The sequence below is a fragment of the Bacillus sp. FSL R7-0672 genome, from assembly GCF_038601465.1.
GTDB lineage: Bacteria > Bacillota > Bacilli > Bacillales > Bacillaceae > Bacillus > Bacillus pumilus.
In genome coordinates this window covers 2,819,464-2,877,134 of record NZ_CP152010.1, presented here as the reverse complement: position 1 = coordinate 2,877,134, position 57,671 = coordinate 2,819,464, and the positions used below count along the sequence as shown (strand labels likewise).

Genomic DNA, 57,671 nt, shown 5'->3' with positions numbered 1-57,671 from the left:
AGCCGGACTTTATTAGAGAGCTTGTCAGTGCTGCACGTATCGGCCGAAGCCTCGGGGTCCATCTCATTTTAGCTACACAAAAGCCAGGCGGAGTCATTGATGATCAGATTTGGAGTAACTCCCGCTTTAAGGTCGCACTAAAAGTACAAGATGCGTCAGACAGTAAGGAAATATTGAAAAATAGTGATGCGGCGTCTATTACCGTTACAGGCCGCGGCTACTTACAAGTAGGAAACAATGAAATCTATGAATTGTTCCAATCAGCTTGGAGCGGTGCGCCTTATATGGAAGATGGCTACGGATCAGAAGATGATATTGCCATTGTGACAGATACGGGACTTATTCCGTTATCTGGGGTAAGTACAGAGCCGGCTGTGAAAAAGGAGACAGTGTCGGAGATTTCTGCTGTTGTGGATGAAATTGAACGTATGCAGCAGAAGCTTGGGATTGAGAAGCTCCCAAGTCCTTGGCTTCCACCGCTCGAAGAACGGATTCCAAAATCACGTTATGCGTCAAGTGAAGAGCATGTCTTCCATTTTGCGCTTGTCGATGAGCCAGATCAGCAAAGCCAGCATCCACTTTCTTATCACATGATGGAGGATGGAAACATTGGCATCTTTGGTTCCTCCGGCTACGGAAAATCACTTGCTGCCACAACACTGCTCATGAGCTTTGCGGAGAGATATTCACCGGAAGAATGGCATGCGTACATTTATGACTTCGGAAACGGAACATTGCTTCCGTTAGCCAAACTGCCGCACACGGCGGATTATTTCTTAATGGATCAAATGAGAAAGATTCAAAAGTCGATGACGCGTCTGCGGGAAGAAGTTGAATACCGCAAGCGGTTATTCAGGCAGCAAGAAATGAGTCATATCAAAATGTACAACGCCTTAAATGAGAAAAAGCTCCCATTCATTTTCATCGTGATCGACAACTTTGACATTGTCAAAGACGAAATGCATGAACTTGAATCTGAATTTATCCAGCTGAGCCGTGATGGTCAATCATTAGGAATTTACTTCTTGATTACAGCGACTCGGGTAAATGCAGTCCGCCAATCTCTTATGAACAACTTGAAAACAAAGGTCGTCCATTACTTAATGGATCAAGGAGAGGCGTACTCGATTATTGGCAGACCGAAATTTAGCTTAGAGCCGATTCCGGGGCGAGTCATTATCAACAAAGAAGAGCTTTACTTTGCACAAATGTTCCTACCAGTTGAAGGAGAGAACGATCTCGAGCTGTTTGAGCATTTGAAACAAGAGATTCAGCTTCTTCATGATCGCTTTGAATCAGCTGAAAAACCAAAACCTGTACCAATGCTTCCTGATAAACTAACCATTTGGGAGCTAGAGAATCGCTTAGAAGAACAAAAACAGCCTTATGACATTCCAGTTGGACTAGATGAGGAATCTGTTGCACCTGTTTACTTTGACTTGAAGAAGAATAAACACTGCCTCATCATCGGTCAAACGCAGCGAGGGAAAACAAATGTGACAAAACTGATGCTTGATCAGCTTTTAGCAGCAAAACCTGAGAAGCTGGCCGTCTTTGATTCGATTGATCGGGGTCTCTCTCATTATGCAAAAGAAGAGAACATTGATTACCTTGAAACAAAAGATGATATCACCGAATGGGCAGAGGAAATAGACCGTTTATTCAAGGTGCGGGAAGAGATGTACGTCGAAGCTGTGCGCCGGGGAGAGACTGATCAGTTGTCGTTCCCTCAAATTGTGCTTGTGGTTGATGGGATCACGCGTTTTCAGCAGACAATCGACCCGCGTCTTCAAGATCAATTGGCTGATTTCATGAAATCATATGCGCACCTAGGCTTTAGCCTGATCGCATCAGGAAATCATACCGAATTCAGTAAAGGCTATGATGCACTCACAAACGAAATCAAACAAGTTCGTCATGCCATGTTACTCATGAAAAAATCAGAGCAAAACATCATACCGCTTCCTTATGCAAGACAAGAACCAGATATTCAGCCAGGCTTCGGGTATTTGGTTGAGAACGGGAAAGAGAAGAAAATTCAGGTTCCTTTATGTGCGGTAGAAAGGAAGAGTGTTCAATGACAGAGCAGCAAAAAAGCTCCATCAAAATCGTATCGACGATGATATTGATTCTTGTTCTGCCGGTTTTATTTTTCCACCTCATTGGAGATGACCCGGCAAAACAGAAAAAGAATGCCACACGTAATATTGCTGTGGTCAATGAGGATATGGGAGCGAGCGAAAGTGAAAACACTGCTCGTTTCGGACAAGATGTCGTCGCCGCATTATCAGAGCGTCCAGATTATACATGGACCGTAGTGAACCGCAGTGCGGCGGAAAATGGACTGAAAAGCAGAAAGTATGACGCTGTCCTCTATATCCCGTCTGATTTCTCTAAAAATGTGCTGAGCTATGATAAAGACCATCCTGAAAAGGCATCCATTCAATTTTCCATTCAAGATCAGCTCAATTCAGTCAATAAAGAGAAAGTGCAAAGAGAGCTGGAAAATGCGCAAAAGAAAATGAATGAACAGATGTCGACGTTATACTGGAGTTTTGTATCACAGGAAATCGGCAATGTCAGAGAAGAGTTTGAGCATATTGTCGGCAAAGAAGTCGAATTCCAAAACACGATGTATAACTTCTATAAGCCAAACTCAAACAAACTATCAGACGCGGTTCAGCAGCAGAAGAAACAAATAGAAGAATTAAAAAATGCGATGACCGACTCGCAGAAACAGTATAAAGACGGTCTGACTACAACAGAAGAAGCAAAGAACCAGTTAAAGGACTTTGTGAAAGTAGTCGATCAGTACCAGCAGTATCAAGACAAACAAAAGGACCTCTTGATCAAAGCGCAATCGACAAACCAAAAACAAATCCAGCAGGGGCTCAAACAGCTCGCTGATATCCAAAACCAAAATGCCCGCAGCTTTAGTGATCAAATGGGCGGACTCAAAACAGACATCAACGGGGTACAAAGTCAGCTGAACACAACGGACAGCGCCATCCAATCTGTTCAAAAGTCAAGAGAAGAAGCCATTCCTAAGCAATCAACAGGATTAACGGAACTTGTGATAGCGTCTCAGAAGGAACTAATTAAAAACTATGAAGATCGTTACTTAGAAGACTATCGAAATAAGATATCAGTCTTGCAGACAAAGCTATTGGCAAAAAGGCAAGAGTTGATGGACGAGCCTGACCCGCCAGTTGATTCTGAAGATGACGGGCTATCAGATCAAGATAATGAAAACCCAGAAGAGATTGGGATTAACCTAGATGAAGAAACAAATGAGCTCTCGCAAATTTCAATAGAAATGAACGACCTCGCGGATCAATTAGGAGAACAGGAGACACCGCCTTCGGCTGGAGATGGGGAAGAAGGTGAAAGTGGTGAAAATCCTGCTCAGCCAGATAGCGGCAGCAAGAATTCATCGCAGGATGACCTAAAAGCACTCTCAACTCGCTTAGATGAAGTGAAAAAGAAAATTCAAGAAAAAGCGGCTGCTCATAATGACGAATTGAAAGACAAAGTGAGTCAAATGAGTAAAGAGCTTGAGAGTCTGACGAAAAAAGTAGATAAACTTGAAAAGATGATTCTATGGTTACAAGATCGATATAACGTCATTCCGAATGAAATCAAAAATCAAGAATCATCCATTGTAAGCAAAGTAAAAGAGCTGAAGCGCAGTAACTCACCGATTAGTCATGCCTTTAGCGATCATCTTTTTGAGAAAAAGTTCGAAACAAAATCAACAAGAACTAAAAAATTAATGGAGTATTCCAATCAACTCTCTCAGCTAGAGCTGATGATCGCAAATGTCTATCAACCATCTAATAACTCTTCTTTATATGACGCAAAAGAAGAGAATATCCAGTCCATCCTCTCCATCAAAAAAGAGGAAACAGACAACTGGGATACGCTCAAAAAACAAATGCTGACGTCAAACGATGATGTGGCTACTTTTATTGATGAGATGCAGAAGTTTTCAGATGGCTATGCAGAATACATTTCGACTCAGCAGGCAAGCATGGAACAGGAATTAAACACAATTTCTGAAAGTGCGGACAATGTTGCGGAGCAAATGGCTGATCAAGGAGATGCAGTGTATACGGCAGACCTTGCAGGCAGTTCTATTGTTGTCAGTGCGCAGGATTCAATTGGTCAGGAAGTGCTTCGACTTTCTGAAAATATGAGTTCGTTAACCGATCGCCAAAAAGGGGTGGCGGATTATACGAATAACATTGAAGAGAGTGTCACAACGGTCCAAGAAAAAGCGGATACGCTGAATGAAAACTGGAGCAAGAATGTTCATTCCACGAAACTTGTTCAGCAAGATTTGAAAGGTATTTTAGGAAACACATTAAGCGATCAAGGTAACAGCAACTATGTGTATAATCACTTAGCCAATCCGCTGAAAATCAGTGGTGATGTACCAGAAGAAAAAACGCAGACTGTACCGCCAGTGGTCATTTTGGTCATTGTGATGATCAGTAGTTTGTTAATTGGCTTTTTCAGCTCGTATTATGCGGCAGCTCCGATGCTGGTTAAAGGTGCACTGTTTGGCATCTTAAATCTATTAGTCGGACTCATGATCAGCTTGTTCGGACTGAACATTTACAAGCTTGCAGATGATCAAGCGATTCAATGGTCCATTTTCACGATTTTACTATTAGTGACTTGTTCCGCCTTTATTCGCACGGCGTTCCATTTCGGCTCTATTGCCGGATGGATGGCAGCAACGGCGCTTATTTTCTTCTTTGTCGCACCATTAATTGATTTGGTGATGCCGAATTTCCATTTCACAAATCCAGTGACAGACGTGTACCTGTCCATCCAATATGGAGATGGAGATCACTTTGGAATGGGTGTTATAGGATTAGTGATTTTAACTGTCCTCTTCATGGCCATCCCGCTTGTGACAAAGCTATGGAAAGATAAAACGGAGGAACGTGATGTGACTCATGAGGCTTAATCTGTTCGTGAAAGGGATGGCACTTGGTGTCATGTCCCTTTTTCTCCTCATTCCTGCTGCTTTCGCTGCTGGTGAAGATACGGATACAAATGTCAGGCCGAATGAATATCAAGAAAAAGAACTCAATATTAACTCAAGTATATTGAGGGATCAAACGAAATACGAACAAAGCAAAAAGACATCAACAGTTAAAACAGACATTCATTTTGCTGAACCGCCTAAAACTCCGGGAGGGTCTCTTTCTCCGCAGCTTTTCAGTGATCTAAAAGAGAACCCGCCCAAAACATCAGCACACATGATGGAAGAGATGAATATCTCTTTTCGTGATGCCGCTGTATCGGCACCTTCTGGCGATGATCACAAGAAGCAGTCATCCGCACTGCTTCCGATCATCTTTGGTTTCTTAATCGTCTTTGGCATCGTTGTGATGTTTATTCTAATTCCAAAGGTGAATGTGAAGGCTGAGAAGAAATAGCCTGTCTCTTTAAAAAGAGGCAGGTTTTTCTTTATGCAGATTGCTTGAAGTCGTACCGTTTCACTACGTAAAATAAGGTTATCAAGGGAGGAGATTGTCATTCGAATTTCAATCGTTACAGGCGGATCAAAAGGATTTGGCCTAGCACTTGTGAACCGGCTGCTCTCACGCGGAGATCATGTGTACACGGCAGCAAGAAGTGCATCACCGATTTCTCATCCGAAGCTTACACATACACAGGTCGACCTGACAGATGAGAAAGCAGCAGCCAAATGGCTTCAAGATTGTCTCACGCCGCAAACACTGGCAGCAGCTGATGACATCTTATTCGTTAATAATGCAGGCATGGTGACACCAATCAAGCGTGTGGGGCAAGGCGGACAGGATATGCTTCATCAGCATTATACGCTGAATCTTGTGATTCCTGTTTTGCTGAGCCATGTGTTTGTTAAGCAGACTCAATCATTTAATGGAAAGAAATCGATTGTTCACCTTTCTTCTGGAGCGGCGAAAAATGCTTATAAAGGCTGGAGTGCGTATTGCAGCTCAAAGGCAGGACTTGATATGTTTATGAGGACTTTGCATGAGGAACAGCAGGACGAGGCGTATCCAATCAACACGTTTTCATTTTCCCCAGGCACGATTGATACAGATATGCAGGGAGAGATTCGGAAATCATCAAAACAGGACTTCGAACAAATTGAACGTTTTCAGCAATTATATGAAACAGGTACTTTGAAGAGTCCAGATGAAGTCGCAAGTATTTTGCTCGATCTTTTAGCGGATGATCCAGCTGGCGGCTGCGTATACGATGCACGTGACTATGGAAAAAAGCAGTCATAACGACTGTAGCAGCGTGAAGACAAACCCTCGCATTCGGTGTCAGCCCTGCGTGCCGGTGCTCACGAATATCAAATTCGCTCCGCGCCAGTACTCGTCCTTCCTAGACTGCAAGGGTTTTCATATCACGCTGTAAAGAAGAAAAAAGCAGTCATAACGACTGCTTTTTTCCGTATTGTACAAGCAAAACCGGTTAATTTGACATAAGCTAATCTTGAGACTCATAGAAAATATAACAGAACATTTGAGTTTCTTTTCAGAATATGTTAGGATGCTAAAAATATAGATAAGGAGGGGTTTCCATGAGAAAGGTTACATTAATGGATGTTTACACCCATCCAGTTGCTCAAAAGTATTTAAATCGTTCAGGAAAAGCCCATGCGATTGCTTGTGCTTATCACGCATTCAAGCTGGCGATGAAGGCTGGGATTAACCCAGATCTGGCTGTGAAAGCAGCGCTCTTACATGACATTGGCCATTATGAATGGTATACAGCCGGCGGAGAGTGGGATTACGAGACATATAGACGAAATGATATTCATGCCATTAAAGGTGCAGAGCGGGCACATAAACTGCTCATACGGCTCGGGGAGGAACCAAAAGCAGCCAAAGATATTGCACTTGCGATTCTGCTTCATACAGATTCCTATTTGCCAGAGGGCGACCTTCATAAGGACACACTTCAACAAATTGTGAAGAAAGCAGATGAAATGGATGAAGAGCCTGGCGGACACCACCATTACAGACAAATAGACGAATCACTCGCAATGAAAAAAATTGCCGATTTGGATCAGAAAGTGCAGCAGGCACTTCAGCCCATGAAACGCTCTGTTTAATATGGAATGTCTCCATGAATCGTTCCGTGCTGATCGACATACAATGTTCGAATAACGGTACGGTTAAACGCAGATGTCCCTGACGTAGTGAGTCCAGTGTATTGCACCGTGACGGAATAAGCACCTTCTTTTTTCAATTGAATAGCTGATGAGGTACTTGTTTTCAGTGGATGATCCTTTTGTGCGTCTTTAAAGTAATTGGTTTCCACTGATTTGCTTAACCGCTTAATCAGACCGCTTGAATGGGTCGATGCGCCCCCTGATTTCGATGCAGCTTCTTTAATTTCTTCATTTAATGGTGAATCAAAGGATACAAGCAGCAGATAAGGAGCCTTTTTTCCTGAATTCGATTGAATCGTCCATTTTCCAGGAACGGGTTTATTGATTTTTACATGGTGTGAATATGCGCCTTTATAAGGGAAAGATGTTTCCGATGTCTTAAGGTTTGTTAAGACATCGCCATTTGGGGCAATGATTTCGGGCTGCGTCTCCTGCCTTTCATTTAACCACTGGATCGATAAGCCATTCGTTCCTTCCTCTACATAGAACGCTTCTGTTTTATCCTTTTCACTTTCTCCACCTTTCACATAAACATCTGTATTGAGCTCGGCAGAAACGGGCTCTTGTTCCTCTTTATGTTTATTTTCAGCGCTCGCGGCATTTGCCAGCAGCTGATGCTGGAACACAGGAAACATACTTGTGCCGTTTTTGATTGAATGGTGATCCCATTTTCCCGTTAAAATATTGTTTGCATACGATAGTCTTGTGCTGTTTACCGTGACAGCACCATCATTTGCACCAAAGCTCTTTAAATACATGCCGCCTAAATATAGCACACCGCCAAATGTTCCCCATTCCGAGCCAGAGTAGGTGACATATTTATTGGGAAACGCCTCAAGCTGGTCGGTTTCACTTCGAAAAGCCGCCATCAGACCGGTTTGCAAAGAATAAAGCGCGTCGCTTTTTTGTCCAAGAATTTCCGCAAGCCAGCTTCCGCCCTTGCTATACGCTAGATCCGCAAGCGGTGTCCCGTTATGAGGAGAGCCGAGAGTAATGACTTTTTCCACATAGGGATGGGCTTTGAAATACACCAGGGCGGACTGTGTATCGACCCCTCCTTTACTATGACCAATCACAATGAGTTTTCTACCAAACGCATCATAGATTTCTTTGAGCTTTTCTGCTAATAGTTTGCCGTTCTTTTTCATGTCCTGATCTGGATACAAATCTATGAATGCGCTTTCGTATCCGTTCAGAACAGCCTGCTTTGCCATATCGTTTCGATCGGACCAAGTGGAGGAGGAGCTGTTAATGCCATGAACAAAAACAAGTGGTGGTTTTGATCCGTCTTTTTGAACGGGCTCTTCTCCTTTAAACCACTTCCCTGGCGTCCCAGGTGGATCTCCAATTGTGCCTGCATACGCATAACTTGCAGAGGATAGAAAGAGCATGACAAAAACAATATAGATGAGTTTTTTCAAGACAATTCACCTCTTCAAATGATTTAAATGGTTGGCAGCACCAATCTATTATACTTCTAAAAAATGTAAAAACGTACCTGTTGTTAAAATATGGTATTGGTGTTGTGAGATTGCTCTGAGTGACATTCACATGGGTTCATGCATACGCTGTGGGTAAATACACAAGTAAAGGGGCGAGTAGTATGGCACAACAAGGAAGTCCACAGCTTGTTTCATTAGTTGATCCATATGTTTATCAAACATTGCAGAAAGTGGTCGGTATGAGATTAATTGTGCAAACAGTGAAAGATACGGTCCGTGGGAAATTGAAGGAAGTCATGCCGGATCATATTGTCATAGAAGCGGGGGCGAAATCAGTTTTTTATGTGCGGATCCAGCAAATCGTGTCGGTGATGCCTGATCACAGTGAAAGAGTGTAACAAGCAGACGCATAGGTGTCTGCTTTTTTTCATGCTTATAGAATGTATATCTAGAAAAAGTGCATGATATACCAATTGTTCTTTTTTTTTCAAAAAATGAGGTTCTAAAAACAAGAAGCAGTTGACAGAAGGTGGGTTGAATAGTAGTTTTTTAATAAGATCAATATGTAACAGGAGGAGCATCTTTGTTAAAATCTAAAGTTCATTTTTGGACATTCCAAATATTACTTGTTTTACTCATTGTGTATGTATCAACAAAGGTTTCGTTTTTATTTCAGCCGATTATTTTATTTGCGTCAACACTGTTTGTCCCTATCTTGCTGGCAGGTATTCTCTTTTTCATTTTTAATCCAATTGTGCGATTCTTGTCCAAGAAGATTCCTAGGTCACTCGCCATCCTGATTATTTATCTCCTGTTCATCGGACTCATCACATTCATCGTCAATGCTGCCGGACCTGTCATTGTCACGCAGTTAGGCGGACTTGTCAAAAGCTTCCCTGGATATGTGACGGACATGCAGAAATTTATCAATGACTTTTCGCATTCTAAAACATTTACTTGGATGATGAGCCAAGATTATGTGTCTGTCTCAAAGTTTGAACAGACGGTCGTTTCGACATTAAAGGCATTACCGGAAAACATTGCTTCAAGCATGTCTGCAGTGTTTGGCGTGATTGCGAATATTGCCTTAGCCGTCATCACAGTTCCATTTATTTTATTTTATATGCTGAAAGACGGGCATAAGTTTCCGGACAAGCTCGTTCAGTTCTTACCAATGCCTTACCGCAAGGAAGGGCTCAAGATCTTCAAAGAATTAAACGACACGCTCGCAGCCTACATACAGGGGCAGATTATTGTCTGTTTGTTTGTCGGAGTCGCTTGTTTTATTGGATATTTATTAATTGGTGTGAAATATGCGCTTATTCTCGGTATTATCATTGCGGTCACAAATGTGATTCCATACCTTGGACCATATCTTGGAGCGGCACCAGCTGTGCTGATTGCCTTTCTTGATTCGCCTGGAAAAGCAGTGGTGACAGTGATTGTGATTCTTGTCGTGCAGCAAATTGACGGAAATGTCATTTCTCCATTGATCATTGGGAAACGCCTGAACACACATCCTTTGACCATTATCTTGTTATTAATTGGGGCAGGAAGCTTTGGTGGCATACTTGGCATGATCTTTGCGGTTCCTGTCTATGCACTGCTCAAAGCCATCACCCTGAATATTGTCAGATTGGTTCAGCTGCGTCAGCGGTCTCGTAAAGAACAGCATTTAAACGTCTAAGTCAGGGCAAATGCACAACTTTTCCCTTTCTGCATAAGATGATTGACATAAGCAGATAGGGGGAGATTCTGATGCCTGCCATCGTTGGACCTATTCATATCGAGTCATTAGGAGGAAATGGTGCAGCTACTTTCGGTGATGTACTGGCCATTGCTCCTTTAGCTGTAGACCACTCGACTGGCGGGGCTGGAGCCTTTAATTCAGGTGATTATATGTCTCTTACAAGTGATCCAAATGCGACGATGCTTTGGGACTTCACATTGTTTGACCAGCCTCAATCATTTAATGCATAGAAAGACAGCTGGTGATGACGTATCAGCTGTCTTTTTTATTTGTGATACACGTATTGTTGAGCTGGGCATATGATGTAGATAGAAAAGGTGGTGGAGCAATGCCAGCGATTGTTGGACCTATTCATATAGATCGTGTGTACGGAAATGGGGCGGCACATTTCGGTGATGTTTTTGCCATTTCACCAAAAAGTGTTGATCACTCCGCCGGTGGTTCAGGTACCTATAATGCAGGGGACCTCGTCCAATTTTTTAACAGTCCAAACGTCACATTTGTTTGGGATTCAAATCTTATTAGTCAGCAAAAAAGCTTCAATGCGTAGCCAGCTTTGAAAGGGAATTCCTTTTCAGAAGCTGTCTTTTTTTATGGTACAATGGATATGGATGTAAGAAGAAAAAAGAGGTGTGAACAGAGTCAAATGAAAATTAGAAAAGCACACATCACAAGCCGACAACCAAAGACCTACAATGTATATTTACATGAAAATAAAAAAGAATATAAAACGCTTGTTGCCGTACCTGATATTGAATGGAGTATCTCCATTGCGTACGAGGACGAAAAAGAGCAGCTGATCCATACGCTCGAGCAATCCTTAATGGAAAGAGCAGAAACAGACGAAGCCCGTGAACTTGCACTAAAGATTGTGCACTGGGTCACAGAAATGTAAATTTTAAAACCAGGAGTGAAAACAGCGATGAAAGAAGAATCCGTAGACTTTTATTTGCAGCAAGGGATATTTGGACATGCTGAAACAAAACCCGATGAACGAAGAATGTTTCTCGGTTCATTAAGAGAACGAGCGCTTCTTGCCCTGACAAAGGGACAGGTATCACGAAATAAACCGTATCAAGAGGTCGAACAAATATTAAAGGTCAACCGTCAGGCCACTGTTCTTTTAAATGGTGAGTTGTCCTATGCTTCTTATTCTCAATATGTGAAAATGGCTAATGCCGCTGGATGTTCCTTTAAAGTGGTGAATCATCATGAGGCACATTCACCTTTTGGTCTTGTGATAGAGCTGCCGAATGCGGTCAATCAAGAGCACATCTATATAGAAGATGAGCTGTTTCAAAAGGCTTTTGCTCACGAATCTGTTGAATAGGTTTCCCTAGTGAAATGAATAAGCTATAATGAGTCAAAAGAGCATATGGGAGAGATGCGGATGGGCAAAGCATTGATTTGTATTGATTATACCGTTGATTTTGTTGCAGACGATGGAAAATTGACATGCGGAAAGCCTGGACAGGCGATTGAGCCTAAGATCACAGAGATCACTTCTTCTTTTATTGATGAAGGGCACTTTGTCGTCTTTGCAGTCGATCATCATGAGGAGCAAGACCCTTATCATCCAGAGACAAAGTTATTTCCGCCCCATAATATTCGCGGGACAAAGGGAATTGAACTTTATGGCAAACTAAGTTCACTATTTCACACGTCAAAGCATTTAAAACATGTCTACTATATGGAAAAAACAAGATACTCTGCTTTTGCAGGCACTCAATTAGAAATGAAACTGCGCGAGCGTGGCATCACTGAACTTCATTTAGCCGGCGTATGTACCGATATTTGTGTACTTCATACAGCTGTTGATGCGTACAATAAAGGCTTTGAACTTGTGATTCACGAGAATGCTGTAGCGAGTTTTAATGAAGCGGGGCACGAGTGGGCACTTTCTCACTTTGAGCAGTCGCTTGGTGCGAAAGTGGTTAAGTAAGGGAAGGAGAATGGAAGTTGGAGCATCGGTTTATTGACGACAGTTTATCACTACATACAGACCTTTATCAAATTAACATGGCAGAAACGTATTGGAGAGACGGCATTCATGAGAAGAAGGCAGTGTTTGAACTCTTCTTCAGAAAGCTTCCATTTGACAATGGCTTCGCTGTATTTGCTGGTTTAGAGAAAGCGATTGAATATTTATCGGACTTCTCCTTCACCGAAAGTGATCTAGCGTATTTAAAAGACGAACTCGGTTATAAAAGCGATTTCATTGATTATTTAAGCGGGTTGTCCTTTACAGGCTCCCTTCATTCAATGCGGGAAGGCGAAATTGTCTTTGCAAATGAACCGATTATGCGCATCGAGGCAACGCTAGTAGAAGCGCAGCTAATCGAAACCGCCTTGCTGAATATTGTGAACTTCCAGACGCTGATTGCAACAAAGGCAGCTCGGATTAAAGGAATCATTGAAGACGAGACAGCACTAGAATTTGGAACAAGACGTGCACATGAAATGGATGCAGCAATGTGGGGAGCAAGGGCGGCACTCATCGGCGGTTTTCAGGCGACAAGTAATGTTCGTGCTGGGAAACGCTTCAACATCCCAGTGTCAGGAACACATGCTCACGCACTTGTACAAGCATACCGTGATGAATATACGGCATTTAAAAAATACGCTGAAACCCATACAGACTGTGTCTTTTTAGTCGATACGTATGATACCGTGAGATCCGGTATTCCGAATGCCATTAAGGTAGCGAAAGAATTCGGAGACAAGATCAACTTTATTGGTGTCAGACTTGATAGTGGTGACCTTGCCTACTTGTCTAAAAAAGCTAGAACGATGCTGGATGAAGCTGGATTCCATGACGCAAAAATCATTGCATCAAGTGATCTCGATGAACATACCATCATGAATTTAAAAGCACAGGGTGCCAAAATTGATGTGTGGGGTGTTGGAACAAAACTGATCACAGCATTTGATCAGCCAGCTCTCGGTGCAGTGTATAAGCTTGTGTCGATTGAAGAGAATGGTAAGATGAATGATACCATTAAAATTTCGTCCAACCCAGAGAAAGTGACAACACCAGGACGTAAACGTGTGTACCGCATTATCAACCAATTGAATCATCACTCAGAGGGTGACTACATTGCGCTCGAAGAGGAAGATGTTCATAGTGAGGATAAGCTGAAAATGTTCCACCCTGTGCATACATTTATCAGCAAATTTGTCACAAACTTTGTGGCGAAGGATCTACATGTCCCGATTTTCGAACAAGGAAAACTTGTATATGACAATCCGGATATTCAAACGATTCAAGCCTATGTGCAGGATAGCCTCGGACTTTTCTGGGAGGAATATAAACGAATCAGCAAACCAGAAGAATATCCAGTCGATTTGAGTCAAAAATGCTGGGATAACAAGATGCAGTTTATCCATGACGTGAAAAATAAAATTAAACTAGAGCTTTATGAAAGCTAATGTTGGAAGAAAAGGAGATCATCCAGTCAGGTGATCTCTTTTTTTATTTTTTCACCGATTCAAATTGAACCATAAGCGCAATCATTTGGTATACTGAAAGCACATCTTGTTTGTCATTGCATAAAGGAGGATTGGAGCAGTTGAGGGTGTTTGTTGCGAGACAGCCTATTTTTAACAGAAAAGAACAAGTCGTATCATACGAGCTACTTTATAGAGATAGTGAAACCAATACATATAGCGCTGAAGATGGTGACAAAGCGACAACGGACCTCATTATTAACAGTTTTTTAAATATCGGCATCGAAACATTGACAGAAGGCAAAAGATGCTACATTAATTTCACCGAAAGCTTACTTTCGTCTGATCTGCTCACCTATTTTGATCCGCATCAGCTTGTGATCGAGATATTAGAAAATGTCCCGATTACCCCGGCTCTTATTATGAGATGTAAGGAGTTAAAAAAATGGGGATATACGATTGCACTTGATGATTTTTTTCTAAGCGGATCACATTTCAGTGACAAGTTGCTTGACGAACTCCTCTATTGCATTGATATTTTAAAAATTGACTTTCTCAAGACCACTTCGGAAGAACGTAGAAAAATTCTACATACCTATAAAAAATATCGACTTCGTTTCCTTGCAGAAAAGGTGGAAACGCGAAGAGAATATGAAGAAGCGCTAGAAGCCGGCTTCCATTTGTTTCAAGGGTATTTCTTTAGTGAGCCGCATGTTATATCAGGACGAGCATTATCGACCAGCTTCCATGCGTACCACCAGCTATTAAATGAGCTGAGCAAGGAACAGCCGAATATCCAGGTCGTGACACATTTTATTGAAAGTGACCTTTCGCTATCATACCAATTATTAAAAATGCTCAATTCAGGCGGCATGAGACGTCTTTATCAAATCAAAAGTATCCGGCAGGCGATTATTCTGCTTGGTTTTAATGAAATTAGGCGCTGGATCTTTATTCTTTCATTTAAAGAATTGAATGTTCAAGCCAACTCAAGCCAAAAAGAAATTATTAAAATGTCCTTCATTCGGGCGAAAACGTGTGAACTGATTGCGAGTCGTACCGAACGAGAGCACCCAGCCTCTTATATGCTGACAGGCATGTTTTCTCTCATTGATACACTTGTCAGGGCAGATATCACAGAACTTGTGAAAGAGCTACCGCTTTCTGATGAAGTGGGCGAGGCACTGCTTGGCTATGAAAATGATTATTCATTTGTACTCGGTGTAGCCAAACGGATTGAACGAAATGAATGGGATGATGAGATGTTAGATGGGAATCTCCCGAAGCAAGAAGCCTACGGATGTTATATAGAAGCCATTGAATGGTGTCATAAAATGTTTGAATCTTAAAAGCCGCCCACGTCAGAGCGGCTTTTTTTGTTATGCCCACTGCAAAAGGAGAAAAAGTCTGCTAGAGGGTAGAGACAAGTAGATACGAATGCCTTCTGGACTAAAGCGGATGTCAATACCACTTTTCACACCGATTTGTTTCAGCATTCTGATGACACTTGTCGAATCAGAGCGCTCAGCAGCCTCCATGATCCGCTGTGCAAACGAAAGCGAGCTGGAAATCTGCTGTGTAATAAGTGAAGCATCAGCAACAAGTCGGGCTGATTCCTTTGCGGCTCGTTGAAACGAGTGGGCATCTACTGGAGGAAAAGTCATAGGCGTGCGCGGATATGCACGGCTCATTGCGGGACCCTGCAAAGCAGGATAAGGAACATAGTAAAACACATCGTCACCTCTTCTCTCATTGACGTGAAATTGGACGGATATCTGTTCTAAATGTATGTAGAAAATCAGAATAAAGAATCAAAATGATCTTTCTATCTTTATAAATCCAACATAAAAATAGGTACTTTTGCGGTCAATTTCGGTGAATGTCGCCAAAAAATTGCGGTGTCCACAATGGGGTCTGTCGTCTGACCTATAACACGCAAAACCGAGGTTACAGAAGGGATCGTATGTTCTATTGTGAGAGAAGTGTGACGAATGATGCTTATTCTTGTCGCAAAAATGACGCAGTTCCTTTGAAATTAAGATAAAAGTATGATTTGAAAAGTCAGAAAATGATGAAAAAAGACCTATTGAATTTTGCGGTATCACGCACACATTTTGTGCATACTTTTCGGTGAAAAAATACTCAATTACATTTACACTGTTAGTAATAGATCAAATACTTATGACCCAATCACCATACACAAATACATTGATCTTCCAAAAAAGGAGAGTGGAATCGATGGAAAAGTATGAAATCGAAGAACTTAAACAATTATTATGGAAACTTGAAAACGAAATTAGAGAAACAACGGCTTCTCTTCATAACATTAACAAAAGCATTGATCAATACGACAAATATGAATATGTGAAAATTTCTTAAAGACTTGATAATCATCAAGTCTTTTTTTTATCCAAATACATACAAAAAAAGGATATATTATTATATAATTGTTAAATAGTGATGTCAGTGGACATTTGCTCATGTCTTTTTAGTAAAATAAAAGGCGGAAGGGTGAGGGACAAGACCGAGTATGCTAAACTATCTAGAGAATACAAAAATCAAGCAGAATATGTCTGATTTTATTCAACATGCAGTCAGGCAGAAAGATTTACAACAACTGCTTCTAGAATTTACAGATATAAAGAATGAATTTCCCTTTGGGCAATTGGCTTACAAGCATTATGAGGCATTTGGCGGACAAGACAAGCAAGCGATTACACAATTGGCAGCAGGGATTGAACTTCTCATCTTATCAGCCGATATATTAGATGATATCGAAGATCAGGATAAAGATTCGTATCCTTGGATGAAATGTCAGAGCGGAATTGCGATTAATGCGGCGAATGTTCTTTTTACATTGAGTTTTGAAGTCTTTTCAAAGCTTGAGCATGCAACGGAAATTTTACACAGTGTATATACTTATTCTATTCAATCAATGCAAGGACAGCATATGGATATGACACTGGAGCCAGAGAATGAGCAGGATTGTTTAAATATCATGAAGTCAAAAGCAGGATCACTGTTTGTGTTACCCTGTGTGTTAGGGGTTATCTTGGCAACAGGTTCTTTTGAAAAGAATGTAGAAGAATATGCGTATTATCTTGGAATGGCGGAGCAGCTTGAAAATGACTATTTAGGTCTTTTTAATAAAGAGAATATTGATTTTAAAAGAATGCAAACATTACCGCTAGTTTACTTGAAAAATGAGTTTAATCCATCTAGTTCAGACTTGCTAAGGTATTTTCAATCAAAGGATAAGAGTGCCGGCTCTGAAGAATTAAAGGATAAATTAAAAAAATCTGGTGCTCAACAATATGTATTTATTATGAGAAACCTTCTCAGAAATAAGTTTAAAGAAACATTCAAGAAACTACATTTAGAGGCTTCAAAAAAGAAAAAACTGATACTTTTTTTAATTGGAGATGGAGAAGATGAAAATTCAGGAATTGGTTAGTTATTTAGTGGAGAATCCTTCAACATTAAATCAAATCGTTAATGGGAACGCATCACTGCTTCACGTTGATCAAGAAACTGCAAGTATTATTGTTGACGGATTCCAGAAAGAAGACGTTATTAAAGCAATCATATGGTCAACTGCTTGAGTAGATAAATATTATGAGAAAGTTTTACTCTAAGTTAACAGTTATATTAGTTATCCTTAGCTTCATCTATGTGATTTATATCTCTTATATCAACGTATTTAATATTTTTGTTGGAGCAGCTGTTAAGGAAAATAGTCACGGTCAACTTGAGGTAGTGGATGTCGATAATTTTACAGATAGCTATCTAGCTGGAGTTAGAAAAGGCGATATCATACTTGAAGTGAATGGGAATAAAAAACCAGTTGAAGAAGTTAAAAGAGGTTTTTTAGCTAATGTTAAAAGTTTAGTCGTTGATAGACATGGTGATAAAATTGATTTAGAGAATGTAAGGTTATTGAGTCAAGCGAATCTGTTTATTTATCTAATACCAGTCATTCTTTATTCCATCTGTCTATTTTGTATATTTATGATTTTAAAAATGAATAAAGCAAACCAAAAAGAGTCAGCTTATATTTTAGCTTTATTTCTTTTGGCGGTGTCTATAGGTTATGTAAGTTCTGGTGGTTCTGGAAAAGGAGAGGCTATCAGTCGTATTCTTGTAATCGTTACAATGAATATTGTACCTCCACTATATATGCACTTTATGTATCAATATTTAAAAGAATTAGGAACAGAAATTATTCGTCGTCGAGTTCTTTTTTATTTGTATTTAGTTCCAGTTACTAACGTTTTATTAGTTTTATTCTATAAAAATAAAGCTGGACCAGTAGATCTATTAGCATATGTCAATTTACTTTCATTTTTTGTTCTGGCTTTCCTTTCGATTATTATCACTATAAGGGCTGCTAAAAAATTGAAAGACAATGAAGTCAGCAATGTACTTCGAGCATTTGCACTCATTTTAATCTCAGCATTCAGTCCATTCATGCTATTTTTTATCATTCCTTATTTTTTTGGTATATATTTTATTTCACCATATGTTGTAGCATCGTTTGTTCTTTTAATTCCTTTTTTCTTAGTCTATCAATTTATGTCAAATAAGCTGTATAATGTTGATTTCTTTATGGGGAGGATTAAATACTACGGTTTTTTAGCGATTACACCAACAATACTAGTGGTTGTTCTTTTTGATTTTATTCAAAAGCCGAATGCAAATTTCTATACAGTGAAATTTACGATCATCACGTACATTCTTATGCTCACCGTTTTCTACTTTAAAGAAATCATCGATTTCCGCTTTCGTTTGAAGCGTTTTTCAGAGAAGCATAATTATCAGGATAGTGTATTTAAATTTACACAGCTTATTCGTGAGGCGTCATCACTTCATCAAGTATTGTATCATTTAAAATACACCATCTTAGAAGTACTTGTTGTGAACAAAGCCTTTGTGCTTGAAGTGAAGGCAGATGGACAAATTGTTGAAATTGATGAATCAATAGAAGAAAGCCAGCTATGGAAAGATTATGTGGATCAATTTCAAGATATTTTAGGTGAAGTCGGAAAAATCATTGCGCTTGATAAAGGGTTCATGATGAAAATTGGTGAGCGGGGCGGTCACTCTTTTGTGATTTGCTGTTTATCTAATTTACGTACACCTAAATTGACGCGGGATGAGATTTCTTGGTTGAAAACATTGGCATTTTACACAAGTGTCAGTTTAGAAAATGTCGTCAAGATTGAAGAATTGATGGAGCATCTTGAAGATTTGAAGCAGCGTGAAGCGAACCCCGCTTGGCTGAAAAAAGTCATGTTTGCGATGGAGGAAAAACAGCGCTCCGATTTAGCGAGGGATCTTCATGATTCCGTGCTGCAGGATTTGATATCGCTGAAAAGACAGTCAGAGATGTTTTTAACGAATTTCCAAAACGATCAATGCCCAACGTCTATTGAACAATCGCTTATCTCATGGAATGAACAAATGTCTAAGGTGATTCAAACGACGAGAGAAACGTGTCATGAACTTCGGCCGCAGCTGCTGTACGATTTAGGTTTAGTGAAGGCGATATCGAAGCTGACTTCTCAAATTCAGGAGGAAGCACCATTTCATATTCGGCTGAATACGACACGCTTTGATAAGGAGCTGGACATTGATATTGACTCCCAGCTCAATATTTACCGAATTGTTCAGGAGCTGTTATCCAATGCCTTGAAACATTCTCAAGCCAGCCAAGTGCTCGTAATGCTGATTTGTATTAAAGATCAGGTTGTTCTTCACTACGAGGATGATGGAGTTGGGTTTGACGCAAGACATCTTGATCAGCACACCATGAGCATGGGCCTTTCTGGCATCAGAGAACGAGTCAAGGCGTTAAATGGGAAGCTTCACATTCACACAGCACCTGAAAAAGGGCTGAAGGTGAAAATTGAAATGGAATTGTAACGATTTATTAAGGAATAAGACTTGGCATCTGCCAAGTCTTTTATATAAAATGGAAGTGAGTGATTTAAAGGGAGGAAGACATGAAGAAGATATTGGTCATTGATGATCATCCGGCTGTCATGGAAGGGACAAAAAGCATATTAGAATCAGATCAGCAGCTATCAGTCGATTGTTTAAGTCCTGATGCAGAAGCCGCCTTTTTAAAGACGCATGACTTTTCCATCTATGATGTGATTTTGATGGATTTAAATCTCGGGGATATCAATGGAATGGACATTGCGAAACAAATTCTAGAAACCAACCAACAAGTGAAAATTATCATTTATACAGGGTATGAAGTAGATGATTATTTTGAAGAGGCCATTCGGGCTGGATTGCACGGTGCAATTAGTAAAACAGAGACAAAAGACAAAATTATTGAATACATACACCGCACATTGCAAGGAGAAGTTGTCATTCAGCTATCCTATTTAAAGAAATTAATTTCACAGCAGCAAGAAAAGCCAGAACAGGCGCAGGAGACCGATCACGAGCTGTTAACAGAGCGAGAGTGTTTGATCCTCAGAGAAGTGGAAAAAGGATACACGAACCAAGAGATTGCCGATGTGCTGCATTTGAGCAAACGCTCGATTGAATACAGCTTGACGTCCATCTTTAATAAGCTGAATGTTGGCTCTCGAACCGAAGCGGTGTTAATTGCAAAATCTGAAAGTGTGCTGTAAACGTGTGAAGGGAGAGAACCCTGATGGAAGTGAGTGGATCAAATACACTGCTTGAGGCACTGGGGATTGAGATTGTAGAGTGTAATGAGTCTCGATGCGTAGCGACAATGCCAGTTGATCACAGAACAAAACAGCCATTTGGACTGCTGCACGGAGGAGCTTCTGCTGCTCTAGCAGAAACAGTGGCAAGCATGGGAGCTGCGGCTCATTTAGACTTAACTCAGCAAGTTTGCTCAGGGATTGAAATCAATGCCAATCACTTAAAATCTGTACGTGATGGAGTAGTGACAGCGACGGCTGTTCCTGTACATGTCGGGCGCCGTACAATGGTATTTCAAATTGATATTAAAGATGATCGAGACCGGCACATCTGTACGTCAAGATGCACACTTGCTGTCATTGATCGCATATAAAAAAGCTCCCGGTGCAGCGGAAGCTTTTTTTAGGTTGGATTGATTCATAAAAAGCAGATCCTCACATATGAGGATCTGCTTTCGGTTTATAAGTACGAGTCTTCTTTGCGTTTAATCACGAAGTTACGAAAACCGCCATAATCATCCTGTACACTTCGTTTGTCCATCTTGACCCCAGTATTGTAGGCGGCTCTTCCGATCAAGTGTGCGCCGACTGGAGCTGTTAAAAAGATAAAGACAATCCCAAGTAGGATCTTCGCAGAAATAATGCCTGCAAGAAACCATTCGTGAAAGAACACCCCAACTAATATGAGGACAACACCAAGTGTCGATGCTTTTGATGCAGCATGCATACGTGTATAAACATCCGGCAGGCGAAGAACGCCAATGGCTGAAATGAGACAAAGGATGGCGCCAAGCAGGATAAAGAAAATGACAATAGCTTTAGCGATGACGATCATTTTCAATCACTTCCCCTTTCTCAAGGAATTTGGAAAAAGCGACAGTGCCGATAAAGGCAAGGATACCGAGCAGTAAAATAATTTCAAAGAACGTTGTCGTTTTCAGCAAAATAGAAACGATAGCTGTCATCCCAATTAAATTGATTCCTATCGCATCAAGCGCACTTACACGATCAGGAATAGAGGGCCCTTTGATAACCCGTATCACAAAAAGAAAGGTGGACAGCGCAAGAATGCCAAGTGAAATTTGTAATATGAGCTCCATTACTTACCGCTCACCTCCTGAATCGCTTTTTCAAATGAAACCCGGATATCGTGAATGGCTTTTTCTGCATCTTCAATATCCATCGCGTGAATGTATAAAATGGAACGATCATCAGAAATATCAATGACGAGTGTACCTGGTGTCAATGTAATCATATTAGCCAGTATGGTGATTTCCCAATCCGTTTTCAAATCTGTACGAAAGGCGAAAATACCGGGCTTAATGGTGAGCTTTGGAGATAATACGGTCTTTAATACACTTAAATTGGCAAGAAGCAGCTCCCGAATAAAAATCAATACGAGCTTGAAAATCGCAAACAGGGCATAGCCGTAAAAACGCTGCGGAAAAAACCGCCGAAGCATAAAAATGGCGACCATCCCTAGTACAAAGCCTGATACAAAGTCTGCGGCTCTGTATGTATCATTCATAAACATCCATGTAAAGGCGAGGAGAGCGTTTAGTAATATTTGAAAGGCCATGTTCATCTACTCCTTCAGCACAGCTTGAATATATTTTTCTGGTGTTGAGAGCATTTCCGCTGCTTGATTGATATAAGGGGCAATGAACTCTGTCCCTAACCCAATGGCAAGCGACAAGATCACAAGCAGTACGCCAGGGTACACCATTCCTTTAATCGACGGTTTCCTTCTTCGCATATCTTGATCCTCGCCCCAAAATGCGAGTATGAAGATCCTCATAATCGAATACAGGACAAGAAGGCTGGACATTAAGACAAGGATAGAAAAGGTCATGTGTCCAGCAGAAAATCCACCTTCTACAATCTTTAGCTTTCCAACAAACCCACTCAGAGGAGGAATTCCTGCTAGGGATAAAGCCGAAATGAAAAACATCCACCCTAGTAAAGGCTGAGATTGAATCAGTCCGCCCATCTTTTTCAAGTGATTGGTGCCAGCATACACAAAGAGTGCACCTGCCAGCATAAATAAAGCGCCTTTAATCACCATGTCATGAATGAGATAATAAATGGCCCCTTGGAGTGAGGCGGGTGTATTGGCTGCAATCCCAAACAAAATGACCCCAACTGCTGTGACAATGTTATAGATGACGATCTTTTGCACATCAGAATAGGCAATAGAGCCAATCACACCGAATATCACCGTAAGTGCGGCAAACCAAGCCATGAGTGTATGTGTAAACCCTGTATCATGTATAAAAATTAACGTAAAAACTCTGGCAATCGCATATAAGCCAACCTTTGTCAGCAGTGCACCAAATAGAGCAGAAATAGCCGCTGGCGGTGCATGATATGATCCTGGCAGCCAGAAATAAAGCGGGAAGATCCCAGCTTTTAAACCAAATACAATGAGAAACAGAATAGAAATGACAGTGATTAATCCTGTTTGCCCTGATTCAGCTATTTTCACGCTTAAATCAGCCATATTCAAAGTGCCCGTGACTGCATATAAGCAAGCGACACCGACAATAAATAATGCCGACGAGATGATATTAAACACAATATATTTGAGTGATTCTCGAAGCTGAGGCTTTGAACCGCCTAACACAATGAGCATATAAGACGCCATTAGCAGCAACTCAAAAAAGACAAACAGGTTAAAAATATCGCCTGTTAAAAAGGCCCCACTTACGCCAGCTAACAAAAATTGTACGCCAGAGTAATAGAACAGCCGCTCCTTTTCCTTCCCAATCGTTTGAAAGGAGAAAAGAACTGTCACTAGCCCAACGACGGAAGCGGTGAGCACAAGGAGCGCAGCAAACTGATCGGCCACAAGGGCAATCCCAAATGGTGCTTTCCAGCCTCCTAAATAGAGAGTTTGAATCCCATTAGTAAAGATGGTTTGGACTAAATACACATTACAGACAATGGCTAAGAGCGAAGCAAACACACTAAAGCCTCTCGACAGCATGATGTTCTTATTCATAAAGATCAATAGTGTAGCAGCTAATAATGGAATTAAAATTGGCAGGATCACGAGATTATTCATGCTGATCATTTCCTCTCATTTGATCCATGTCATCTGTTCGCAGCTCTTGGAAGGCACGGAAGGCCATGACAAGTAAAAAGGATGTCACACCAAAAGCAATGACAATGGCTGTTAAAATTAATGCTTGTGGTAATGGATCTACATAGGATGTGAGCCCCTCTTTTAAAATAGGGGGAGCTCCTTTTTTTAAGCCGCCCATTGTCAAAAGAAGCAAATGGACGCCGTGGCTCAAAACAGCAGTACCGACGATGACCCTTAGAAGGCTTTTTGAAAGCATTAAATAGGTCGCCGCCATAAAAATAATACCGACGATTATAGACATTAGAAATTCCATTATTCCTTCTCTCCAATCGTTTGAATAATGGTCATGGTGACACCGACAACAACTAAATATACACCGATATCAAACAGTACGGCTGTCGCCAGTTCTGTTTTCCCTAAAAACGGCAGTTGAAAATAATCAAATGCATGGGATAGAAAAGGTGCACCGAATAGAAAGGATCCCATACCCGTCAGGATCGCGACGAGCAGCCCGGTCGCTGCAACATAAATAAAGTTAAAGGGCAGAATACGTCTCACTGTTTTCAGATCGTAGGCTAAGAGCAGAAGGACGACAGCACTGGCACTCATCAGGCCGCCAATGAACCCCCCGCCAGGATTGTTATGTCCCGCAAGAAATAAGTGAAGGGAAAAAAGCAGGATGATGAATGCTGTGATTTTTGTTGTGACTTGTAAGAGCATATCATTCGTATCAATCTTCCTCATCGCCGCACGCCTCTCTTCCGTTTTCCTTGTGCCTGTGCCTTTAATAATCCATAAATACCGAGTGCCGCAATGGCAAGTACGGTAATTTCAAAGAGTGTATCAAAGCCCCTGAAATCTACAAGAATGACATTGACAATGTTGTCGCCGCCAGCAAGTTTATAGCTGTTTTCAATAAAGTAAGTTGAAATGGACTCAAGTGACTGCTGACTTGTGGAAGCAAAAGCAAGACAAGTGACAGTGAGACCAACACCTATTGAAATGATCAAATTGGTTAATTTGAATTTTCTCGTTTTTTGCTTCAAGCTTAGCTTCGGCAAATGATAGAAGCAAAGTAAAAACAGTGCGACAGAAATCGTTTCAATAATCAGCTGTGTCAGGGCAAGGTCAGGTGCCCTGAAAATCACGAAGAATAATGACAGCGTGTATCCCATGACACCTAGAGCAATAATGGCAGTTAAGCGTGAGCGGGCGAATACGGTCGTGACCGTCGCCGCCACCATCACAAGTGAAAGAATGGCTTCATACGTGCCAATTGGCGCAGCTTTTTCTGTTTCAAATGAGAAAGCTTGCTGATAGAACATCACGCTGCCAAGTACAATAATCATGAACCCAAACACATAGACAAGGTAATCACGAAGGAAACCGGTCATATAACTGTTTGTCAGGCGGTATGAACCTTTTTCTAAACCGATTAGAGAACGATCGTATAACGTGTTAAATGACCATTTTTCCTTAAATATATTGTACATTGGACGCCATTTTGACAACGTTAAATAGCCGATTGTACCAAGTACAACAACACCTATCGTCATATAGAGCTCTGGTTGGAAACCGTGCCACGCTTCAATTTTTACTGCAAAACGGCTTCCTGTTTCAATGGCTTCCGGGATGATCGCAGCAATCGCGGGTTCAATGACCGAGTAGGCAAGAATATTAGGGGAAAAGAAGAAAGTGACCACAAGTGCAGCGAGAATGATTGGCGGAATGAGCATGCCAATCGGTGCTTCATGCGGTTTTTTCTCTAATTGGTCTACATTCAGACGACCTCTAAATGTTTTAAAGAGAAGCATCATACTGTAAATGAACGTAAAGACACTAGCGAGCCAAGCAATTGCTGGAAAAATAGCGCCCCATGTCGAAATATCTGTAAAGTTGATCTCAGAAATACGTAACATACTTGTGAAAAACAGCTCTTTACTTAAGAAGCCGTTAAATGGCGGTAGTCCAGCCATTGAAAATGTACCGATTAGCGTAATCGTAAAGGTAATCGGCATGATGGTCATTAAACCACCTAATTTCCGAATGTCACGAGTACCTGTTTCGTGATCGATAATACCTGCTGCCATAAAGAGACTGCCTTTAAACGTAGCATGGTTAATGAGGTGAAAAATAGCAGCAAGAACGGCTGCGCCAAAAAAGGCAGGGTTGTTTTCATGAATCGCAGCTGCGCCGACGCCAAGCATGAGCATAATCATGCCGAGCTGACTAACTGTCGAGTAGGCCAGAATGGCTTTCAAATCATTTTGCCGGACGGCATGGAATGATCCCCAGAATAATGTGATAAGTCCGACAATGGATATGGTCCAGAACCACACCTCTGATATAGCAAAGATCGGACTGAAGCGGGCAACAAGATAAATACCGGCTTTCACCATCGTAGCAGAATGCAGATAACTGCTCACAGGGGTAGGTGCTTCCATTGCATCAGGCAGCCAGATATAGAATGGGAATTGCGCTGATTTCGTAAAGGCACCTAGTAAGATCAGGATCATGGCAGGGATAAAGTAAGGTGATGCCATAATGAGCTGAAGCTGATTGACTGCTTCACGAATACTGAATGAATCAGTGATCAGGTAGATGAGGATGAAGCCACCAAGCATAGCTAATCCGCCAAAAACAGTAATAAGCAGTGATTTGGTTGCACCATATCTAGAGCGCTCCCGCTTATACCAATACCCAATTAAGAGGAAGGAAGAAATACTCGTTAGCTCCCAAAACAAGTACAGAACCACCATATTGTCAGAGAGAACCACACCAAGCATAGCGGTCATAAACATTAACAAATACGTATAGAAAGAGCCAAGCTGTTCTTTTTCTTTTGATAAGTAGAAAATACTGTACAAGACCACAAGTGCGCCAATACCTGTAATTAATAATGCAAATAACAGGCTAAGGCCATCGACATATACAGTAAAATTCATCCCTAAAGATGGAATCCATTCAGCTTGTGAGAAAAGCGTTCGTCCATTCGAGGTAATGTGTAACATTTGGACAAAATAGCTAAATAATAGAATAGGCAAGATAAGAACAAACCACCCTGTATGTATACGCTTTACGTATTTAAAAAGAAAAGGCCCAACAAACGCAAGCAAAAAAGGCGATAGGATGGCGAAGTGAATAAGCTGCAAGAATATAAACCTCCTTCAATCAATATAAATTTCACGTTCTAAAGAACTGGTAAATAAAATTATAGCGTAAATACAGACATAGTGCATTGGTTTGAACTGAATTACAGCAAATTGTATTTGTTTTGAGTTCTTTTGACCACAAAAAATATTTTATCAAAAATAAAACTCGTTGTATATTGTTTTGTATTTCGTACATGCTTTTCTTAAAGGAGCTGATTACATGAAACTAAAAGCGGGCATCAGCTTAAGCATATTCTGCACGATTTTAGGTGGAGCATTCTTCATAGAACGAAATGATCAAAAAAGGTGGCAGGCGGAAAGTGAATGGCCGTTGTTTTCAGAACATCTTCTCTATATGACCTATCAAGAAGCAAGACAATATCCATTCCAGCCAAGAGAATATATACGAGTAGTTTCTGCTGAAGAATAAACCCTTATAGGATAAAAGAAATATAAAAAAAGCATGTGCCCGTAATAGAGCCCATGCTTTTTATTGTTTGATTAAGTAAACATTCTAAGTAAGATTGTTGCGCAGATCACAGTTGCTGCTCCGCCAAGACGTGTAGATACTTGTGCGAAAGGCATGAGACCCATTCTTCCAGAAGCTGAAAGGATCGCAACGTCACCAGTACCGCCAAGTCCGCTGTGACAGCCTGTCACAATCGCAGATTCTACTGGGTACATGTTCATCAATTTCCCAACGAAATAACCAGAACCCACCATTCCAAGAACGACAGCGATACATACACAAACGAATGGAATAGAAATCACTGTTGCTACATCATCAAGTGGAATGTATAGAATCCCTAGACCGACCATAAGTGGCCATGTAAAGCTTCTTGATACAAACTTGTAGAACTGCTGTGAGCCATCTTGCAGATGCTGAGGCATCACGTTTAAGTATTTGATTAAAGCGGCAAGGACAATCATTAAGATTGGACCAGGAATATGAACAAAGCTTTCTAACAAACCACCAAAAATGAACGTTGTACAAGCAACGAGTACACCAGCACCCATTAAACCAAAATCAACTTTTGGATCCATATCAGGCTGTTCAAAAATTTCATTTGCCTCTTTAGACTTTACAAGACGACCATTTCCGTTTAGTTCAGGACGTTTTTCACCAAGCTTCTTCATTGCGCCAGCACAGATAATGGCAATGACGTTCCCAATGACGGCAGCAGGAATTAATTGAGAGATTAATGACTCTGCTGATACACCAAGAATTTGTGAATAAGCAATAGATAATGGCAAAATCCCTTCTCCAACACCACCGGCAATAATCGGAACAATAATAAAGAAGAACGAATGATGCGGTGTGTAACCAACTAAAAGACCAACAAGAATTCCGGCAGTCACAGCTGCAATTGTACCTGCAACAAGAGGAACAAACATACGAATAAGGCCTTGTACTAAAACAGTTCGCTGCATCCCAAGAATACTACCTACTACAAGAGCAGAAATATAGAAGTAAAGGAAGTTCGACGTCTTCATAAGAGACGTAACCGCTTCCAACGAGTTCGGATTCAGAACATGAAAAAAGACCAGGAACGATGGTACGAATAAAGAAAGAATCGCCGGTCCACCAATATCTTTTAATATCGGAATACGTTGTCCTATATCTCCAAGGAAAATCCCCAAAATCATAATAACAGCGAAACCACCAAGCATATTTGCTGGAATTTTATTAAAATAAGCGGCAGTTAAAATAATCGCTGCAAGTACTAAATACACAGGTAAGTCAATAACACCAATTTTCCAAGACATGATCTTACGGAAAACGCTTTTATTATTGTCAGAATCGTCTGTAATCGATTTCAATTGTTGTGTATTAGCCACATAAACACCCCCAAATGCTATTTGTCTCAATTGTAGAAGATTCTGTGACACTCATCTATTTATTAAACTAAATTAAGTGTAATAAAAGTAAAATAAACAGGAGTTTTTATGTTTTTATCATACAAAAATCCCCTGAAGGTAGTTTATCCTTCAGGGGATTGATCATACATCGTTATTATCGTTTTCCTTTTAAATAAGGTGTCCCAAGTGCTTTCGGTGCATCTGCTCGGCCGATGAAGCCAGTGAGTGCTAGGATGGTCAGCACATATGGTGCAATGAGCATATACACGTTCGGTATATCTTGGAATAGCGGCAGGAGAGAGCCAATAATGCTTAAACTTTGAGCAAATCCAAAGAATAAAGCAGCGCCCATTGCGCCGAATGGGTGCCATTTACCGAAGACAAGTGCAGCTAGTGCGATGAAGCCTTGTCCAGTAATGGTCGCATGTGAGAAATCAAGTGCGATGGTTGACGCATAAACAGCTCCGCCAAGACCACCAAACAGTCCACTAATAAAGACACCGATATAGCGCATCCGGTACACTTTGATTCCCATTGTATCAGCAGCCATTGGATGTTCTCCGACTGCACGAAGACGAAGACCAAACGGCATTTTAAATAAAACAAACCAAGCTACAACCGCAAGCGCTAATGCGAGTATGGACGTATAATAAACATCTTTAAAGAAGATATCGCCAATTATCGGAATGTCACTTAAAAGGGGAATATCCCCTTTATAGAAAGGCTCTGTAATTTTATCTGTTTGAGCTTTCCCGTAAATGAGTTTCACGACAAACAGCGTAGCGCCAAGTGCCAGCATATTAATGGCAACACCACTGACCGTTTGATCTGCACGGAATGTAATGGTTGCAACTGCATGAATCAGAGAGAACAATCCGCCAATCGCCATTCCGACGAGGAGCCCAAGCCACGGGGTCAAGGCGCCAAATGTATCAGCAAAAAACAAGTTAAAGATAATACTGGAAAATGCTCCGACGACCATCAAACCTTCAAGACCGATATTCACAACACCTGATCTTTCTGAAAAGACGCCTCCAAGAGCGGTTAAAATAAGTGGTGCAGCATAGACAAGTGTTGCTGGGACGATGATTTCAAGAATTTGCAGAAATCCCACTTATTTTCCCCCCTTTTTCTTCATTTGGTTCATCACAAGACGGATAATATAGCTTGAGGCGACGAAAAGAATAATGATCGCAATGACAATATCAACGACCTCAGTCGGTACGCCAGATTCAAGTGGCATATTTAAAGCGCCGACCTTCAATCCACCAAGCAATAATGCGGCTAATACGATACCAATGGCTGTGTTACCGCCTAATAAAGCAACAGCGATTCCATCAAAACCGACGCCAGTGAAGGCATCTTTTATTGAAGCATATTCGAAGGTTCCTAATCCCTCCATTGCCCCTGCTAAACCTGCAAAAGCACCAGAAATTAGCATTGAATATATAATATTTTTTCTCACATTCATTCCTGCATATTGGGAGGCGTGTGGATTCATACCAACAGCTCGCAATTCAAAACCTTTAGAGGTTTTTTGGATAATGATCCACATAATAACGGCAGATATAATAGCTACAATAATTCCGTTATGCATGCTTGAGAAATCAGTTATTTTTTCAAAAAAGTCAGAGTGCAAAGAGGCTGTGGATTTGATATTATCTGTTTTATCTTTATGATCTGTAAGAACATTTGTAATAATAAAATTTGTCACATGAAGGGCAATATAGTTCATCATAATGGTGACGATCACTTCATGAACATAAAAACGAGCTTTTAAAAAACCAGGAATAAAGCCCCATAATGCACCAGCAGCAGCTGCAGTGATGAGTGCAAGCGGCAGATGAATATACATAGGTGCATTGACAGTTGTTCCGATCCAAACAGCAGCTATCCATCCAATGAGCATTTGACCTTCTACACCGATATTAAATAGGCCTGTCCGAAATGCAAAGGCAACCGCAAGACCTGATAAAATATAAGGTGTCACTTGCCTGATGGTTTCTCCCATATAATAGGTTTCCCCGAAAACGCCATTCCAAAGGGCGCTATATCCTTCAATGACACTATAACCGCTTGCCAGCATAATAATGGCCCCAACTAAAAGGCCAAGTACAATGGCTATAAGCGGAATCAGCAGATTTGTTAAGCGATTAGACATTTGCTTCTTTCCCCACTTCCTGTTGCGTACTTCCAGCCATTAATAGACCAAGTTCTTGCTCTGTTGTTTCTTTTGGATCAACGATAGCAATAATGCTGCCTTCAAAAATAACAGCAATTTTATCACTGACATTCATAATTTCATCAAGCTCAAATGAGATGAGCAGGACGGCTTTGCCTTTGTCCCTTTGCTCAATGAGGCGCTTATGAACAAATTCAATCGCACCAACATCAAGTCCACGTGTCGGCTGAGCGGCAATTAATAAATCAGGATTGCGGTCAACTTCACGGCCAATAATGGCTTTTTGCTGATTCCCGCCTGACAGGGCGCGCGCCTCTGTGTATTCACTCGGTGTTCTGACGTCATACTCGGCAATGATTCGCTTTGCCTTTTCATAAATATTTTTCATATTCATCAAGCCAAATTTTGAGTATGGACGCTGATAATACGTTTGTAAGGAAATATTTTCTCCTATTGAAAAATCAAGCACGAGTCCGTGTTTATGACGGTCTTGAGGAATATGTCCAATTCCAGATTCGGTCACCTTACGAGGCGGAAGATTTTGAATGGCTTTCCCGTTCAGCATGATCGTGCCAGATTCTGATTTTTTTAGACCAGTAATGGCTTCAATTAATTCAGATTGACCATTGCCATCGACTCCAGCAATACCGACAATTTCTCCAGCCTTTACTGAGAGGTTGAGATGTTTGACTGCTTCAATTCCTCGCGCGTCTTTTACCGTAAGGTCTTGAATGTGAAGTACTTCCTCAGCAGGAGAGGCTTCTTTTTTGTCTGTCTTAAATGAAACTTCACGACCGACCATGAGGCTTGCAAGCTCATCTTTGTTTGTGCTTTCCACATCAAGTGTACGAATGCCCTGGCCTTTTCGAATAATGGTGACGCGGTGACAGGCATCCATAATTTCTTTCAGTTTATGCGTAATTAAAATAATGGATTTGCCTTCATTAATTAAGTTTTTCATAATTTGTATGAGTTCTTTAATCTCTTGAGGTGTTAAGACGGCTGTTGGTTCGTCGAAGATCAAAATATCAGCGCCGCGATAAAGTGTTTTTAAAATTTCTGCACGCTGCTGCATGCCGACAGAGATGTCAGATACTTTTGCGGCAGGGTCTATTTTTAAGCCATAGCGGTCAGAAAGCTCTTGTACTTGCTGTATGGCTTGTTCTTTGTCGATCTTTCCAAATTTCTTGGGCTCTTTTCCTAAGATAATGTTTTCAGCGACGGTGAAGGTATCGACAAGCATAAAGTGTTGATGCACCATACCGATGCCTAAATCACTTGCATCATTCGGGCTAGAGATGGACACAGGTTTTCCATGAACCTTGAGTTCACCTTTTTCAGGCTGGTAAAGACCGAAAAGCACGTTCATGAGCGTTGATTTTCCAGCGCCGTTTTCACCAAGCAGCGCATGAATTTCGCCCTTTTTTAGCTGCAGCGTAATGTTGTCGTTTGCTACAATGCCAGGGAATTCTTTGCGTATATTCAACATTTCAATGACATAATCCACAGGTTTAACCGCTCCTTTTTTAGGGTGCTGATGAAGATAAAAACTAGCAAAAGAAAAGCTGCAAAACGAGGCTGCAGCTTTTCTTTTACCACCTTTTACGAATAAAGAGGAGGTAAAGGAGAGGCAAGGGGATAAGACGCGCTTATCCCGATGCTCAAATTAAGCTTTAAAATCTTTTAGTTCATCACGTGTTGCAGGGATTTTCACTTCGCCCTTGATGATTTTTTGTTTCCATTCTTCAATTTTCTTTAACACATCTTTATTAAGGTTGTCCTGAGATGGAGAGATGTCAACGCCGCCTTCTTTCAGACCGTATGTGATCACTTGACCGCCAGGGAATTTACCTTCTTTTGCTTTTGTTGTTAAGTCTTGTACTGCTGTGTCAACTTTTTTAATCATAGAAGTAAGGGTGACACTTTGTTTTGTTCCAGGTACTTTTCCTTCGTCATACTGATCTTTATCAACACCGATGACCCAGACATTTCGATTTGGATCTGCCTTTTTTAAATTAGTTGCTTCTGTGAAGACACCATTTCCAGTGCCGCCAGCAGCATGATAGATGATGTCGACGCCAGATTTGTACATGCTTTCAGCTGTTGCTTTTCCGATGTCAGCTTTATCGAATGCACCAGCATATTTCACTTCAACTTTTGCTTTCGGATTAGCTGCTTCAACGCCTGCACGGAAACCAACTTCGAATTTTCTGACTAATTCAGAGTCAACTCCGCCGACAAAACCAATTTTGTTCGATTTTGTTGTAAGAGCAGCCGCAACACCCACAAGGAAGGATCCTTCGTTTTCGTTAAACATTATGCTTGCTACATTGTCTTTTTTTACAACTGCATCAACGATAGCAAAGTGGTTTTTCTTACGTTGATCGGCTATTTTTGAAATGGCGCTCTCCATTTTATAACCGATACCATAAATGAGGTTGAATTTTTGCCTGACAAGTGTATTTAAATTTGTTGGATAATCTGCATCGGTTTTGGATAGTAGATAATCAAAGCCGTTTTTACCTTTTTTTAGATTGTTGTCTTTTCCAAATGCTTGTAAACCTTCCCAAGCTGATTGGTTAAACGATTTGTCATCGACACCACCGACATCAGTTACCATTGCAACAGTGAATTGATCTTTATCTTTTTTGCTTTCACCGCTGTTTGAGCCAGAGTTGCCGCATGCTCCAAGGATGGTTCCTGCTGCTACGACTAAGGACAATGCTAGTCCAATTTTGCGCTTCTTCAAAACATAACCCCCTATAAAATTTAAAAGTTTCAGAAAAGTCTCGCGAAAAAAGACCGATCTACCTCTTCTCATCCTTCTGAATAGGGTATTTTATCCTGCTTTCTCTTGAAACTTATGGAGGGCAGGAGAGAAGATGTAAGACATCAGACTTATATCTCGTTGAACTAATCAATCATAATTTATCATTTCCAATCGAATAAATAAATAGAAATTTGTTTTATTTTTAAAAAAATGTTAAAAGGCTAAATTCGATGTCTTTTTATGTGCTGAAATATGATATAATGCCGCTTTTGTGATGTGATCTACTACAGTGGAACCGCTGATATCAAGGGGTTTGTCACATCGTGTTCCATAAAAAAACATCTGGCCTCTGTATAAGGTCAGATGTGTCAAATTATAGATATTGCTGAATTAAATTCATATTTGTTGTACTGAGTTTATATTGGAAAACAGGGCGTCCAATTGTCCCGTATGCCATTTCAACATCAACTACTTCGATGTCCTCAAGGAATTTCAAGTATTTTCTAATAGAGACTTGAGAGATTTCTGTATGATTCGCTAGGTCTTCGGTCGTGAAAGCCTGATGACCGAATGATTGAATACTTGTCCAGATGAGTTTGAGTGTGCTTTTGGTCAGGCCTTTTGGCAGAAGGACTTTTTCCGTCTCTGCTTTTTTATGAAAGAGCTTCGCATCTAAATCATTTTGCGAGATGCTGTTCATCGTTTGGTACAAGGCGTGTTTTCGTTTATATTCTGAGAGCGCTGATTGGAAACGTTCAAATTCAAACGGCTTGATCAAATAATCAACAGCCCCGTTTCGCATCGTTTGCTGGATCACGTCGACTTCATTGGCAGCTGAAATGACAATGACATCAACCGAATGATTTTGCTTGCGAATTTCTGATAATAGGGCAAGGCCATTTTGTCCAGGCATATAAATATCGAGCAGTACAAGGTGAATGGTTTCTGTTTTTAAGATGTCCAGTGCCTGCTGAAAAGAGGTGGCAATCCCTTTTAATTCAAAGCCGTCGATTTGGGTCAGGTAGCGTTTGTTCAGCTCTCCAACCATTGGATCGTCTTCTACTATTAACACATTAATCATGTGAATCCTCCTTTTGTTTATACGGAATGCGGAGACTAAAGGTCGTTCCTTCTCCTTTTTCACTCGTGACAATCAGATGACCGTTCAATTTTTTGATGCTTTGATCAACGAAGTAGAGGCCGAATCCTCTGTCTTCTCCTTTAGTTGAAAAGCCTTGATCAAACATGATGTCTTGTTCTTTTTTTGTGAGACCAACACCTGTGTCTGTAATTTCAATATGAAGCTGCTCCTGAACGTATCGGAATGAGATCGAGATGTTTTTCGTCTCAGTATGAGAAACAGCATCGAGTGCGTTATTTAACAGGTTGCCAATGACGGTAATGAGATCATGCGTCACTGCCGGGTCCTCTGAATTTGGGACTTGTGTGCTGCATATGACTTCTAAGGTCGCGCCTTGTTCCCTGATATAGCTTTGTTTTCCTAGTAAAAATCCTGCTAAAACAGAGTTTTTCACATGGTTGATGATTTCATTTGTTTCCGTCTGCTGATAGATCGCAATATCTTTGATATAAGTGCCAAGGTCATCGTAGTTTTTGAGCTGAACCAATCCTAAAATGACATGAAGCTTGTTCATAAATTCATGTGACTGGGCACGGAGGGCATTTGCATACATTTTGACTCCGCTCAGCTGCTCAGCCAAGTGTTTGACTTCTGTTTTGTCACGGAAGGTGGCGATCGCTCCAACGATCTCGCCCTTTACCGTAATCGGGACTTCGTTAAATACGAGCTCCAGTCCGTTCATTCTCACGTCGCGGTCAAGCAGCGGCTTGCGTGTTTCAATGACTTGCTTTAGACCGCTTGAAGGGAGGAGCACCTGAACATCTTGTTCTCTAGGATCAACCATAATGCCCATAATATGAAAGAGCCGTTTCGCTTCAGCATTGGCGAGCTTGATTTTACCGTGCTGATCGACGGCAAGAATCCCTTCTTTTGTTGATTCTAGCATGGCGCTTCGTTCTTTTAATAATGTAGCAATCTCATCTGGCTCTAGTCCAAACATAATTTTCTTCACTTTTCTTGCCACAATGAGTGCTCCAATGATACCAGAAAGAAGACTGAGCGATATGACGAAGTAGAGTGGAAGTAAGCTTTGATGAATAATCAAGTCAATTTCCTTTAACGTAATCCCTACTGCCACAGCCCCGAGCTGCTTCCCATTTTGATCATAAACCGGAACAAAAGCACGCATGGATCTGCCAAGTGTTCCAGAAGCCGTACTAATATGCTCTTTACCCTGTAATGCTAGTTTTTCATCACCGCCAGCAAACCGCTTCCCGATCTTCTGCGGATTTGGATGGGTTTTGCGAATGCCGTTCATATCCATCACGACAACGAATTCGGTTTTGGTGATTCGCTGAACACTTGTTGTATATTGACGGAGTGCTGAATACGATCGATTTTCTTCTAATGATTTCGCTGTGATCGGAGCCTCTGCGACCATTTTGGCAGTGGAGAGGGCGATGTCACGTTCCTGCTGATGAATGTTTTTAGCTGTTTCTGACCAGATCGTAAAGAAAGTGATACAAAGGGAGATCAGGACAACGATACAAACAAAAATCGTCAGTCGTGTTTGCAATCTTAATGTTTTTTTCACGAGTATACCCCTAACGCACGATTTTTTCGTAATAGTAATACTTTAACGGGAAAATGTAAGTTTGTGAAGGAATGTACGTGCAAAATCACAAATTTGATTTTGCTGCCAGTTTACTTTGAAAGCATCTTGTCAATCCGTTTTAAGTGAGCCATAATAAATGTGAGCTTATGAGAAAGGATCTATTTATGAAAAATACATATTTGACTGGATATTTTCCGCTGATTTCGATTTTACTATTCAGCTCTGCTTTTTCGATTTTCACGGTAGGGATTACGACTGATTTCTTGACTCAAGCAGGTATTTTAAAAGGAATGCTGGAATTCTTCTCGGAACAGGGCATCCGGCTTGCTCTTTTTGCTGCTTTTGCACTTGTTTATTTTATGATTTTATCTGCCTTGAAACTGATTGCAGATACGGTGTTAGAGTTGGCGCTACTCTTTTTCGCGAAAGATCCTGAAGGAGAGAACTTAAAGAAAATTCGGATTGCATCCGTTGTTTATTTATTTGCCAGCTTGCTTGCATTTCTGCTGACGCAGCAGCTGATTCTGCTTGTCGGACTATTTGTTTTAGCAGGTCTTGTCTATTTTATCTGGGTTGTGGTCCGCATTTATCAATCGCTTTCCATGCTGAATTTAATTGGATTTATGATGTTTATTTTGCTGTTTTGGGCCACGTTTTTAATCGGCATTTTGTACTTATTTATTAAGCTTTATAATAGTGTTATGGCAAGTCTTCCTTCATAAACAGACAAAGAAAGCATCCTCCGATAGTGGAGGATGCTTTTTTTATGATAGAAACCGTTTTTGAATATCCGGTGTAGGTATCATACAAGATGCTTTTTGACCGAACCATTTGTAGCGATTTTCCGCTATCCGCTCATAAAACCAATCACGGATAGGGCGCGGAATGGCAAGGAATAAATAACTCCATCTGTAGATCCCTTTTAAATGCCGCGTGGCTTTTAAGATGCCTGTCGATTTCGTATAAAGGGTGCCTTTTTCAATATAAATGAATGAATTAAACTCATCTAGAGGCAAACCGTTTTCTTTTAAAATGCGCTGCCCTGTCTCTGATTGTAATGAAGCAAACATCATTCGCTCATTTGGATCACGTTTAATCACAAACTGAACAGCGCCGCTGCACACGTTGCAGACACCATCAAATAAAATCAAATGGGGTGGATGTGTTGAATGCATTGCAATCAAACCTCCTGTTTATCTGGCGTATTGCATCGTATTCTTCCAAATACGTAAGTGCGGACTTGAGCTGTAAATAGATTCAACCGTTCCTCTATCTCTTCCAACCCATACACCCATTGTATATTGATCTGTCAGTCCAACAAACCAAATGTCTTTGTAGTCATTGGATGTCCCTGTTTTACCACCAATGTAAGGGGAACTGAAATTCGCTTTTTTCCCTGTTCCGCTTTTTACAACGGAGGCAAGCAGTTTACGCATGGTGTCATTTGTCCGCTGAGAATACACTTGCTTCGGTGACTCTTTCCACTTGTAAAGGGTTTTACCGTTTAAGTCTGTCACCTTTGTGATCGAATGATTTTGCGTGTAAGCACCTTGGTTGCCAAAGACGGTATACGCATCTGTTATTTCTAGCGGCGAGAAGCCCTTCGTAAATCCGCCAAGTGCAGAAGGCAGGCGATAATCATCCGCTACGATATGTTCGAATGAGAATTTCTCTAAGTAGCTAAATCCCTTTTTGACACCAACTGTATCCAGCATTCGGATCGCAGGTGTATTGTAAGAGTTCTTAAAGGCTGTTTCAAGTGTGACGGTTCCATACGTTTTATGATTATAGTTCTGCGGACAGTATCCGCTGCTACAAAACTTACCGGCACTAATTTTGCTTGAAGCTGTTGCACCGGTTTGGTCGATGTAAGGACCATAGTCTAAAAGCGGCTTAATCGCAGAACCAGGCTGTCTTTGCGCTTGATAGGCGTAGTTGAAATCAAACTTTTTATAGTTCTTCCCGCCAGCAAGTGCAACAATTTGATGTGTTTCATGATGAATGACCGCTGATCCGCCTTCTACACCTTGGTAAGGTAGTTGCGCATTGAGCTGATAGACGGCTCGCTGCTGTAAGGAAGGATCAAGTGCCGTATAAATTTTGACACCATCCTGAAGCAGAGCACTAACCTTTTCAGATAATTCTTTTTGAATGGCTTTTTTTGCTCCATCTGTTTTGGCCTTCTTCAAGCGTTTTGTAAAGCCTTCCTGATCTGACACAAGATCGGTAAATTCCTCATTGGCATATGTCACATAGTCAGGGTAAAGGTTTTTCTTTTCACTCAAGGACAGGCTGATTTTTTGTTTGACGGCTTTTTTGTATTGCTTTTTGGTGATGACGCCGTCTTTCTTTAAAATACCTAGCAGTCGTTCTTGGCGTTTCTTTGTGTGTTTGAATTGCTTCAATGGGTCATACAGTGTTGGGTTGTTTGGAATCGCAGAGATAAATGCCATCTGTGCAAGCGTTAAAGAACTAAGCGGCTTATCAAAATAGTAATTAGCCGCAGAACCGACACCGTAAACACCATTACTGAAATAAATCGTATTTAGATAGCTTTCGAGAATTTCATCTTTCGAGAATTTCCGCTCTAATTCATAGGAATAGAGCAGCTCTGTAAACTTTCGGGTGAACGAACGTTCATGGCTTAAATATAAATTACGAGATAATTGCTGTGTGATCGTACTTGCGCCTTGGCTAATGCCATGGTTTTTCACATTTGAGGCAAGGGCACGAACAACTCCCATAAAGTCAATGCCTTTATGGTCATAAAAGTTACGGTCCTCTGAGCGGAGGAACAGCTCCTTCACATGATCAGGAATTTTATCATACGTGACGAACACTCGGTTTTCATCGTTTGATACGATCTCAGAGATGAGAGAACCATCCCGGTCATACATATAACTGTTTTGGGAAAAATCTATCTTTTCCAGCTTGATTTTTTGATCAAGCACTTCGTTCACAGGCTTCACACTTGCAGCTTCTTCCTTTGATAGATAAAAAGTCAGAACAAATAATGGAATGAGGGCAGCAAGTAATAACCAACCAATCATTGCACGAAACATGAGGTCACTCACTTTCTTCAATTTTCTAGCCATATCGTACCATTCTTTTGCGAATACGAGAAGGTTATTTTTAGAAAAGAATGGGCTTGAAGTCTAGTGAATAAGGCTTCTACACAAGAAAAAAGAGTATCTGATGTTGGATCAGACACTCCTTTCTTTTGCCTTGGACTGTGAGCGGACTGCCCATAAAAATAATGCGCCAAATAGAAAAATTCCGGCGGTGACATAAAAGACAGCTGGAATCCCGTAATGACTCGCCACAATGCCGCCAATCACCGGACCGACAACATTCCCAAGAAAGCGGAAGCTGACATTGTATCCAAGCACTTCCCCTTGCATAGAGGCAGGTGCTTTGATCCGAATATACGCCGTCGTACACGGAATAATCCCGCCAAGTGCCATCCCGTATAGAAAGCGGAAAAGTACTAACATCGCATAGGAATCCGCCATTGCTTGCGGGATGAATAAAATAGAGGAGAGGATGAGAAGGGCAAGCAGCACCTTGTCGTGACCAATTCGATCTCCGAGATCTCCCCATTTTCGTGTAAAGAGCAGGTTGCCAAGTCCAGTTGCAGAGAACGCAAGACCTGCATAAAATGCGAGATTAACAGGACCGTGTAAATCATGAATGTATAAAGCCAAAAGTGGCTGAATGCTAAAGTTCCCTACTTGTGTAATAAACGTTAAAAGCATCGTGACGACAAGCAAAGGCTGTTTGAAAATATGAACGAGCACATCCTTCCGTGAGTAAGAAACGCGCCTCGCTTCTTTTGAACGGATGGGATGTTCTTTCACTCCGAAAATAATCACAATTGCTGACGCATAAATGACAGCCGCTGTGAGGAAAAACGTATAAATAAATCCGACGCTGTCTGCCATGAATCCGCCCATTAATGGACCAAACAATCCTCCGGCAACATTACTCATCTGCATCGTACCAAGGGTTTTACCAGCAGTTGCCTTTTCCGTCTGTGCAGAGATGAGTGCCATTGAAGTCGAGATAAAGCCTGTGACAAGCCCCATGAAGAGCCGCAGGGCGAATAGCTGATAAACGGTTTGCACAAGCCCCATTAATAGAATACTTGTTGCAATCCCAATCCCGTTAATGAGCAAAATCTTTTTATAGCCATGCCGGTCTCCAATCCGTCCCCAAATCGGAGAAATCAGAAAGGCCGTTAAAAATGTGACGCCAAAGACATAGCCGCTCCATCTTTGGACAAATTCATTTGAATAACTGCTATCAAGAGATTCTATGTAAAGTGATAAAAAAGGGACGATCATTGTAATGCTGGCAGATACAAAAAAGTTCACAAACCACATGATGTATAAGTTTTTCTTCCTGTTTGTGATAGAGACCACCTTCTTTATTTATTTCGTGTTCCTTAATAATTATAAAGGAAAATAAACGATCTTTCATCTGATGGATAGGTTGGGCATAGTGAATCTGCATTATTTTCAAGAAAATGAAGTGATTTCAAGGTCCGTCTTAATATAATGGTATCAGAATGAAAAACTGACGAAAAAGTGAGGTGAGACTGGTGGAACAGAAGACGGTGCTTGTGGTCGATTTTGAATTTACGATGCCTGATGGAAAGTATCATCCGCAAAATTTTTTTCCTGAAATTATTGAAGCTGGGGTAGTGAAAGCGGCAAGTGAAACGATCATAGACACGTTCTCTAGCTACGTCAAACCGAAAAAGTTCCCGAAGCTGACGAAGCGCTGTAAATCGTTCCTCGGCATTACGCAGCAGGATGTAGAGAGCGGGATTTCCTTTGAGGCATTTATCGAGAAGCTTGTGTCGCTTGATGGCGGAGAGGATTGTGAGATTATTACATGGGGCAATATGGACATGAAAGTGCTGAAGCAAAACTGTATGCTCAATCACATTGCCTTTCCTTTTAAGGGGAAGCTGAGGGACCTTGCCTTTGAATATAAAACTTTTTTTGGTGATCGCACACTGACAGGGCTTCGGAAAGCGGCAAAGGAATACGGCAGTGAAGGAGCTGGTAAGCATCATAAGGCACTAGATGATGCCATGACGACTTATCAGCTGTTAACCCTTTTTGAAAAAGACAGAGCCTATGTGGAAAATCCGCAAACAACCAAAATTGGTGAGCTGATTGATTTCTCACACTTTTTTGATTCGGCTGATTAGCGGGCGTCTTCTGGAAAATAATCTTTTTCGAGAGAAGATAGGCATGCTCTTGATTTTTCAGCCCATTTTGAATCATCCGCATGGAGCGCTTGTTTTAATTTTTCTACAGCTTCTTTTAGTGATACTTGATAATCTGGTATAACGCCATCATAAGGCTTCACCATATGATGAGGGATATTCGTCTGTTCACGATAGGCCAAAGCCCGTCTTTCTTGGAAAAAAGGCACGTCTGCTTCTTTTGGGTGATGCAGGTCGCCTTGAGTGGGATGTGTCAGAACGGCTTTTACTTGAACGAGATAGGCCGATGGTTTCACTGCTGTCACTTCCCCAACGTAAACACCTGTTTTATAAAATCCTTTCACAACTTGTCCAATTTGAATGTCTGTCATGTGAAATTCCTCCATTTCCTTCTCGTAGGAAGGTATTTCATTTCTTTTAGCCAATATAGTGAAGTAAACGAGCAAAAGGGGGAATGGCGAATGCTGTCGTTCATCGCACTCTTTCTACTGTATTTTCCTGAAGATAAAAGGGAGTACATCCCAGCGGCAATCACCACGGTGATTTTCTTTATGGCTGCATTTATTTGCTTTCGTCTGATCGTTCGTGCGTCTAAGAAGCAGGAGCGGATAGATGAAAAAAAGACAAAAAAAATGGAGTGATCATTTTCGTCTTGTATCTTCAGGAAACTTCACGGTAACGGTTGTACCAGACTGAAGCGAGCTTTTGAAACGAATGGTGCCATGGTGATTTTCAATGATAGAAAATGTCACGGTCAGCCCAAGTCCAGTCCCTTTATTTTTCAAGGTGTAATAGGGTTCGCCAAGCTTTTTCATTTGGCTTTCTGTCATTCCTACACCGTTATCTACGAAATAAATGCATATTTTATGATTTTCTTTTGAAGCAAAAAGTTCAATTTTCCCTTCGTGTTCTGGGGCTGCTTCAATCGCATTTTTGATTAAATTAATCATGACTTGCTTGATCTTCGTTTCATCACCTTGAATGTATAAGTCTGGTTCAATGGATTGATGAATCGTGACCGATTTGAAATTCGCATAGGATGTCATCAGTGATGCACATTCCTCGAGTAATTTAGATAGGTTGAGAGATTCAATTTGATAATAATTTTGTTTCGCAATGTCAAGATAACTCGTAATAATATCCTGCGCCCTGTCTAACTCGGAAAGAACGAGATTTTTATAATCTTTATTGGTTGACGTCTCTTTTGTATTGTCACTAGAAAAGAGCAATTGGATAAAGCCTCTCACCACTGTCAGCGGATTGCGTACTTCATGGGCAACGCTTGCAGCGAGTTCACTTACAATGGTCAGCTTTTCTGATTGGACGAGCTGTGTTCTCATTTGCGCATTTTCTTTCACGAATTCAATGGAATAGATACTTAGCACGAGAAAGAATATGTAGTAAAGAGTTGAGAAAAATAACTCAAGTAACTTCTGCTGCATAATAAAGGCCGGGCTGTATTCCATTAAGCTGACCGCAAATAGTCCAATGTAAATAAAGAATCCTTTGGATAAACCGATAAGCACTCCATACATCAGCTTTTTCAGCTTCGAATATTGACGCCATTTCCGGTAGAACAGAAATGGGATGAAAAAGTAAATCGGTACGACAATGAGTCCAACCCATAAAAAAGAGCCATACATCACGAATTTGACCATGGAACTTATCAAGATGGCGACGATCCCAGCTGTGTAGCCTCCGTATAAAATGGCAAGTACAAGAGGGATGGATTGAAGGCCAGTCTGCAAGTCTAAAATCGAACCAACTGGATACATAATACATAGTGCTGAAGAGATGGATGCGAATACTGTGATGAGCAGTTTATTCGTTTTTGGGAAATGAGCAGGGGTCCGGCTTAGCCATAGCGCATGATATAAAAAGATTGGAAATAGAATAAAAGATACATGGAGCAGAAAATCCTTGAACATTTCCATTTAAATGCTCTCCTCGTAAATAATAGTAATTCCTCTCATTATATCATTTCATGTACAAAGTAGATATGATAAAAGGAGGGTTTTTTTCTTTAAAAAGAACACCCGTGAGGATGTTCTTTCGATCATATAGGCCTTATTCAGATGATTGCGTAAACGCTTGATGAAGGCGTTTCAATCCTTCTTTGACTGTTGAAGCAGGACAGCCGAGATTCATCCGAATAAAGCCATCTCCTTCGAGTCCGTACACGTGACCAAGCTCTAGGATCACTTTGCCCCTTTTTAGCAAATTGCGTTTCAATTCCGCTTGACTGAATTGATAATCCCGAATGTCTAGCCATAATAAATAAGAAGCATCTGGTTTCATATAACGCATGTTTGGAAGATGTTCGTCCATATAGTCCATTGCCATTTTCATATTGTTTTCGAGATAAAGAACAAGTGCATCAAGCCACTCATCCCCATGGCGGTAGGCTGCTTCCATCGCAGGGATCGCAAATGCATTCAGTTTGGCCAGTCCATTTCTTTGCATTTCATTGTTGAAAAGGGTTCTTTTTTCTTCATCGGAAATGATAATGGCAGATGCTTGGAGGCCAGCTAAATTAAATGTTTTACTTGGTGCAATGCACGTCACTGTGATATGTGCTATGTCGTCAGAAAGACTAGCAAATGGCACATGCGGCTTTCCGTATAGCATCAAATCAGAATGAATCTCATCTGAAACGACTGTGACACCGTGCTTGATACAGAGGTCTCCTACTCGCTTTAACTCTTCTTTTGACCACGCTCTTCCGGACGGATTATGCGGATGACAGAGGAACATGAGCTTCGCTTCTGGTCTGCTTAATTTTTTCTCTAAATCATCAAAATCCATGACATAGCGGTTGTTTTCTATTTTTAAAGGATTGGTTGAGACTGTTCGTCCATTTCGTTCAATCATTTGATAAAAAGGAGTATACACAGGGGACTGTATGACGACTTCGTCACTTGGTTCTGTATAGGCTTGGACTGCAAAACTAAGTGCCGTGACAATCCCAGGCGTGAAGGTGACAGCTTCTGTCTGGATCGACCATCCATGCCTTCTTTTGAGCCATTCAGCTACTGCCTGCTGCGTATCCTGATCTTGAAAAGCATAGCCAAATACACCGTGATCCAATCGCTTTTTTAATGCATCAAGGACGACCTGCGGCGCTTTAAAATCCATATCGGCTACCCACATTGGCAGCGCATCTGTTGTAAGGAATAAAGACTCTGCTTGATCCCATTTCACTGATTTTGAACCTTTACGTATGATCTGTTCGTCGAAATTCATGAAACCCACCTCTAGCCGTTTTTCAACCATTGTTGGTTGTGCTAAAATAAACATCACAAAATTTATTATAAGCGGTGATACCGATGAAAGATAGTCAAGCTGTAGAAGAGATGATTCAACTCATTAAGGCATGGGACCCTTTTCAATATGGGGAGGACTTTTATGAAACGGAGCCTGCTGACGTCATCAGTGCATTATACGACGCAGAAGACTCTTTATCTTTAGCAAAAGACATTCAAGCCATTTATCATCACTCATTTGAGCAGTTCCTGCCTTTTGAGAGCTGTCAACATATAGCGAATCAGCTTTTCGTCATACGAGACAGCAGCTCCTGCACACGCTAAGACAGGCTGAAATGTCCGATTTGATCAGACACAAAGACCGGATTTTCCTCAGGAACGAGGTGCCCGGTTTTTTTTAATGCGTGCAAGGTCGAGTTTGGCAGATCCTTGTGCAGCCTCTCTCCTATTTGGATGGGAACGATTCGATCTTCCTCACCCCAAATGAGCAGCACGGGTGTCTCCATTTTCTTTAGGACATCCGAGGTCAAATCCCCTTCCCGGTGCCGAATCAAGCGGAAAATCCCTCGGAAAATTTGATCATCAGAAAAAGGCTTTAAATATCCATCCACCATCTCTTGATCAATGATGGAATGATCATGCACAACAGCCGTTAAATTTTTCATGATGCCTTGCTTCAAGAGCTTTCTTTTAAGATAGAGATAAAAATAAGGAATATATGTGCTGTAAACAACTGATCTCTTTGATTTATTTAAATATCCTGAGCTGCACAAAAGGACCGCCTTTTCAAATAGGTCTGGCCGTTCAGATGCGGCATATAAAGCAATTTGGCCGCCCATCGAATGACCCACAAGGATCGCATGCTGAATCTGTAAGTAACCAGCTAGCTCGATAATGATCTTTGCCATGTTGCGATAGCTGTAAATAAACGTATTCGACTTCTCGGAATGTCCAAATGGCGGCAGATCGATCGCGATTAAATTGAAGTCTTGTTTCAGAAGCGGGATGAGCTTTCGATAGCTGAAGGTAGAAGAGAAAAGACCATGAATTAAGATCAATGTTTTCTTCCCCTGATTTGGATAGTGCTCGTAATAGATGTCTAAACCGAATTTACTTTTCATATAAGCTGGCTGAACAATGTCCATACTCATCACTCCGATACTTGATACTCTCTCTGTTAGGTGACTGTATTGTACCCTAAAAAGTGGATTTTAAGCTATGGTTAGCATCTTTTCCCTGCTTAGCATAATGGGAAAAACGTGCTATAATGTTCAGAAGATTTTTTAAAACTAGCTTTTTACAATCTGAGGTGTGAAATCAAATGAAACTAACAGAAAAAGAAACTGAAATATTAGAGATTTTAGATGAAAACAGCCGTGCCGATTTAAATACAATTGCAAAAATGGCAGGCGTGACAACAGAAGAAGCAGAAGCGATTATTCAAAAACTTGAAGATCAAAAAGTCATTATTGATTACTCAACCATGATTGACTGGCGTAAAGTAGATGGTCACGAAGGCGTCACAGCAATGATTGATGTCAAAGTGACACCAAAAAGAGGCGTCGGATTTGATGAAATTGCTGAACGAATTTACCGCTTTCAGGAAGTGGAGTCTGTCTATCTCATGTCAGGTGTTTACGATTTATCTGTTGTGATCCGCGGAAGATCAATGTCTGATATTGCCCGCTTCGTGTCTGAAAAATTATCGACACTTGATTCCGTTGTTTCAACAACTACCCACTTTATTTTGAAGAGATATAAACATGATGGGAAAGTGTTTGAAACAGGAGACGATGACAAAAGAATCGTGGTGTCACCTTAAATGAAAAAGTCTTATTTATCTGAAACGGTGCAAAGCATTCAGCCGTCAGGTATTCGGAAATTCTTTGATTTGGCAGCCACAATGGAAGGGGTCATTTCCCTTGGTGTTGGCGAGCCAGATTTCGTGACAGCTTGGAATGTCAGAGAAGCAAGTATTATGTCATTAGAACAAGGGCTTACCTCTTATACGGCGAATGCAGGGTTATTATCTTTGCGAAAAGAATTGAGCAACTATTTATATAAGCGGTTTTACATTGACTACAGTCCTGAAGAAGAACTGATTATCACAGTTGGCGGAAGCCAGGCACTTGATTTGGCGTTTCGTGCGATTTTAAACAGCGGGGATGAAGTGATCATTCCAGAGCCTTGTTTCGTAGCATATGGGGCCCTTACGACACTTGCGGGCGGAGTACCTGTTTATTTAAGTACATCGGCTGAAAAAGATTTCAAAGCAGATTCTGCGGATCTTCGCACGAAGCTGACGCCTAAGACAAAAGCGATCCTGCTTTGCTCACCATCAAATCCAACTGGCTCAGTCTATTCAAAGGAAGAGCTTGAAGATATTGCTCAATTTGCAAAAGAGCATGACCTTCTCATTATCACGGATGAGATTTACGCAGAGCTGACGTACGATGAAGCTTTTACAAGTGTGGCGGCAATTCAAGATATGAAGGAAAGAACGATCCTCATTTCAGGCTTTTCAAAAGGGTTTGCTATGACTGGCTGGCGCTTAGGATATGTGGCAGCACCACCTGTACTGCGCGATGCCATGCTGAAAATACACCAATATTCTATGATGTGCGCACCCTCTATGGCACAATATGCAGCAGAAGAAGCCTTGAAAAATGGGCTTGAAGATGTAGAGAAAATGAAGAAAAGCTACAGAAGGCGGCGAAATTTGTTTGTCGGCTCTTTGAATGAACTGGGGCTCACATGTCACCAGCCAAACGGCGCATTTTACGCTTTCCCGTCCATTAAAACGACGGGCATGACGTCAGAACAATTTGCTGAGGAGCTGCTCCTAAGTGAAAAAGTAGCCGTAGTCCCTGGTAATGTCTTCGGACCGAGTGGTGAAGGTCATATTCGTTGTTCATATGCTTCGTCTCTTGACCATCTTCAGGAATCACTTTCAAGAATCCAGCGCTTTTTGCAGGAACGACAAGTGAAAGAAGAAGCACCTGCCATCATCAAATAAAAAAAAGGCATCAATCCATTAGGACTCATGCCTCTCAAATTAGGGGGGAATACTAGAAAGCATTCTTGTTTTCAGGTATTCCCCCTTTTGAACTGATCTAAACCCAATTAAAAAATATTTTGCGTAAAAGACCGTTCTGTGATATAGTTTTTAATTGCGTATAAACGAATATTAAAACATTTATTTAGGAGTTGTTATCATGGCGACAAAGTTTGAAGTAGGCAGTGTTTACACTGGTAAAGTAACAGGATTACAAGCGTATGGTGCGTTTGTTGCATTAGATGAAGAAACTCAAGGACTTGTGCATATTTCTGAAGTAACACATGGTTTCGTAAAAGACATCAACGAGCATCTTTCAATTGGTGACGAAGTTCAAGTGAAAGTTCTTTCTGTTGATGAAAAAGCTGGTAAAATCAGCCTTTCTATCCGTGCTACACAAGAAGCACCTGAAAGAAAAGAAAGCAAACCAAAGAAACAAAGACCACAGCAAGTGAAAGAAGAAGCTGCTACACCACAAGGTTTCAATACGCTTAAAGATAAACTTGAAGAGTGGATTGAGCAGTCTAACCGTAAAGACTTAATCAAGAAATAAAAAAAGCACCGCTTCAAACGGTGCCTTTGGCTGCCTCGTATAGGCGGCCTTTTTTATGTCTTTTTGTTTAGCGAACCTCTGGATTCGGCTCGTCACGGCGAACAGCTTCTTCGCTTGGCTTGAACAATAGACCAAGGTTAACAAGACCTGCAATTCCAACAAGACCATAAATAATACGTGATAATGCAGAGCCTTGTCCGCCAAAGATCGCTGCTACTAAGTCAAATTGAAAAAAGCCGATTAGTCCCCAGTTAATAGCACCGATAATCGTGAGCACGAGGGCAATACGCTGAATAGCACTCATCGTGATTCCTCCTTTCGCTACAGCATCAATACATTTATATTTTGCAGATTTTTAGCCAAACTATGCGTAAGAAAATGGATTAAAGCAAATTACTTTACTTTTGGAATGATTGAGGCGCATAATGTAGCGCGAGGAGGAGATCAAATGGATCGATTTACTTATTGGAACCCAACGAAATTAATATTTGGAAAGGGAGAAGTTTCAGCCCTTTCAGATGAACTCAAACACTACGGAAAAAACGTATTACTTGTATATGGTGGAGGCAGTATTAAACGAAACGGCCTTTATGACCAAGTTGTCAGCATCCTAAAAGAATCAGGAGCTGCAATCACTGAACTTGCTGGTGTTGAGCCAAACCCGCGCTTAACAACGGTAAGAAAAGGGGTTGAGCTTTGCAAAGAGAACAACGTTGACTTTATTTTGGCAGTTGGTGGCGGCAGTGTTATTGATGCAACGAAAGCGATCGCAGCCGGAGCCAAGTACGATGGAGATGCTTGGGATATCGTGACGCGTAAGCATGTCCCAATGGAAGCAATTCCGTTCGGTACGGTGTTAACCCTTGCTGCAACAGGTTCTGAAATGAACTCTGGATCAGTGATCACAAACTGGGAAACAAATGAGAAATATGGCTGGGGAAGTCCAGCAGTTTTCCCTAAATTCTCTATTCTTGATCCAGTGAACACATTCACTGTACCAAAAAACCATACGATTTATGGCATGGTTGATATGATGTCTCACGTGTTCGAACAATATTTCCATCACACGGAAAATACACCTTACCAAGACCGGATGTGTGAAGGGCTTCTTCGTACAGTCATTGAAACAGCACCGAAGCTGATTGGCGATCTAGAGAACTATGAGCTGCGTGAAACGATCTTATTCACTGGGACCATTGCGCTCAATGGTATGCTGTCAATGGGAGCACGCGGTGACTGGGCATCTCACAACATCGAGCATGCGGTATCTGCTGTCTATGATATCCCTCATGCAGGCGGACTTGCGATCTTGTTCCCGAACTGGATGAAGCATGTCATTCAGGAAAACCCAGGCCGCTTTAAACAATTAGCAGTACGCGTATTTGATGTGGATCCTGCGGGCAGAACAGACGAAGAAGTCGGCTTAGAAGGAATCGACAAATTGTCAGCTTTCTGGACAAGCCTTGGCGCACCGAACCGTTTAGCGGACTATGATATCAACGATGAGAAAATTGATTTAATCGCAGATCGTGCAATGGCACGCGGTGAATTTGGTCAATTTAAAAAGCTAAACAAAGAAGATGTTCTAGCTATTTTGAATGCTTCTTTATAATCAAACAATGAAAAGATAATTGCTTTCGAGCAGTTATCTTTTTTTGAGTTCGACGTGTACATATGTTAAAGTAGTCTTTCATGTTTTTGGATATATACGCTGTAAGGAGATGTATCAACAGATGGAAAATTTTATTTATTATAATCCAACGAAATTAATGTTTGGAAAAGGACAACTAGACGGACTAAAAAGCGAACTCGCTCGTTATGGAAAACGAGTGTTACTTGTATATGGTGGAGGCAGCATTAAGAAAAATGGTCTTTATGATAATGTGATCAGCGCGTTAAATGAAGCAGAAGCTGACGTATTTGAGTTGTCAGGTGTTGAACCAAACCCGCGCCTCACCACAGTGAAAAAAGGAATCGACATCTGCCAAAATGAAAAAATTGATTTCTTATTAGCTGTTGGCGGCGGCAGTGTGATCGACTGTACAAAAGCGATTGCAGCCGGAGCGGAATATGACGGAGATGTGTGGGACATTATCTCAAAGAAAACAACCGCTCAAAAAGCATTGCCGTTTGGCACAGTGCTCACACTTGCGGCAACTGGTTCAGAAATGAATCCAGACTCTGTCATCACAAACTGGGAAACAAATGAAAAATATGTGTGGGGCAGTTCAGTCACTCATCCTGCTTTTTCAATTTTAGACCCTGAGCATACTTATTCAGTGCCAGAAAACCAGACGGTGTACGGCATGGTCGATATGATGAGCCACGTCTTCGAACAATACTTCCATAATGTCAAAAACACGCCTTTACAGGATCGAATGTGTTTTGCTGTTCTTCAAACAGTCATCGAGACAGCACCAAAACTGCTTGAAGACTTACAAAACTATGAGCACCGTGAAACGATCCTTTACGCAGGAACGATCGCTTTAAATGGCACGCTGCAAATGGGTTACTTTGGCGACTGGGCGTCCCATACGATTGAGCATGCAGTATCGGCTGTCTATGACATTCCGCATGCAGGCGGACTTGCGATCCTCTTCCCAAATTGGATGCGTCATACACTCGATCACAATGTGGAGCGCTTTAAAAATCTCATGCTGAACATGTTTGACATCGAGACAGAAGGAAAATCTGATCGTGATATCGCATTAGAAGGTATCGACAAGCTGTCAACATTCTGGACAAGCCTCGGTGCACCAAGCCGTCTAGCCGATTATGACATTGGTGAAGATCAGCTGGACAAAATTGCCGACATTGCGGCGAAAGAAATGGAATACGGTGGTTTTGGTAACTTTATGAAACTTGGTCGTGATGACATTCTTTCTATTTTGAAAGCTTCTTTATAATCCTGCTTGCCGTTTCTCTCTATGAGAAACGGCTTTTTGCTATCGGAGTGACGATCACTTGATTTCAATAGCTAGTTCCGCTAAAGTGAAAGGGACAGAACTAACGTAATGGAGGGCTTACAAGCGATGACACATATTCAATTTGACTACTCAAAAGCGTTACCTTTCTTTCAAGAACATGAGCTTACATATTTAAAAGATTTTGTGAAGGTGGCCCATCATAATATTCATGAACAAACGGGTACAGGCAGTGATTATTTAGGCTGGGTTGACTTGCCGAAGCAATATGATCGCGAAGAATTTGCCCGCATTAAAAAAAGTGCAGATAAAATTAAGTCAGACTCTGATGTCTTGCTTGTTGTCGGAATCGGCGGTTCGTATCTCGGCGCACGTGCGGCGATTGAATTTTTGAACCACTCTTTCTATAACACGCTACCAAAAGGCAAACGCAAGACGCCGCAAATCATCTTTATTGGAAACAACATCAGTTCTTCTTATTTAACAGATGTGATGGATCTATTGGTAGACGCAGATTTCTCTATTAACGTCATTTCAAAATCTGGTACAACAACAGAGCCAGCGATTGCGTTCCGCATCTTTAAAAAGCTCCTCATTGAAAAATACGGTGCCGAAGAAGCGAAAAAACGTATTTATGCAACAACTGATAAGGCACGCGGTGCATTGAAGACATTAGCAACAGAAGAAGGCTACGAATCATTTATCATCCCTGATGATGTAGGTGGACGCTATTCAGTCTTAACAGCAGTAGGTCTATTGCCAATCGCTGTGAGCGGTGCAGACATTGATCAGATGATGGAAGGTGCGGCAAAAGCAAGCGAAGACTTCGCTTCATCTGAGCTTTCTGAGAATGCGGCATACCAATATGCTGTCGTCCGTAATGTCCTTTACAATAAAGGCAGAACGATTGAAATGCTGATTAACTATGAGCCAGGACTGCAATACTTTGCAGAATGGTGGAAACAATTATTCGGTGAAAGTGAAGGGAAAGATGAAAAAGGAATCTATCCTTCATCTGCGAACTTCTCAACAGATCTTCATTCACTTGGTCAATATGTTCAAGAAGGAAGAAGAGACTTGTTTGAAACAATCGTTAATGTAGACAAGCCTCGTCATGAGCTTGTCATCGAAGCAGAAGAACAAGACCTTGATGGCTTGAACTATCTAGCAGGAAAAACGGTTGATTTTGTTAATAAAAAAGCATTTGAAGGAACGATGCTTGCTCATACAGATGGAAAAGTACCGAATCTGATCGTCACAATTCCTGAGATGGATGCTTATACATTCGGATATCTCGTTTACTTCTTTGAGAAAGCATGCGCGATGTCTGGATATCTACTAGGCGTCAATCCATTCGACCAGCCTGGCGTAGAAGCTTATAAAGTGAATATGTTTGCTTTATTAGGAAAACCAGGCTTCGAAGAGAAAAAAGCCGAGCTTGAAAGCCGACTGAAACAAACGTAAGAATGGGAAATAAACCTTTTTTAGCGTGATAGAAAACCTTTGCAGCCCTAGGAAGGACGAGTACTGGAGCGGAGCGAATTTGACATTCGTGAGCACCAGCACGCAGGACTGACACCGAATGCGAGGGTTTGTCTACACGCTAAGCACACCTTTGAAGGGTGTGCCTTTTTTATTTTCTCACGGTTCCTGTGCAAGCCTCCTTACGCTCTGTACATAGAATAATGAGTAGAGGAGGGTGAAACATGAGAACGAATCATATTTACATTCACGATATTTCTGGCCAGGCAATCGTCAACTTTGGCAATGTCGGACGCATTTGTCCTATGAGTGCTACGAAGGAAACATCAGGTTCCGTCAGTGCGAACGAGACGAATCAATCATCCAATCAAAACTTATTTGATGCCACTTTTTCAAACAATGTACAAATCACGAGAGATAGATGTATGAATTCTTCTCTTTAACGAAACCTATTAGACAAAAGGAGGGTTTCGTATGATTCATGTACCATCCAGGCTGCCTGGTGAAAGCTTTTCACTTTACCATTTAGAAGAGACGATGAAGCCGCTCGGTTATGTTATTAATGGTAACTGGGATTACGATCACGGATACTTTGATTATAAAATTGATAATCGTGATGGCTATACTTTTCTCAGAGTTCCTTTTACAGCCGAAAAGGGCCAGCTGGATCAGCCAGGCGTTGTGGTGAAACTGGGAGATCCATTTCTCTTAAAGCATGTCTATCAAGATAAGTTAGATGATCATGCGATGGTTGGAAATGTGGGAGCATCCTTTAACCAATTCCAAGAACCAAAAGAGAAAGATGGAGATGTATCAAAAGCTTATATTGAGATTGGCTTTTCGCTCGTCAAGGAATTAGAAGACGCACTGCTTTAAAGGCTGATTAGTTCATCCTCTGGATGAAGCTCATAATCAAAGGGAGGATTCATCATGGGTCCTTCTTTTTTTTGTACACCGACAATGATCACATGATGCTCTAAAAAATGATGGAGCGCTGTTAAGAATGTTTCTCCGGCTAACGAAGCTGGAACCGGTATGATGGTGATCTGTTTATGCAAGGTCATATGTCGTTTTTTCTTTAACGCTTTGAACTGTTCCTTTAAAAGAAAATGCTCGACCATTAAATGATTGACTGCATCAGAGGTATGAATGACTTGATTGGCGCCAGCCCGCTCGGCATTTTTCACGTAACGATCTGTTAAAATTTCAATTAAACAGTATAGAGAAGGGTTTAATCCTTTTGCTGCAAGTAATGTTAAAACACTCTGCATATCAGCTGTCACTTCATTCTCGTGCTGATCTGCGGTAATCATCAGTGCATCTGCACCTGAAATATTGGCTTTGCGAAGTGTGCCATCTTCTGTGCCATGTCCTTTAATAAAATGAACATTCTCTAAAAGCGGCCCTTCCTTCAAGGAGTCATCAATCAGCACAATCGGCATAGCTGGATCAATTGTTTGAAACGACTGAAGCAATTTGTTCGTTTTCTCATTCCAGCCGACGATAATGAGATGTCCTTTTCCTTTAAAGGCGACCTTTCCTTCTACATAATGGTGCTGCTTGCTGAACACAGCGGCGGCAAGTGTGGCGAAATAAGCCGTGACAAAGCTTGCCCCGATCAGAATCAGCGCCATACCTGCGATTTGTCCGGGCATGGTTTGCGGCACAAAATCACCGTAGCCGACCGTCGCGACTGTAATGAGGGCCCACCAGATCCCATCAAAGATCGTATGATACTGCTTCGGTTCAAGTAAAACGATTAATTGTCCAAAAAAAAGAAGCAAGAAACAGATGATGATGGCAATTCGAAGATACAGTGGCCACCTTAGCCAAGCGATAAAGATACGATTTGATTTCATTGGACACTTCCTTTCAGGAAACTGCTAATGTCAGTATGCCCGATTGAGGAAACATTTTTTCATCTTCGTCATGTAGATCCCATATCTTAAAATAAGAGAGAAGAAGGAGGGAATGCGAATGTCGTTCGTTCAAAAGACCGTACTTCTTTTTATCGGCGCTCACTTTTTATCATCAGCTATGATCTTACTTGTGTTTGACTTAAATGCGGTGAATCATTTTATGAATGATTTTTCATGGCTGCACTTTTTTCAAAACCTATACGGAACGGTGACCTTTTATACAGCATGCTTAGGTGTGTTCTTCTTTTTCATTGGCGTGGTGATCCCCCTTAAAAAGACCTAGTGCTTTTTTCTGTACACGTTACATAAAAGTCATTAAAATTGTAAATAAATATATAAAATAAAAAGGAAGCTGATGAGCATGCTGTTTTTTTATTTTTTAACTTTTGCCGCATTGGGATTATCATTTTGGGCACAATTTAAAGTAAAGAATAATTTTGAAAAGTATTCAAAGGTTGAAGCATCCAGTATGAAAACAGGTGCGGAAACCGCTCGACATATTTTAGATCGCAACGGGTTATACGACGTGCCTGTTGAACCGGTAAGAGGAACTTTGACTGATCATTACGACCCGACGCAGCGTGTGGTTCGCTTATCTGAACCTGTGTACTACGGCCATTCCATTTCGGCCATTTCAGTCGCATCACACGAGGTTGGACATGCCTTGCAGCATCAGGAATCCTATGGTGCGCTTGTCTTGAGACATAAGATCTTTCCTGTCGTGAACTTTGCATCTGGTGTTGCCCCGCTTCTTTTCCTTGGTGGAATCTTACTTGGCAGCCTTAACTTAATCGGGCTTGGGATCATTTTGTTCTCAGCGGCTGTGTTCTTTCAGCTTGTGACATTGCCTGTCGAGTTTAATGCAAGTTCTCGTGCGAAAGATATCATTGTTTCAGAAGGAATCATTAGAAGCAGTGAAGAAAGAGGCGTGAACAAGGTGTTAAATGCTGCCGCTCTTACGTACGTCGCAGCAGCCCTTGTCTCCTTGTTTGAATTGCTCCGTTTTGTAATGATCTTCCTAAATGGCCGTAATGATTAATTGATGCCAGAGGAGGTGAGCCCTTACCATTGTTAGGTAAGGGTTTTTTTGTATATTTTAAACGTATTTTTAGTCATATTACTCATTGCTGCGACAGCATTTTTTGTTGTCACTGAATTTGCGATTGTGAAAATTAGAGGCTCTAAAATCAATCAACTGATTGAGAGCGGAGATAAGAGAGCCATTCACGTACAAAAGCTTATATCAAATCTCGACGAATATTTATCCGCCTGTCAACTCGGCATTACCATTACCGCTTTAGGCTTAGGGTGGCTGGGCGAGCCGACAGTGGAGCATTTTCTGCATCCACTGTTTGAGGATTTGGGGCTTCATTCCGCATTAACCGACATCCTATCGTTTATCATCGCATTTGTGATCATTACGTTTTTACATGTCGTTGTGGGAGAACTGGCGCCTAAAACGATTGCCATTCAAAAGGCAGAGGCGGTCAGCCTTGTGACAGCAAAGCCACTCATCTTTTTCTATAAAGTCATGTACCCGTTTATTAAAGCATTAAATGGATCTGCGCGAGGCATTGTGAAATTATTCGGTTTTCATTCTGTCAAAGAACATGAAGTGGCGATCAGTGAGGAAGAATTGCGTCTCATTTTATCTGAAAGCTATGAAAAGGGTGAGATTAACCAATCTGAGTACAAATATGTGAATAAAATTTTTGAATTTGATAACCGAGTGGCGAGAGAGATCATGATTCCTCGTACAGAAATTTCAGCCATAGAGATTGAACAGACGCTTGAAGACGTGACACATTATATGCTGAACGAAAGATACACACGCTACCCCGTCATTAAAGAAGACAAAGATCATGTGATTGGTGTCATCAATAGCAAAGATGTGTTTAAGGCGAGTTTCCTGAATCAAGATGTGACGATTGCAGACTTAATGCGTCCTGTGATACGAGTGATTGAAAGTACGCCTGTTCAAGAATTGCTCATTTTGATGCAAAAGGAACGAATTCATATGTCAGTGCTCGTAGACGAATATGGAGGAACAGCCGGGCTTGTTACAGTAGAGGACATATTAGAGGAAATCGTGGGCGAAATTCGTGATGAATATGATCAAGATGAAACACCTCATATCGTCAAAAAAGGTGACTTCCATTATGTAATGGATGGGAAAGCCTTGATTGATGAAGTGAATGATTTATTGGATTTAGCTATAGAGAATGATGATGTTGATACAATTGCTGGCTGGATGATGACACATAAATTTGATATTGAGATTGGAGATACGATTGAAGCAGAAGGCTGTGAATTTACCATCATAGATGCGGAAGACCATCATATTCGGACCATTGACATCAAAAAGGTCCACTTTTCCTAAAAACCTCGTAACACTTGACGAGGTTTTTTTACTTGGTAAACTTTAGGTGGGAGAATACCTTCCACCGATAAACAGTGATTGATTTCACATAAAAAGGGTATGGTTTTATAGAAATAACAAAAGGGAGCCGCTCATATGAAAAAAATCAATGTACAAACAGACAGACGCGATGAGATGATCGACGTGACGAACGAGGTCCATCAATATATTAAGGAAACAGGTATTCAAAACGGAACCGTCATCGTCTACTGTCCTCATACGACAGCAGGGATGACCATTAATGAAAATGCGGACCCAGATGTGAAACGAGATATGCTCCGCCGGCTTGACGAAGTCTTTCCGTGGGAACATTCGAAGGACCGCCATATGGAAGGAAATACAGCCGCACATATGAAAGCGAGCTATATGGGTGCCTCGCAGCATGTTCTCATCCATCATGGTGATCTTGTCCTTGGCACGTGGCAGGGAATCTATTTCTGTGAGTTTGACGGACCGAGACATCGCCATTTTTATATACAGGTGTCATCAAACGAGTAAGAGATGGGGGACATAAATGGGGGATATCACGAAATTACTGCAAATCAAATATGGGATGATCCAAGCACC

Annotated in this window: 63 protein-coding genes (2 of these 63 only partly in view); 38 read left to right on the top strand and 25 right to left on the bottom strand. The window is 41.2% G+C overall.

The window, feature by feature from the left end; translation table 11 throughout:
* The 5 genes from essC to MKY18_RS14675 all read left to right on the top strand — a co-directional run.
* On the top strand, positions 1–2,081 hold the 3' portion of the coding sequence (gene essC, locus MKY18_RS14695) for a type VII secretion protein EssC (protein WP_268454915.1). The gene continues 2,395 nt to the left of window position 1, outside the view; 2,081 of the gene's 4,476 nt are visible here — the last part of the coding sequence; its start codon lies off the left edge, out of view; it ends in the stop codon at positions 2,079–2,081.
* A complete protein-coding gene (gene esaA / locus MKY18_RS14690) occupies positions 2,078–4,975 on the top strand; it encodes a type VII secretion protein EsaA (RefSeq protein ID WP_342497555.1) in 2,898 nt (965 codons plus the stop codon). Before essC ends, esaA begins: the two co-directional genes overlap by 4 nt.
* Positions 4,965–5,450 (top strand): type VII secretion protein EssA, encoded by a 486-nt coding sequence (essA, locus tag MKY18_RS14685; RefSeq protein ID WP_065099078.1) that lies wholly within the window; start codon positions 4,965–4,967, stop codon positions 5,448–5,450. The genes esaA and essA overlap by 11 nt, the downstream gene beginning before the upstream one ends.
* A 99-nt stretch (positions 5,451–5,549) precedes the next feature.
* On the top strand, positions 5,550–6,293 hold the full coding sequence (locus tag MKY18_RS14680; RefSeq protein ID WP_065099077.1) for a (S)-benzoin forming benzil reductase: 744 nt from the start codon (positions 5,550–5,552) through the stop codon (positions 6,291–6,293).
* A 299-nt stretch (positions 6,294–6,592) separates the two neighbouring features.
* Positions 6,593–7,126, top strand: a complete 534-nt coding sequence (locus MKY18_RS14675) for an HD domain-containing protein (RefSeq protein WP_003212819.1) — start codon at positions 6,593–6,595, stop codon at positions 7,124–7,126.
* On the opposite strand, the gene MKY18_RS14670 is transcribed toward MKY18_RS14675, so the two are convergent.
* Entirely contained in the window at positions 7,123–8,607 is a 1,485-nt protein-coding gene (locus MKY18_RS14670) for an alpha/beta hydrolase (RefSeq protein WP_268454910.1), read from the bottom strand. The two genes, MKY18_RS14675 and MKY18_RS14670, sit on opposite strands and share 4 nt — an antisense overlap.
* A gap of 182 nt (positions 8,608–8,789) precedes the next feature.
* Here MKY18_RS14670 and MKY18_RS14665 point away from each other — a divergent pair, with 182 nt between their 5' ends.
* From MKY18_RS14665 to MKY18_RS14625, 9 genes are all read left to right on the top strand, one after another.
* Positions 8,790–9,026 (top strand): YuzF family protein, encoded by a 237-nt coding sequence (locus MKY18_RS14665; RefSeq protein WP_003213721.1) that lies wholly within the window; start codon positions 8,790–8,792, stop codon positions 9,024–9,026.
* 185 nt (positions 9,027–9,211) lie between these two features.
* Positions 9,212–10,315 carry an AI-2E family transporter gene (locus MKY18_RS14660; protein WP_003213254.1) on the top strand — a complete coding sequence of 368 codons (1,104 nt, stop codon included), beginning with the start codon at positions 9,212–9,214 and terminating at the stop codon, positions 10,313–10,315.
* A gap of 71 nt (positions 10,316–10,386) precedes the next feature.
* The gene (locus tag MKY18_RS14655) at positions 10,387–10,608 is read left to right on the top strand and encodes a spore germination protein (protein ID WP_065099075.1); all 222 of its coding nucleotides are present in this window, start codon (positions 10,387–10,389) and stop codon (positions 10,606–10,608) included.
* A gap of 98 nt (positions 10,609–10,706) precedes the next feature.
* Complete coding sequence (locus MKY18_RS14650) at positions 10,707–10,928, top strand: spore germination protein (RefSeq protein ID WP_050944046.1); 222 nt, start codon at positions 10,707–10,709, stop codon at positions 10,926–10,928.
* Between the two features lie 96 nt (positions 10,929–11,024).
* Positions 11,025–11,273: a YueH family protein gene (locus MKY18_RS14645; RefSeq protein ID WP_034660684.1), complete on the top strand. Its 249-nt coding sequence runs from the start codon at positions 11,025–11,027 to the stop codon at positions 11,271–11,273.
* Between the two features lie 27 nt (positions 11,274–11,300).
* Entirely contained in the window at positions 11,301–11,708 is a 408-nt protein-coding gene (locus MKY18_RS14640; RefSeq protein WP_044140823.1) for a YueI family protein, read from the top strand.
* Positions 11,709–11,768: 60 nt separating this feature from the next.
* Positions 11,769–12,320 (top strand): isochorismatase family cysteine hydrolase, encoded by a 552-nt coding sequence (locus tag MKY18_RS14635; RefSeq protein WP_012011112.1) that lies wholly within the window; start codon positions 11,769–11,771, stop codon positions 12,318–12,320.
* Positions 12,321–12,337: 17 nt separating this feature from the next.
* Complete coding sequence (locus MKY18_RS14630) at positions 12,338–13,807, top strand: nicotinate phosphoribosyltransferase (RefSeq protein WP_003212630.1); 1,470 nt, start codon at positions 12,338–12,340, stop codon at positions 13,805–13,807.
* 140 nt (positions 13,808–13,947) lie between these two features.
* Positions 13,948–15,174 carry an HDOD domain-containing protein gene (locus MKY18_RS14625; protein ID WP_106032245.1) on the top strand — a complete coding sequence of 409 codons (1,227 nt, stop codon included), beginning with the start codon at positions 13,948–13,950 and terminating at the stop codon, positions 15,172–15,174.
* A gap of 30 nt (positions 15,175–15,204) precedes the next feature.
* Here the strand turns inward: MKY18_RS14625 and MKY18_RS14620 are convergent, their stop codons facing one another.
* On the bottom strand, positions 15,205–15,558 hold the full coding sequence (locus MKY18_RS14620) for an inner spore coat protein (protein ID WP_185106862.1): 354 nt from the start codon (positions 15,556–15,558) through the stop codon (positions 15,205–15,207).
* A gap of 505 nt (positions 15,559–16,063) precedes the next feature.
* Between MKY18_RS14620 and degQ the strand changes: the two genes are divergently transcribed.
* From degQ to MKY18_RS14590, 6 genes are all read left to right on the top strand, one after another.
* The gene (gene degQ, locus MKY18_RS14615; RefSeq protein WP_003213123.1) at positions 16,064–16,204 is read left to right on the top strand and encodes a degradation enzyme regulation protein DegQ; all 141 of its coding nucleotides are present in this window, start codon (positions 16,064–16,066) and stop codon (positions 16,202–16,204) included.
* 151 nt (positions 16,205–16,355) lie between these two features.
* Positions 16,356–17,279 carry a polyprenyl synthetase family protein gene (locus tag MKY18_RS14610; protein WP_106029260.1) on the top strand — a complete coding sequence of 308 codons (924 nt, stop codon included), beginning with the start codon at positions 16,356–16,358 and terminating at the stop codon, positions 17,277–17,279.
* Positions 17,257–17,427 carry a competence pheromone ComX gene (gene comX / locus MKY18_RS14605; protein ID WP_012011107.1) on the top strand — a complete coding sequence of 57 codons (171 nt, stop codon included), beginning with the start codon at positions 17,257–17,259 and terminating at the stop codon, positions 17,425–17,427. Before MKY18_RS14610 ends, comX begins: the two co-directional genes overlap by 23 nt.
* A gap of 13 nt (positions 17,428–17,440) precedes the next feature.
* The gene (locus MKY18_RS14600) at positions 17,441–19,747 is read left to right on the top strand and encodes an ATP-binding protein (RefSeq protein WP_044140820.1); all 2,307 of its coding nucleotides are present in this window, start codon (positions 17,441–17,443) and stop codon (positions 19,745–19,747) included.
* Positions 19,748–19,827: 80 nt separating this feature from the next.
* On the top strand, positions 19,828–20,469 hold the full coding sequence (locus MKY18_RS14595) for a response regulator transcription factor (RefSeq protein WP_003213500.1): 642 nt from the start codon (positions 19,828–19,830) through the stop codon (positions 20,467–20,469).
* A 23-nt stretch (positions 20,470–20,492) separates the two neighbouring features.
* The gene (locus tag MKY18_RS14590) at positions 20,493–20,882 is read left to right on the top strand and encodes a hotdog fold thioesterase (protein WP_003213775.1); all 390 of its coding nucleotides are present in this window, start codon (positions 20,493–20,495) and stop codon (positions 20,880–20,882) included.
* A gap of 86 nt (positions 20,883–20,968) precedes the next feature.
* Here the strand turns inward: MKY18_RS14590 and mnhG are convergent, their stop codons facing one another.
* Genes mnhG through MKY18_RS14555 form a run of 7 tightly spaced genes read right to left on the bottom strand, consistent with a single transcriptional unit; the run spans position 20,969 to position 26,745 of the window.
* Positions 20,969–21,343: a monovalent cation/H(+) antiporter subunit G gene (gene mnhG, locus MKY18_RS14585; protein ID WP_003213369.1), complete on the bottom strand. Its 375-nt coding sequence runs from the start codon at positions 21,341–21,343 to the stop codon at positions 20,969–20,971.
* Complete coding sequence (locus tag MKY18_RS14580; RefSeq protein WP_003213177.1) at positions 21,327–21,608, bottom strand: Na(+)/H(+) antiporter subunit F1; 282 nt, start codon at positions 21,606–21,608, stop codon at positions 21,327–21,329. Before MKY18_RS14580 ends, mnhG begins: the two co-directional genes overlap by 17 nt.
* The gene (locus MKY18_RS14575) at positions 21,608–22,087 is read right to left on the bottom strand and encodes a Na+/H+ antiporter subunit E (protein ID WP_044140819.1); all 480 of its coding nucleotides are present in this window, start codon (positions 22,085–22,087) and stop codon (positions 21,608–21,610) included. The genes MKY18_RS14580 and MKY18_RS14575 overlap by 1 nt, the downstream gene beginning before the upstream one ends.
* A 6-nt stretch (positions 22,088–22,093) precedes the next feature.
* The gene (locus MKY18_RS14570; RefSeq protein ID WP_034620106.1) at positions 22,094–23,572 is read right to left on the bottom strand and encodes a Na+/H+ antiporter subunit D; all 1,479 of its coding nucleotides are present in this window, start codon (positions 23,570–23,572) and stop codon (positions 22,094–22,096) included.
* Positions 23,565–23,906, bottom strand: a complete 342-nt coding sequence (locus tag MKY18_RS14565; RefSeq protein ID WP_003213576.1) for a Na(+)/H(+) antiporter subunit C — start codon at positions 23,904–23,906, stop codon at positions 23,565–23,567. Before MKY18_RS14565 ends, MKY18_RS14570 begins: the two co-directional genes overlap by 8 nt.
* Complete coding sequence (locus MKY18_RS14560) at positions 23,906–24,337, bottom strand: Na(+)/H(+) antiporter subunit B (protein ID WP_034620105.1); 432 nt, start codon at positions 24,335–24,337, stop codon at positions 23,906–23,908. Before MKY18_RS14560 ends, MKY18_RS14565 begins: the two co-directional genes overlap by 1 nt.
* On the bottom strand, positions 24,334–26,745 hold the full coding sequence (locus MKY18_RS14555; RefSeq protein WP_342497554.1) for a Na+/H+ antiporter subunit A: 2,412 nt from the start codon (positions 26,743–26,745) through the stop codon (positions 24,334–24,336). Before MKY18_RS14555 ends, MKY18_RS14560 begins: the two co-directional genes overlap by 4 nt.
* 220 nt (positions 26,746–26,965) lie before the next feature.
* Here MKY18_RS14555 and MKY18_RS14550 point away from each other — a divergent pair, with 220 nt between their 5' ends.
* A complete protein-coding gene (locus MKY18_RS14550; protein WP_012011099.1) occupies positions 26,966–27,175 on the top strand; it encodes a hypothetical protein in 210 nt (69 codons plus the stop codon).
* A 71-nt stretch (positions 27,176–27,246) separates the two neighbouring features.
* Here MKY18_RS14550 and MKY18_RS14545 read toward each other — a convergent pair whose 3' ends face one another.
* The 7 genes from MKY18_RS14545 to malK all read right to left on the bottom strand — a co-directional run bounded on the left by MKY18_RS14545 (position 27,247) and on the right by malK (position 36,232).
* Positions 27,247–28,584: a 2-hydroxycarboxylate transporter family protein gene (locus MKY18_RS14545; RefSeq protein ID WP_003213451.1), complete on the bottom strand. Its 1,338-nt coding sequence runs from the start codon at positions 28,582–28,584 to the stop codon at positions 27,247–27,249.
* A gap of 175 nt (positions 28,585–28,759) precedes the next feature.
* Positions 28,760–29,719, bottom strand: a complete 960-nt coding sequence (locus tag MKY18_RS14540; protein ID WP_003213713.1) for an ABC transporter permease — start codon at positions 29,717–29,719, stop codon at positions 28,760–28,762.
* On the bottom strand, positions 29,720–30,766 hold the full coding sequence (locus tag MKY18_RS14535; protein ID WP_185106858.1) for an ABC transporter permease: 1,047 nt from the start codon (positions 30,764–30,766) through the stop codon (positions 29,720–29,722). It abuts the gene before it with no gap.
* Positions 30,759–32,294, bottom strand: coding sequence for an ABC transporter ATP-binding protein (locus tag MKY18_RS14530; RefSeq protein ID WP_065099072.1), 1,536 nt, complete (start codon positions 32,292–32,294; stop codon positions 30,759–30,761). Before MKY18_RS14530 ends, MKY18_RS14535 begins: the two co-directional genes overlap by 8 nt.
* Before the next feature lie 159 nt (positions 32,295–32,453).
* Positions 32,454–33,536, bottom strand: a complete 1,083-nt coding sequence (locus MKY18_RS14525) for a BMP family protein (RefSeq protein ID WP_065099071.1) — start codon at positions 33,534–33,536, stop codon at positions 32,454–32,456.
* A 394-nt stretch (positions 33,537–33,930) separates the two neighbouring features.
* Positions 33,931–34,638 carry a response regulator gene (locus MKY18_RS14520; RefSeq protein WP_106029256.1) on the bottom strand — a complete coding sequence of 236 codons (708 nt, stop codon included), beginning with the start codon at positions 34,636–34,638 and terminating at the stop codon, positions 33,931–33,933.
* Positions 34,631–36,232 carry a malate sensor histidine kinase MalK gene (gene malK / locus MKY18_RS14515; RefSeq protein WP_050944037.1) on the bottom strand — a complete coding sequence of 534 codons (1,602 nt, stop codon included), beginning with the start codon at positions 36,230–36,232 and terminating at the stop codon, positions 34,631–34,633. Before malK ends, MKY18_RS14520 begins: the two co-directional genes overlap by 8 nt.
* 185 nt (positions 36,233–36,417) lie before the next feature.
* On the opposite strand from malK, the gene MKY18_RS14510 reads away from it, so the two are divergent.
* The gene (locus MKY18_RS14510) at positions 36,418–36,975 is read left to right on the top strand and encodes a YufK family protein (RefSeq protein ID WP_044140810.1); all 558 of its coding nucleotides are present in this window, start codon (positions 36,418–36,420) and stop codon (positions 36,973–36,975) included.
* A gap of 42 nt (positions 36,976–37,017) precedes the next feature.
* On the opposite strand, the gene MKY18_RS14505 is transcribed toward MKY18_RS14510, so the two are convergent.
* From MKY18_RS14505 to MKY18_RS14495, 3 genes are all read right to left on the bottom strand, one after another.
* Positions 37,018–37,428, bottom strand: coding sequence for a thiol-disulfide oxidoreductase DCC family protein (locus tag MKY18_RS14505; protein WP_185106856.1), 411 nt, complete (start codon positions 37,426–37,428; stop codon positions 37,018–37,020).
* Between the two features lie 18 nt (positions 37,429–37,446).
* The gene (locus MKY18_RS14500) at positions 37,447–39,348 is read right to left on the bottom strand and encodes a transglycosylase domain-containing protein (RefSeq protein ID WP_044140808.1); all 1,902 of its coding nucleotides are present in this window, start codon (positions 39,346–39,348) and stop codon (positions 37,447–37,449) included.
* 108 nt (positions 39,349–39,456) lie between these two features.
* A complete protein-coding gene (locus MKY18_RS14495; RefSeq protein ID WP_044140807.1) occupies positions 39,457–40,635 on the bottom strand; it encodes an MFS transporter in 1,179 nt (392 codons plus the stop codon).
* 218 nt (positions 40,636–40,853) lie between these two features.
* Here MKY18_RS14495 and kapD point away from each other — a divergent pair, with 218 nt between their 5' ends.
* Positions 40,854–41,471: a 3'-5' exonuclease KapD gene (gene kapD, locus MKY18_RS14490; RefSeq protein WP_003213730.1), complete on the top strand. Its 618-nt coding sequence runs from the start codon at positions 40,854–40,856 to the stop codon at positions 41,469–41,471.
* On the opposite strand, the gene MKY18_RS14485 is transcribed toward kapD, so the two are convergent.
* Positions 41,468–41,860 (bottom strand): kinase-associated lipoprotein B, encoded by a 393-nt coding sequence (locus tag MKY18_RS14485; protein WP_044140805.1) that lies wholly within the window; start codon positions 41,858–41,860, stop codon positions 41,468–41,470. The genes kapD and MKY18_RS14485 overlap by 4 nt on opposite strands.
* A gap of 90 nt (positions 41,861–41,950) precedes the next feature.
* On the opposite strand from MKY18_RS14485, the gene MKY18_RS14480 reads away from it, so the two are divergent.
* Positions 41,951–42,130, top strand: a complete 180-nt coding sequence (locus tag MKY18_RS14480) for a hypothetical protein (RefSeq protein ID WP_044140804.1) — start codon at positions 41,951–41,953, stop codon at positions 42,128–42,130.
* Here MKY18_RS14480 and MKY18_RS14475 read toward each other — a convergent pair whose 3' ends face one another.
* Positions 42,131–43,423 carry a sensor histidine kinase gene (locus MKY18_RS14475; protein ID WP_044140803.1) on the bottom strand — a complete coding sequence of 431 codons (1,293 nt, stop codon included), beginning with the start codon at positions 43,421–43,423 and terminating at the stop codon, positions 42,131–42,133.
* Positions 43,424–43,556: 133 nt separating this feature from the next.
* The gene (locus MKY18_RS14470; protein WP_217012176.1) at positions 43,557–44,732 is read right to left on the bottom strand and encodes a MalY/PatB family protein; all 1,176 of its coding nucleotides are present in this window, start codon (positions 44,730–44,732) and stop codon (positions 43,557–43,559) included.
* Positions 44,733–44,815: 83 nt separating this feature from the next.
* Here MKY18_RS14470 and MKY18_RS14465 point away from each other — a divergent pair, with 83 nt between their 5' ends.
* Entirely contained in the window at positions 44,816–45,076 is a 261-nt protein-coding gene (locus MKY18_RS14465) for a YugE family protein (RefSeq protein WP_065099065.1), read from the top strand.
* Here MKY18_RS14465 and MKY18_RS14460 read toward each other — a convergent pair.
* A complete protein-coding gene (locus tag MKY18_RS14460) occupies positions 45,073–45,897 on the bottom strand; it encodes an alpha/beta hydrolase (protein ID WP_342497553.1) in 825 nt (274 codons plus the stop codon). The genes MKY18_RS14465 and MKY18_RS14460 overlap by 4 nt on opposite strands.
* Before the next feature lie 176 nt (positions 45,898–46,073).
* Here MKY18_RS14460 and MKY18_RS14455 point away from each other — a divergent pair, with 176 nt between their 5' ends.
* From MKY18_RS14455 to yugI, 3 genes are all read left to right on the top strand, one after another.
* Positions 46,074–46,574, top strand: coding sequence for an Lrp/AsnC family transcriptional regulator (locus tag MKY18_RS14455; RefSeq protein ID WP_003213765.1), 501 nt, complete (start codon positions 46,074–46,076; stop codon positions 46,572–46,574).
* Positions 46,575–47,768 (top strand): aminotransferase, encoded by a 1,194-nt coding sequence (locus tag MKY18_RS14450; protein WP_113768022.1) that lies wholly within the window; start codon positions 46,575–46,577, stop codon positions 47,766–47,768.
* A 199-nt stretch (positions 47,769–47,967) separates the two neighbouring features.
* Positions 47,968–48,360, top strand: a complete 393-nt coding sequence (gene yugI / locus MKY18_RS14445; RefSeq protein ID WP_003213420.1) for a S1 domain-containing post-transcriptional regulator GSP13 — start codon at positions 47,968–47,970, stop codon at positions 48,358–48,360.
* Between the two features lie 67 nt (positions 48,361–48,427).
* On the opposite strand, the gene MKY18_RS14440 is transcribed toward yugI, so the two are convergent.
* Positions 48,428–48,664, bottom strand: a complete 237-nt coding sequence (locus tag MKY18_RS14440; RefSeq protein WP_003212952.1) for a DUF378 domain-containing protein — start codon at positions 48,662–48,664, stop codon at positions 48,428–48,430.
* Between the two features lie 144 nt (positions 48,665–48,808).
* Here MKY18_RS14440 and MKY18_RS14435 point away from each other — a divergent pair, with 144 nt between their 5' ends.
* From MKY18_RS14435 to MKY18_RS14415, 5 genes are all read left to right on the top strand, one after another.
* The gene (locus MKY18_RS14435) at positions 48,809–49,972 is read left to right on the top strand and encodes an iron-containing alcohol dehydrogenase (protein WP_185106850.1); all 1,164 of its coding nucleotides are present in this window, start codon (positions 48,809–48,811) and stop codon (positions 49,970–49,972) included.
* Positions 49,973–50,093: 121 nt separating this feature from the next.
* Entirely contained in the window at positions 50,094–51,266 is a 1,173-nt protein-coding gene (locus MKY18_RS14430; RefSeq protein WP_065099061.1) for an iron-containing alcohol dehydrogenase, read from the top strand.
* Between the two features lie 126 nt (positions 51,267–51,392).
* Positions 51,393–52,748 carry a glucose-6-phosphate isomerase gene (locus MKY18_RS14425; RefSeq protein ID WP_342497552.1) on the top strand — a complete coding sequence of 452 codons (1,356 nt, stop codon included), beginning with the start codon at positions 51,393–51,395 and terminating at the stop codon, positions 52,746–52,748.
* 242 nt (positions 52,749–52,990) lie between these two features.
* A complete protein-coding gene (locus MKY18_RS14420) occupies positions 52,991–53,209 on the top strand; it encodes a spore germination protein (RefSeq protein WP_106067620.1) in 219 nt (72 codons plus the stop codon).
* A 31-nt stretch (positions 53,210–53,240) separates the two neighbouring features.
* Positions 53,241–53,642 (top strand): YugN-like family protein, encoded by a 402-nt coding sequence (locus tag MKY18_RS14415; RefSeq protein WP_342487447.1) that lies wholly within the window; start codon positions 53,241–53,243, stop codon positions 53,640–53,642.
* Here MKY18_RS14415 and MKY18_RS14410 read toward each other — a convergent pair.
* On the bottom strand, positions 53,639–54,625 hold the full coding sequence (locus MKY18_RS14410; protein ID WP_003213017.1) for a potassium channel family protein: 987 nt from the start codon (positions 54,623–54,625) through the stop codon (positions 53,639–53,641). The two genes, MKY18_RS14415 and MKY18_RS14410, sit on opposite strands and share 4 nt — an antisense overlap.
* Before the next feature lie 118 nt (positions 54,626–54,743).
* Here MKY18_RS14410 and MKY18_RS14405 point away from each other — a divergent pair, with 118 nt between their 5' ends.
* The 5 genes from MKY18_RS14405 to MKY18_RS14385 all read left to right on the top strand — a co-directional run.
* Complete coding sequence (locus MKY18_RS14405) at positions 54,744–54,968, top strand: hypothetical protein (RefSeq protein ID WP_003213467.1); 225 nt, start codon at positions 54,744–54,746, stop codon at positions 54,966–54,968.
* Positions 54,969–55,049: 81 nt separating this feature from the next.
* Entirely contained in the window at positions 55,050–55,724 is a 675-nt protein-coding gene (locus MKY18_RS14400; RefSeq protein WP_041816317.1) for a zinc metallopeptidase, read from the top strand.
* A 48-nt stretch (positions 55,725–55,772) separates the two neighbouring features.
* Positions 55,773–57,065, top strand: a complete 1,293-nt coding sequence (locus tag MKY18_RS14395) for a hemolysin family protein (RefSeq protein ID WP_106067621.1) — start codon at positions 55,773–55,775, stop codon at positions 57,063–57,065.
* Between the two features lie 135 nt (positions 57,066–57,200).
* A complete protein-coding gene (locus MKY18_RS14390; protein ID WP_065099057.1) occupies positions 57,201–57,602 on the top strand; it encodes a secondary thiamine-phosphate synthase enzyme YjbQ in 402 nt (133 codons plus the stop codon).
* Between the two features lie 16 nt (positions 57,603–57,618).
* Positions 57,619–57,671, top strand: partial view of a nitronate monooxygenase gene (locus tag MKY18_RS14385; RefSeq protein WP_342497551.1) — the 5' end (the start) only. The gene runs 979 nt beyond the window's last position; only the first 53 of its 1,032 coding nucleotides appear in the window; its start codon is at positions 57,619–57,621; the stop codon falls past the right edge of the window.

Coding starts and splice junctions, on each gene's coding strand:
- esaA (WP_342497555.1), top strand. CDS start 2,078: ATGACAGAGCAGCAAAAAAGCTCCATCAAAATCGTATCGACGATGATA.
- essA (WP_065099078.1), top strand. CDS start 4,965: ATGAGGCTTAATCTGTTCGTGAAAGGGATGGCACTTGGTGTCATGTCC.
- MKY18_RS14675 (WP_003212819.1), top strand. CDS start 6,593: ATGAGAAAGGTTACATTAATGGATGTTTACACCCATCCAGTTGCTCAA.
- MKY18_RS14665 (WP_003213721.1), top strand. CDS start 8,790: ATGGCACAACAAGGAAGTCCACAGCTTGTTTCATTAGTTGATCCATAT.
- MKY18_RS14655 (WP_065099075.1), top strand. CDS start 10,387: ATGCCTGCCATCGTTGGACCTATTCATATCGAGTCATTAGGAGGAAAT.
- MKY18_RS14650 (WP_050944046.1), top strand. CDS start 10,707: ATGCCAGCGATTGTTGGACCTATTCATATAGATCGTGTGTACGGAAAT.
- MKY18_RS14645 (WP_034660684.1), top strand. CDS start 11,025: ATGAAAATTAGAAAAGCACACATCACAAGCCGACAACCAAAGACCTAC.
- MKY18_RS14640 (WP_044140823.1), top strand. CDS start 11,301: ATGAAAGAAGAATCCGTAGACTTTTATTTGCAGCAAGGGATATTTGGA.
- MKY18_RS14635 (WP_012011112.1), top strand. CDS start 11,769: ATGGGCAAAGCATTGATTTGTATTGATTATACCGTTGATTTTGTTGCA.
- degQ (WP_003213123.1), top strand. CDS start 16,064: ATGGAAAAGTATGAAATCGAAGAACTTAAACAATTATTATGGAAACTT.
- MKY18_RS14610 (WP_106029260.1), top strand. CDS start 16,356: ATGCTAAACTATCTAGAGAATACAAAAATCAAGCAGAATATGTCTGAT.
- comX (WP_012011107.1), top strand. CDS start 17,257: ATGAAAATTCAGGAATTGGTTAGTTATTTAGTGGAGAATCCTTCAACA.
- MKY18_RS14600 (WP_044140820.1), top strand. CDS start 17,441: ATGAGAAAGTTTTACTCTAAGTTAACAGTTATATTAGTTATCCTTAGC.
- MKY18_RS14595 (WP_003213500.1), top strand. CDS start 19,828: ATGAAGAAGATATTGGTCATTGATGATCATCCGGCTGTCATGGAAGGG.
- MKY18_RS14590 (WP_003213775.1), top strand. CDS start 20,493: ATGGAAGTGAGTGGATCAAATACACTGCTTGAGGCACTGGGGATTGAG.
- mnhG (WP_003213369.1), bottom strand. CDS start 21,343: ATGATCGTCATCGCTAAAGCTATTGTCATTTTCTTTATCCTGCTTGGC.
- MKY18_RS14580 (WP_003213177.1), bottom strand. CDS start 21,608: ATGGAGCTCATATTACAAATTTCACTTGGCATTCTTGCGCTGTCCACC.
- MKY18_RS14575 (WP_044140819.1), bottom strand. CDS start 22,087: ATGGCCTTTCAAATATTACTAAACGCTCTCCTCGCCTTTACATGGATG.
- MKY18_RS14570 (WP_034620106.1), bottom strand. CDS start 23,572: ATGAATAATCTCGTGATCCTGCCAATTTTAATTCCATTATTAGCTGCT.
- MKY18_RS14565 (WP_003213576.1), bottom strand. CDS start 23,906: ATGGAATTTCTAATGTCTATAATCGTCGGTATTATTTTTATGGCGGCG.
- MKY18_RS14560 (WP_034620105.1), bottom strand. CDS start 24,337: ATGAGGAAGATTGATACGAATGATATGCTCTTACAAGTCACAACAAAA.
- MKY18_RS14550 (WP_012011099.1), top strand. CDS start 26,966: ATGAAACTAAAAGCGGGCATCAGCTTAAGCATATTCTGCACGATTTTA.
- MKY18_RS14535 (WP_185106858.1), bottom strand. CDS start 30,766: ATGTCTAATCGCTTAACAAATCTGCTGATTCCGCTTATAGCCATTGTA.
- MKY18_RS14520 (WP_106029256.1), bottom strand. CDS start 34,638: ATGATTAATGTGTTAATAGTAGAAGACGATCCAATGGTTGGAGAGCTG.
- MKY18_RS14510 (WP_044140810.1), top strand. CDS start 36,418: ATGAAAAATACATATTTGACTGGATATTTTCCGCTGATTTCGATTTTA.
- MKY18_RS14505 (WP_185106856.1), bottom strand. CDS start 37,428: ATGCATTCAACACATCCACCCCATTTGATTTTATTTGATGGTGTCTGC.
- MKY18_RS14500 (WP_044140808.1), bottom strand. CDS start 39,348: ATGGCTAGAAAATTGAAGAAAGTGAGTGACCTCATGTTTCGTGCAATG.
- MKY18_RS14495 (WP_044140807.1), bottom strand. CDS start 40,635: ATGTGGTTTGTGAACTTTTTTGTATCTGCCAGCATTACAATGATCGTC.
- MKY18_RS14485 (WP_044140805.1), bottom strand. CDS start 41,860: ATGACAGACATTCAAATTGGACAAGTTGTGAAAGGATTTTATAAAACA.
- MKY18_RS14480 (WP_044140804.1), top strand. CDS start 41,951: ATGCTGTCGTTCATCGCACTCTTTCTACTGTATTTTCCTGAAGATAAA.
- MKY18_RS14475 (WP_044140803.1), bottom strand. CDS start 43,423: ATGGAAATGTTCAAGGATTTTCTGCTCCATGTATCTTTTATTCTATTT.
- MKY18_RS14470 (WP_217012176.1), bottom strand. CDS start 44,732: ATGAATTTCGACGAACAGATCATACGTAAAGGTTCAAAATCAGTGAAA.
- MKY18_RS14465 (WP_065099065.1), top strand. CDS start 44,816: ATGAAAGATAGTCAAGCTGTAGAAGAGATGATTCAACTCATTAAGGCA.
- MKY18_RS14460 (WP_342497553.1), bottom strand. CDS start 45,897: ATGGACATTGTTCAGCCAGCTTATATGAAAAGTAAATTCGGTTTAGAC.
- MKY18_RS14455 (WP_003213765.1), top strand. CDS start 46,074: ATGAAACTAACAGAAAAAGAAACTGAAATATTAGAGATTTTAGATGAA.
- MKY18_RS14450 (WP_113768022.1), top strand. CDS start 46,575: ATGAAAAAGTCTTATTTATCTGAAACGGTGCAAAGCATTCAGCCGTCA.
- yugI (WP_003213420.1), top strand. CDS start 47,968: ATGGCGACAAAGTTTGAAGTAGGCAGTGTTTACACTGGTAAAGTAACA.
- MKY18_RS14440 (WP_003212952.1), bottom strand. CDS start 48,664: ATGAGTGCTATTCAGCGTATTGCCCTCGTGCTCACGATTATCGGTGCT.
- MKY18_RS14435 (WP_185106850.1), top strand. CDS start 48,809: ATGGATCGATTTACTTATTGGAACCCAACGAAATTAATATTTGGAAAG.
- MKY18_RS14430 (WP_065099061.1), top strand. CDS start 50,094: ATGGAAAATTTTATTTATTATAATCCAACGAAATTAATGTTTGGAAAA.
- MKY18_RS14425 (WP_342497552.1), top strand. CDS start 51,393: ATGACACATATTCAATTTGACTACTCAAAAGCGTTACCTTTCTTTCAA.
- MKY18_RS14420 (WP_106067620.1), top strand. CDS start 52,991: ATGAGAACGAATCATATTTACATTCACGATATTTCTGGCCAGGCAATC.
- MKY18_RS14415 (WP_342487447.1), top strand. CDS start 53,241: ATGATTCATGTACCATCCAGGCTGCCTGGTGAAAGCTTTTCACTTTAC.
- MKY18_RS14410 (WP_003213017.1), bottom strand. CDS start 54,625: ATGAAATCAAATCGTATCTTTATCGCTTGGCTAAGGTGGCCACTGTAT.
- MKY18_RS14405 (WP_003213467.1), top strand. CDS start 54,744: ATGTCGTTCGTTCAAAAGACCGTACTTCTTTTTATCGGCGCTCACTTT.
- MKY18_RS14390 (WP_065099057.1), top strand. CDS start 57,201: ATGAAAAAAATCAATGTACAAACAGACAGACGCGATGAGATGATCGAC.